The sequence below is a fragment of the Halalkalibacter kiskunsagensis genome (assembly GCF_037027555.1).
GTDB classification, from domain to species: Bacteria; Bacillota; Bacilli; order Bacillales; family Bacillaceae_D; genus Halalkalibacter; species Halalkalibacter kiskunsagensis.
This window is the reverse complement of record NZ_JAXBLX010000014.1, coordinates 57,672-115,342: the sequence shown is the minus strand read 5'-3', so window position 1 is coordinate 115,342 and position 57,671 is coordinate 57,672. Positions and strand designations below refer to the sequence as shown.

At 37.7% G+C, this 57,671-nt stretch carries 54 protein-coding genes and 3 riboswitches (1 of these 57 only partly in view); of the genes, 2 read left to right on the top strand and 52 right to left on the bottom strand.

The annotated features are described in order from the left end of the window. The 21 genes from SLH51_RS10325 to SLH51_RS10225 form a co-directional block, all read right to left on the bottom strand. Positions 1 to 344 carry the 5' portion of a cobyrinate a,c-diamide synthase gene (locus SLH51_RS10325; RefSeq protein ID WP_335961178.1) on the bottom strand. The gene continues 1,045 nt to the left of window position 1, outside the view, so the window shows 344 of its 1,389 coding nt (coding positions 1–344); it begins with the start codon at positions 342 to 344; its stop codon lies beyond the left edge, outside the window. 42 nt (positions 345 to 386) lie between these two features. Then, positions 387 to 1,853: an adenosylcobinamide amidohydrolase gene (locus tag SLH51_RS10320; RefSeq protein WP_335961177.1), complete on the bottom strand. Its 1,467-nt coding sequence runs from the start codon at positions 1,851 to 1,853 to the stop codon at positions 387 to 389. Further along, positions 1,850 to 2,920, bottom strand: coding sequence for a FecCD family ABC transporter permease (locus SLH51_RS10315; RefSeq protein ID WP_335961176.1), 1,071 nt, complete (start codon positions 2,918 to 2,920; stop codon positions 1,850 to 1,852). The genes SLH51_RS10320 and SLH51_RS10315 overlap by 4 nt, the downstream gene beginning before the upstream one ends. Further along, a complete protein-coding gene (locus SLH51_RS10310) occupies positions 2,886 to 3,902 on the bottom strand; it encodes an ABC transporter substrate-binding protein (protein WP_390183933.1) in 1,017 nt (338 codons plus the stop codon). Before SLH51_RS10310 ends, SLH51_RS10315 begins: the two co-directional genes overlap by 35 nt. Before the next feature lie 166 nt (positions 3,903 to 4,068). Next, a riboswitch (cobalamin riboswitch) is annotated at positions 4,069 to 4,266 on the bottom strand. Between the two features lie 81 nt (positions 4,267 to 4,347). After that, on the bottom strand, positions 4,348 to 4,989 hold the full coding sequence (bluB, locus tag SLH51_RS10305; protein WP_335961174.1) for a 5,6-dimethylbenzimidazole synthase: 642 nt from the start codon (positions 4,987 to 4,989) through the stop codon (positions 4,348 to 4,350). A gap of 32 nt (positions 4,990 to 5,021) precedes the next feature. Then, positions 5,022 to 5,825 carry an ABC transporter ATP-binding protein gene (locus SLH51_RS10300; RefSeq protein ID WP_335961173.1) on the bottom strand — a complete coding sequence of 268 codons (804 nt, stop codon included), beginning with the start codon at positions 5,823 to 5,825 and terminating at the stop codon, positions 5,022 to 5,024. After that, positions 5,822 to 6,538 carry an ABC transporter ATP-binding protein gene (locus tag SLH51_RS10295; RefSeq protein WP_335961172.1) on the bottom strand — a complete coding sequence of 239 codons (717 nt, stop codon included), beginning with the start codon at positions 6,536 to 6,538 and terminating at the stop codon, positions 5,822 to 5,824. The genes SLH51_RS10300 and SLH51_RS10295 overlap by 4 nt, the downstream gene beginning before the upstream one ends. 1 nt (position 6,539) lies before the next feature. Next, positions 6,540 to 7,364: a nickel transporter permease gene (gene nikC, locus SLH51_RS10290; RefSeq protein WP_335961171.1), complete on the bottom strand. Its 825-nt coding sequence runs from the start codon at positions 7,362 to 7,364 to the stop codon at positions 6,540 to 6,542. A 14-nt stretch (positions 7,365 to 7,378) separates the two neighbouring features. Further along, the gene (nikB, locus tag SLH51_RS10285) at positions 7,379 to 8,308 is read right to left on the bottom strand and encodes a nickel ABC transporter permease (protein WP_335961170.1); all 930 of its coding nucleotides are present in this window, start codon (positions 8,306 to 8,308) and stop codon (positions 7,379 to 7,381) included. Positions 8,309 to 8,323: 15 nt separating this feature from the next. Further along, positions 8,324 to 9,862 (bottom strand): ABC transporter substrate-binding protein, encoded by a 1,539-nt coding sequence (locus SLH51_RS10280; protein WP_335961169.1) that lies wholly within the window; start codon positions 9,860 to 9,862, stop codon positions 8,324 to 8,326. Positions 9,863 to 9,907: 45 nt separating this feature from the next. Then, a complete protein-coding gene (locus SLH51_RS10275) occupies positions 9,908 to 10,474 on the bottom strand; it encodes a nitroreductase family protein (protein WP_335961168.1) in 567 nt (188 codons plus the stop codon). Between the two features lie 84 nt (positions 10,475 to 10,558). Continuing rightward, entirely contained in the window at positions 10,559 to 11,683 is a 1,125-nt protein-coding gene (locus tag SLH51_RS10270) for a cobalt-precorrin 5A hydrolase (RefSeq protein WP_335961167.1), read from the bottom strand. Next, complete coding sequence (cobM, locus tag SLH51_RS10265; protein ID WP_335961166.1) at positions 11,680 to 12,453, bottom strand: precorrin-4 C(11)-methyltransferase; 774 nt, start codon at positions 12,451 to 12,453, stop codon at positions 11,680 to 11,682. The genes SLH51_RS10270 and cobM overlap by 4 nt, the downstream gene beginning before the upstream one ends. Continuing rightward, positions 12,453 to 13,154, bottom strand: coding sequence for a precorrin-2 C(20)-methyltransferase (cobI, locus tag SLH51_RS10260; protein WP_335961186.1), 702 nt, complete (start codon positions 13,152 to 13,154; stop codon positions 12,453 to 12,455). The genes cobM and cobI overlap by 1 nt, the downstream gene beginning before the upstream one ends. Further along, positions 13,154 to 14,365 (bottom strand): precorrin-6y C5,15-methyltransferase (decarboxylating) subunit CbiE, encoded by a 1,212-nt coding sequence (gene cbiE, locus SLH51_RS10255; protein ID WP_335961165.1) that lies wholly within the window; start codon positions 14,363 to 14,365, stop codon positions 13,154 to 13,156. Before cbiE ends, cobI begins: the two co-directional genes overlap by 1 nt. Further along, on the bottom strand, positions 14,349 to 15,461 hold the full coding sequence (locus SLH51_RS10250; RefSeq protein WP_335961185.1) for a cobalt-precorrin-5B (C(1))-methyltransferase: 1,113 nt from the start codon (positions 15,459 to 15,461) through the stop codon (positions 14,349 to 14,351). The genes cbiE and SLH51_RS10250 overlap by 17 nt, the downstream gene beginning before the upstream one ends. Before the next feature lie 9 nt (positions 15,462 to 15,470). Continuing rightward, entirely contained in the window at positions 15,471 to 16,118 is a 648-nt protein-coding gene (locus tag SLH51_RS10245) for a precorrin-8X methylmutase (RefSeq protein ID WP_335961184.1), read from the bottom strand. A gap of 16 nt (positions 16,119 to 16,134) precedes the next feature. Continuing rightward, positions 16,135 to 16,914, bottom strand: a complete 780-nt coding sequence (cobK, locus tag SLH51_RS10240) for a precorrin-6A reductase (protein ID WP_335961164.1) — start codon at positions 16,912 to 16,914, stop codon at positions 16,135 to 16,137. Beyond that, positions 16,911 to 17,780 (bottom strand): sirohydrochlorin chelatase, encoded by an 870-nt coding sequence (locus SLH51_RS10235; RefSeq protein WP_335961163.1) that lies wholly within the window; start codon positions 17,778 to 17,780, stop codon positions 16,911 to 16,913. The genes cobK and SLH51_RS10235 overlap by 4 nt, the downstream gene beginning before the upstream one ends. Positions 17,781 to 17,800: 20 nt before the next feature. Further along, a complete protein-coding gene (gene cobJ, locus SLH51_RS10230) occupies positions 17,801 to 19,441 on the bottom strand; it encodes a precorrin-3B C(17)-methyltransferase (protein WP_335961162.1) in 1,641 nt (546 codons plus the stop codon). 218 nt (positions 19,442 to 19,659) lie between these two features. Continuing rightward, entirely contained in the window at positions 19,660 to 20,043 is a 384-nt protein-coding gene (locus tag SLH51_RS10225; RefSeq protein WP_335961161.1) for a (2Fe-2S) ferredoxin domain-containing protein, read from the bottom strand. A gap of 150 nt (positions 20,044 to 20,193) precedes the next feature. Next, positions 20,194 to 20,377, bottom strand: a riboswitch (cobalamin riboswitch). A gap of 199 nt (positions 20,378 to 20,576) precedes the next feature. Further along, a riboswitch (cobalamin riboswitch) is annotated at positions 20,577 to 20,760 on the bottom strand. Positions 20,761 to 21,104: 344 nt separating this feature from the next. Between SLH51_RS10225 and SLH51_RS10220 the strand changes: the two genes are divergently transcribed. Continuing rightward, positions 21,105 to 22,286, top strand: coding sequence for a GTP-binding protein (locus SLH51_RS10220; protein ID WP_335961160.1), 1,182 nt, complete (start codon positions 21,105 to 21,107; stop codon positions 22,284 to 22,286). A 97-nt stretch (positions 22,287 to 22,383) separates the two neighbouring features. On the opposite strand, the gene SLH51_RS10215 is transcribed toward SLH51_RS10220, so the two are convergent. From SLH51_RS10215 to SLH51_RS10170, 10 genes are all read right to left on the bottom strand, one after another. Then, on the bottom strand, positions 22,384 to 22,776 hold the full coding sequence (locus SLH51_RS10215) for a (2Fe-2S) ferredoxin domain-containing protein (RefSeq protein ID WP_335961159.1): 393 nt from the start codon (positions 22,774 to 22,776) through the stop codon (positions 22,384 to 22,386). Positions 22,777 to 22,945: 169 nt separating this feature from the next. Next, positions 22,946 to 24,112 (bottom strand): FAD/NAD(P)-binding protein, encoded by a 1,167-nt coding sequence (locus SLH51_RS10210; RefSeq protein ID WP_335961158.1) that lies wholly within the window; start codon positions 24,110 to 24,112, stop codon positions 22,946 to 22,948. Between the two features lie 55 nt (positions 24,113 to 24,167). Beyond that, positions 24,168 to 25,166: a CobW family GTP-binding protein gene (locus SLH51_RS10205; RefSeq protein WP_335961157.1), complete on the bottom strand. Its 999-nt coding sequence runs from the start codon at positions 25,164 to 25,166 to the stop codon at positions 24,168 to 24,170. A gap of 72 nt (positions 25,167 to 25,238) precedes the next feature. After that, complete coding sequence (locus SLH51_RS10200; RefSeq protein ID WP_335961156.1) at positions 25,239 to 25,400, bottom strand: hypothetical protein; 162 nt, start codon at positions 25,398 to 25,400, stop codon at positions 25,239 to 25,241. A 61-nt stretch (positions 25,401 to 25,461) separates the two neighbouring features. Continuing rightward, a complete protein-coding gene (locus tag SLH51_RS10195; RefSeq protein WP_335961155.1) occupies positions 25,462 to 26,676 on the bottom strand; it encodes a nucleoside recognition domain-containing protein in 1,215 nt (404 codons plus the stop codon). After that, entirely contained in the window at positions 26,606 to 27,724 is a 1,119-nt protein-coding gene (locus SLH51_RS10190; RefSeq protein ID WP_335961154.1) for an NAD(P)/FAD-dependent oxidoreductase, read from the bottom strand. The genes SLH51_RS10195 and SLH51_RS10190 overlap by 71 nt, the downstream gene beginning before the upstream one ends. A 189-nt stretch (positions 27,725 to 27,913) precedes the next feature. After that, positions 27,914 to 28,861 carry a CobW family GTP-binding protein gene (locus SLH51_RS10185; protein WP_335961153.1) on the bottom strand — a complete coding sequence of 316 codons (948 nt, stop codon included), beginning with the start codon at positions 28,859 to 28,861 and terminating at the stop codon, positions 27,914 to 27,916. A 6-nt stretch (positions 28,862 to 28,867) separates the two neighbouring features. Then, a complete protein-coding gene (locus tag SLH51_RS10180) occupies positions 28,868 to 29,386 on the bottom strand; it encodes a MogA/MoaB family molybdenum cofactor biosynthesis protein (protein ID WP_335961152.1) in 519 nt (172 codons plus the stop codon). 15 nt (positions 29,387 to 29,401) lie between these two features. Continuing rightward, a complete protein-coding gene (sufU, locus tag SLH51_RS10175) occupies positions 29,402 to 29,848 on the bottom strand; it encodes a Fe-S cluster assembly sulfur transfer protein SufU (protein ID WP_335961151.1) in 447 nt (148 codons plus the stop codon). A 148-nt stretch (positions 29,849 to 29,996) separates the two neighbouring features. Beyond that, the gene (locus SLH51_RS10170; RefSeq protein ID WP_335961150.1) at positions 29,997 to 30,953 is read right to left on the bottom strand and encodes a metal ABC transporter substrate-binding protein; all 957 of its coding nucleotides are present in this window, start codon (positions 30,951 to 30,953) and stop codon (positions 29,997 to 29,999) included. 299 nt (positions 30,954 to 31,252) lie between these two features. Here SLH51_RS10170 and SLH51_RS10165 point away from each other — a divergent pair, with 299 nt between their 5' ends. Continuing rightward, positions 31,253 to 32,245, top strand: a complete 993-nt coding sequence (locus SLH51_RS10165; protein WP_335961149.1) for a tyrosine-type recombinase/integrase — start codon at positions 31,253 to 31,255, stop codon at positions 32,243 to 32,245. Positions 32,246 to 32,696: 451 nt separating this feature from the next. Here SLH51_RS10165 and hfq read toward each other — a convergent pair whose 3' ends face one another. From hfq to pgsA, 21 genes are all read right to left on the bottom strand, one after another. Beyond that, positions 32,697 to 32,930: an RNA chaperone Hfq gene (gene hfq, locus SLH51_RS10160; protein WP_335961148.1), complete on the bottom strand. Its 234-nt coding sequence runs from the start codon at positions 32,928 to 32,930 to the stop codon at positions 32,697 to 32,699. A gap of 30 nt (positions 32,931 to 32,960) precedes the next feature. Next, entirely contained in the window at positions 32,961 to 33,902 is a 942-nt protein-coding gene (miaA, locus tag SLH51_RS10155; RefSeq protein WP_335961147.1) for a tRNA (adenosine(37)-N6)-dimethylallyltransferase MiaA, read from the bottom strand. Positions 33,903 to 33,944: 42 nt separating this feature from the next. Further along, entirely contained in the window at positions 33,945 to 34,724 is a 780-nt protein-coding gene (locus tag SLH51_RS10150; RefSeq protein WP_335961146.1) for a class I SAM-dependent methyltransferase, read from the bottom strand. A 208-nt stretch (positions 34,725 to 34,932) separates the two neighbouring features. Next, the gene (gene mutL, locus SLH51_RS10145; RefSeq protein ID WP_335961145.1) at positions 34,933 to 36,840 is read right to left on the bottom strand and encodes a DNA mismatch repair endonuclease MutL; all 1,908 of its coding nucleotides are present in this window, start codon (positions 36,838 to 36,840) and stop codon (positions 34,933 to 34,935) included. 34 nt (positions 36,841 to 36,874) lie between these two features. Then, positions 36,875 to 39,472 (bottom strand): DNA mismatch repair protein MutS, encoded by a 2,598-nt coding sequence (gene mutS, locus SLH51_RS10140; RefSeq protein ID WP_335961144.1) that lies wholly within the window; start codon positions 39,470 to 39,472, stop codon positions 36,875 to 36,877. A gap of 155 nt (positions 39,473 to 39,627) precedes the next feature. Further along, the gene (locus SLH51_RS10135) at positions 39,628 to 40,191 is read right to left on the bottom strand and encodes an outer spore coat protein CotE (protein ID WP_335961143.1); all 564 of its coding nucleotides are present in this window, start codon (positions 40,189 to 40,191) and stop codon (positions 39,628 to 39,630) included. Between the two features lie 387 nt (positions 40,192 to 40,578). Further along, a complete protein-coding gene (locus tag SLH51_RS10130) occupies positions 40,579 to 41,010 on the bottom strand; it encodes a YlbF/YmcA family competence regulator (RefSeq protein ID WP_335961142.1) in 432 nt (143 codons plus the stop codon). Beyond that, on the bottom strand, positions 41,010 to 42,623 hold the full coding sequence (miaB, locus tag SLH51_RS10125) for a tRNA (N6-isopentenyl adenosine(37)-C2)-methylthiotransferase MiaB (RefSeq protein ID WP_335961141.1): 1,614 nt from the start codon (positions 42,621 to 42,623) through the stop codon (positions 41,010 to 41,012). Before miaB ends, SLH51_RS10130 begins: the two co-directional genes overlap by 1 nt. A gap of 569 nt (positions 42,624 to 43,192) precedes the next feature. Further along, positions 43,193 to 44,059, bottom strand: a complete 867-nt coding sequence (locus SLH51_RS10120; protein ID WP_335961140.1) for a 2-oxoacid:ferredoxin oxidoreductase subunit beta — start codon at positions 44,057 to 44,059, stop codon at positions 43,193 to 43,195. Beyond that, positions 44,046 to 45,824, bottom strand: coding sequence for a 2-oxoacid:acceptor oxidoreductase subunit alpha (locus SLH51_RS10115; protein ID WP_335961139.1), 1,779 nt, complete (start codon positions 45,822 to 45,824; stop codon positions 44,046 to 44,048). The genes SLH51_RS10120 and SLH51_RS10115 overlap by 14 nt, the downstream gene beginning before the upstream one ends. A 334-nt stretch (positions 45,825 to 46,158) precedes the next feature. Beyond that, positions 46,159 to 46,419 (bottom strand): stage V sporulation protein S, encoded by a 261-nt coding sequence (locus SLH51_RS10110; RefSeq protein ID WP_227935882.1) that lies wholly within the window; start codon positions 46,417 to 46,419, stop codon positions 46,159 to 46,161. 168 nt (positions 46,420 to 46,587) lie between these two features. Continuing rightward, entirely contained in the window at positions 46,588 to 47,382 is a 795-nt protein-coding gene (locus tag SLH51_RS10105; protein WP_335961138.1) for a TIGR00282 family metallophosphoesterase, read from the bottom strand. A gap of 282 nt (positions 47,383 to 47,664) precedes the next feature. Then, entirely contained in the window at positions 47,665 to 49,227 is a 1,563-nt protein-coding gene (gene rny / locus SLH51_RS10100) for a ribonuclease Y (protein ID WP_335961137.1), read from the bottom strand. Between the two features lie 166 nt (positions 49,228 to 49,393). Then, positions 49,394 to 50,059 (bottom strand): ATP-binding protein, encoded by a 666-nt coding sequence (locus SLH51_RS10095; protein WP_335961136.1) that lies wholly within the window; start codon positions 50,057 to 50,059, stop codon positions 49,394 to 49,396. After that, on the bottom strand, positions 50,052 to 50,300 hold the full coding sequence (locus SLH51_RS10090; protein WP_335961135.1) for a hypothetical protein: 249 nt from the start codon (positions 50,298 to 50,300) through the stop codon (positions 50,052 to 50,054). The genes SLH51_RS10095 and SLH51_RS10090 overlap by 8 nt, the downstream gene beginning before the upstream one ends. Positions 50,301 to 50,315: 15 nt before the next feature. Continuing rightward, a complete protein-coding gene (locus SLH51_RS10085; RefSeq protein WP_335961134.1) occupies positions 50,316 to 51,740 on the bottom strand; it encodes an AAA family ATPase in 1,425 nt (474 codons plus the stop codon). Further along, a complete protein-coding gene (locus SLH51_RS10080) occupies positions 51,733 to 52,725 on the bottom strand; it encodes a metallophosphoesterase family protein (protein WP_335961133.1) in 993 nt (330 codons plus the stop codon). The genes SLH51_RS10085 and SLH51_RS10080 overlap by 8 nt, the downstream gene beginning before the upstream one ends. A gap of 60 nt (positions 52,726 to 52,785) precedes the next feature. After that, positions 52,786 to 53,835, bottom strand: coding sequence for a recombinase RecA (recA, locus tag SLH51_RS10075; RefSeq protein WP_335961132.1), 1,050 nt, complete (start codon positions 53,833 to 53,835; stop codon positions 52,786 to 52,788). 234 nt (positions 53,836 to 54,069) lie between these two features. Continuing rightward, complete coding sequence (locus SLH51_RS10070) at positions 54,070 to 55,680, bottom strand: DEAD/DEAH box helicase (RefSeq protein WP_335961131.1); 1,611 nt, start codon at positions 55,678 to 55,680, stop codon at positions 54,070 to 54,072. After that, on the bottom strand, positions 55,677 to 56,930 hold the full coding sequence (locus SLH51_RS10065; RefSeq protein WP_335961130.1) for a competence/damage-inducible protein A: 1,254 nt from the start codon (positions 56,928 to 56,930) through the stop codon (positions 55,677 to 55,679). The genes SLH51_RS10070 and SLH51_RS10065 overlap by 4 nt, the downstream gene beginning before the upstream one ends. Positions 56,931 to 56,950: 20 nt before the next feature. After that, positions 56,951 to 57,529: a CDP-diacylglycerol--glycerol-3-phosphate 3-phosphatidyltransferase gene (gene pgsA, locus SLH51_RS10060; RefSeq protein ID WP_335961129.1), complete on the bottom strand. Its 579-nt coding sequence runs from the start codon at positions 57,527 to 57,529 to the stop codon at positions 56,951 to 56,953. Positions 57,530 to 57,671: the final 142 nt, after the last annotated feature.

The window sequence follows — 57,671 nt, the reverse complement described above, 5'->3', positions numbered from 1 at the left end:
CTTGTCGTTATCATACTAATCTCAGCCGTACTACCTTCATTCGTTTCTGGGTTTTTTCCATCAAAAAAGCCCATAACTCCTTCCATAACTGAAATGTCTGCCCCTTTGCTCCCATTCGCAAAAATATCTAATACTCTATCTTTTGTGAGCATCCAACTATCTAGATTGCGAGAAGCTCGGTTTGTTACAGCTGTATGATAGGACGGATCAATATAATCAGGTCCGCATTTGAACCCCTGAACCGTTAATCCACTCTTTTTTAATGCTGACATTAAACCAATTGTCACTGTTGTTTTGCCGACACCGCTACCTGTACCCGCAATTACGATTCGTCGTTCTGTCAAATCAACTCCACCTTTCTAATAATACTACCGTTTGAAACATTACTACTTAACTCTTTTTAAATATTTTTTTATCGCTTCCTGTGTCGCTTGATAGACTATTTGTCCAATTCCTTTTCCTACAACTGTTCCTGATCCAGCATAAGGTGTCTTTTTGCCTTGCTGCGTGAGGGCAAGAAGTAAGGAATCGGTTGATGTACCTGTCGCGATCGTATTAGACGCAGGATCTTTTATGTTAAGATCTTGTAAAGCCTTTACTTTTGCTTCTGTTGCAGACATATATCCATTTACTAGGGCTCCATCTGTAAAATGTGCATCTATAAAAACCATTGTATTAATCGTCCCTATTTGGCTGGTAGCTCTTACTATAGACCCTGCTGATATATCTACGGCATTCCCAACACCAGCTGTCACAATTACCATGAATTTAATTCCTTCTATCTCTTTCTTTACAATCACCTTGTCCTCCAGTTTTACAGCAGTCATCATCCCGACAGCTTTTTCATGAGGAATGCGATGTTTTTTCATCCGCATTTGTAAATCTTTTTTAGGATCTGTGCAATCGTAATTCTTATCAACATGAAAATTACCAAAATGCTTTAACCACTGTATACCATCTCCAATTACCCCATTGGAAAGTGTTCGTAGTGGCCTATCGAATTCAACATGAATACATTCATCATTTTGTTCTATTTTATAAGCATTACTAAAGTTTAAAAGATTACTCGAAGTTGAGTACTTTGGTGTCATTAGTAGTTGTGGTTTTGGAACAGTTGGATGGGATTGGGCTTTCACTTGAACTTCATACACTTTTTTTAATTGATCTTCTTTTCTTAACGTATCTACATCTCCTACTTCTAAAAATGCTCCATTATGAAGTAAGGCAATTCGATCAGCATAGAGCGAAGCAACATTTAGATCATGCAATATAGAAAAAATTGTCAGGTCCATAGTTTGTTGCCGTTCTTTTAATAGATCTAACAGTTGGAATGTATGCTTAATATCCAAATGATTGGTAGGTTCATCTAAAAGTAAGATTTCAGGTTCCTGTGCCAATGCTTTGGCCAACAAGACTCTTTGCTTTTCACCTCCGCTAAGCATTCGGAATTGGGTCTTTCGAAATTGACTTATTTTTGTTAATTCCATGACCTCTTCAATGACTTTCCAATCTAACTTTGATAATTGTTTAAGAATTCCCTTTTGATGAGGGTAACGTCCAAGACTAATAATTTCTTCAACGGTATAATCAAATGAAATCTGAACTTCTTGTGATAAGACAGCTACTTTTTTTGCTTTTTCAAGCTTCGAAAGAGACTTAATTGCTTTTCCTGATAGCAGAATATCCCCCTTTTGAATAGGTAACTGACCTGTAATGAGTTTAAATAGGGTTGTTTTCCCACTCCCATTTGGCCCAAGAAGTGCAAAAAACTCTCCTCTTTTTATTTCTAAATTAAGATCTTTAATAATGGGGGCATTTGTATATCCACCTACTAAATTTTCAACTTTCATCATCTTAATCCCCCCCTCCCAAGTCTTTCTCTAATCAATAATAGTGCAAATACTGGTGCACCTATTAAAGCCGTAATGATACCAATTGGTAGTTCTTTAGGAGCTATAATCGTTCTTGCAACTAAATCAGCTAAAATGAGAAAGGCTCCGCCTATTAACATTGATAGCGGAAGAACGTGTCGATGGTTAGGGCCTGTTACTAGTCGAACTAAATGTGGAATTACGAGACCAACAAATCCAATTGACCCAGATACAGCTACCGCTGCTCCCGTTAATAAAGATGCACCAATTAAGATATAGGTTTTCCCTTTCTTTACATTCACACCAATATGATCTGCTGCATCCTCACCTAACGCTAAGGCATTTAATTCACGATAATGAATGAGAAGAATGAATGATCCGACAAGCATAAATGGTATGATCAGTTGAACATGGCTCCATCCCCTCATTCCAACACTTCCGTATAACCAATAGAGAATCTGTGTCATCGCATCCCGATCACCTAATGAAATGATCAAAGATGTAATTGCACCAATAAAAGCACTTATGATAATACCGGCTAATACGATCGTTTCAACAGCTAGACTTCTACTGCTTAACCTGACTAACCCAAACACAACAAGTAACGTAATAAAGCCACTAATAATCGCAACAATTGGAAGAGTGAAACTTCCTAAACCAACGATAGTAACTTGAAAAAACAGCACGAATACTGCACCTAGAGCAGCACCTGATGATACCCCAATCGTATAGGGATCAGCTAATGGGTTTCGCAGGAGCCCTTGGAATGCTGCGCCTGCTAATGCTAGTGATGCTCCTACACAAAGAGCAAGTAGAACTCTTGGGAGACGGATATTCCAAATGATCATTTCTTCATTTCTTGGAATATCATCGAGCCATCCAATATTAAAAGTATTTTCTAATACGATATGTAAAATGACAGGGACTGGAATGGTCACACTGCTTACTAATAAACCAAGGAGGGTTGTACCAAGTACAAACCCTCCGCTTAGCATATACAACCAAACAATTTTATTACTTAAATATTTCCGGATAGATGAGTTCCGCAAGTGTCTCCACTCCTTCGATTAAACGAGGACCAGGTCTAGTAACTGTATCATTATCAACGTCAAACACTTGTTCATTTATTACAGCCGGAACCTCAGCCCATCCATCACGAGTCAATACTGTCGCACTTGGATTTTCTATATAATAACCATAAGTAGTTATGATGACATCAGGATTTAATTGAACGATTTCTTCTTCTGTCAATTTCACCCACCCTTCATGGTCTTCGGCAGCGTTAATAGCTTGAATGGACTCAAGCATTTCATTCATAAATGTATTTTGACCTGTCGTAAAAATATCTGGAGCTGGTGAAACTTCGACCCAGACTTTCTTTTTATCCGTTATAGATTCCTCTGCCTTTTCTTTGATTGCATCATGGCGCTGTTGCATATCAGAAATGATTTCTTCTGCTTTATCCTTACTTCCTGTTGCAGCAGCAATCATTTCAATGTTGCCATAAACATCAGTAAATGAAGTTGCACTTCCAACGACAAGCACGTTTATACCTGCTTCTTCAAACTGTTCTAATATTTCTGGATGAGAATTGAAATGATAATCCGATACAAGAGCCACATCTGGAAGCAGGGTTAGAATCAATTCTGCGTTCATATCTTGCGCGCCAACTTTTTCAACCTCTAATGCCTCAGCTGGATAGTTACAATAATCCGAAACACCGATTATTTTATCGCCTAATCCAAGTGCAAAGGCAATTTCTGTGTTACTAGCTTGAATAGAGACGATCGATTCAGGCTCTGACTCAATTGTAACTTCTCGACCAGCATCGTCTGTGATCGTTACAGGAAACTGTTCTCCTCTATCCTCGTCCAACTCTACATTGTCATCAGAAATTATTTCCTCTTCCTCTAAGTTCACTTCATCTTGAATGCCTTGTTCTTGATCTTGTGTACCACAGCCTGCAATAATAGCCATACTTAACAGAAGAACAATACTGTAAAGCCCCCACTTTTTAAAAATCTCGTTAATCACTGTTTTTCCCCCTTCTATTTTCGAGCACAAAAAAACGCTATTCCAGAGGAAAGCGTAGTGTAAAAAGGCATTTTATGTATACTTAGTCTACTCGAGACTGACTATAAACTTGCAACCTTCATAAAAGATTACTATGCACTTTAAACATTCCTTTCCTCGAGGAAGATTAAAAACATAATAGGCAGGTCTCCTGACTTACGAATCAACGGTTGGTTATCCCTTCCCATGCAGAATACACAGTGGATATTTGCTAACCTTCCTCAACGCTTACAGTGGCGGGACCGTGTTGGACTTACACCAACTTCCCTCTTAGTCTTAAATATTTATTATCATTTAAGAAACCTATTTGTTTACTATTCATTTTTTTGTTCTAAACGCTATTATAATAGAGTTTCCGTCCCTTGTAAATTGATTAATTCTTTTATCCGAAGCCACTTATAACCTATGACCATTTATTTTTGAAAATGAGGGGTTCTAACTGTTTTCTTTCTTCCCATTTAGAGGTTTCAAGAATTGGCTTATCTGGATATTCATCTGTGTAACCAATCGTTAGCAATGCAACAGGGTCAATGTGCGGTGGAATTTCTAGTATGTCGCGTACGTCTTGTTTTTTATAAAAGCTAACCCAGCCCATCGCTAACCCTTCAACACAAGCTGCTAACCACATATTTTGAATCGCACAAGCAGTTGATAGTTGATCCGTTTCAGGAATTGAGTTGCGTCCTAAGACATGGGATCCACCTCGTGTCGGGTCACATGTCACACAAATAGTTAGAGGAGATTCTTTTATCCCTTCAATTTTCAAACTCAAAAAATGAGATTGTTTCTTTTCTTGTTCTTCATAATGAATAGCAAGAGCTCTTCTTTCTTTGTCAGCCGCCCAGGCAAGACGTTCTTTCACTTCTTGTGACGTAACCATTATAAAATTCCATGGTTGCATAAATCCTACTGATGGTGCATTGTGAGCAGCATGAAGTAGGTTATATATCAATTCTTCAGGAATAGGCGTTGATTGAAATGTTCGAATATCTCTTCTTTTATAAATGACCTTATAAAATGCTTTCTTTTCTTCTTCGGTAAACATTTGATTCCTCCAACTCGTCTAATTCGTTAAAGTCATACTGTCTTTTCTTCAAAACTATTTTTATTAAGTATGTGGACCAATGAACGTGTATAAGGATGTTTTAGCTGTCGCAAGTCCCAATTACTAAAAGTTTCTACAATTTCGCCTTGATACATAACAGCTACTTGATCACACAATGTTTGAGCAGCTTGAAGATCATGAGTAATAAATAAATACGATATCTGTTCTTTTTTTTGGATATGTTTTAACATATTTACGATGGATGCTTGAGAGTCCCTATCTAAACTAGCAATCGATTCATCAAAAATAATAAGATCAGGTTGTACTGCTAATGCCTTAGCGATACATACGCGCTGTTTTTGCCCTCCACTTAATTGATGCGAGTACCTTGATAAGTAGGAATGATCAAGACCTACTAGTTTTAACAATTTCAAAAACATTTCTTCCCACTCTACCATCTGTTCCGGAAAATAATTATGAATGGGTTCTTTCAAGATTTCTTCTACATGCATTTTGGGATGTAAGGAAGTAGATGAGTCTTGTAATACTAGTTGGATACGTTTATAAATAGTTAAATCTGTCACCTGTTTCCCATTTATCATTTGACCGTCTAGAAGTATCTGTCCCGATGTTACTGTTTCTAACTTCATAATTAATTTAGCTAAAGTACTTTTCCCACTACCACTTTCTCCAATCAGTGCCAAACATTCTCCTTTATTTATTGTCAGATTAACATCTTTAACTACTTTAACGCTTGGATTGGTTTTAAACCACGTCTTTCTACTTGCTCTTAAAGGGTATTCTTTTGATACATAGCATAACTCAAGTAGACTCATATAACAATTGCTCCTTGACGCATTTGTACAACACGATCTGCGAACCTATTTATGCTTTGATCATGAGAAATAAGTAAAATCGTTAGCTCAAAATCATGTTGTAACTTCTTAAGTAAGGATAAAACTTTGTCTCTATTAATAACATCAAGAGCTGTTGTTGGTTCATCCGCAATTAAGATCTTTGGACGTAAGCTTAACATCATGGCTAACAGTACCCTTTGACGCATCCCTCCACTTAATTCAAAGGGATAAGAGGATAAAATATGTTTGGGATCGGTAAATCCAACTTGGCTTAGAAGGGAATGTAAATATGATTCTATATCTTTTTTTAACCACTTCTTCTTTTGTTTGATTGTTTCTATCATCTGTTTTTTCACGGTACGGATCGGATTTAAACCGTTTAATGAATCTTGAATTAATAAGGCTATTCCTTCACGACGGAGCTTTTGCCAGTCCTTATCCTCATAATTAAGTATATTTTCTCCATTGTAGATAATATGGCCACTTGTTACTTCAGCTCCCATTTCCAATAATCCAACAATCGCTTGTGAAGTCAGAATTTTCCCACAGCCACTTGGACCTGTAAGCGCAACTGTTTCTCCTGGATATAATTGAAACGATACATCATGAATAATCGGTTTCAACTTACTAGCTTCATAATAGGAAATTTCTAATTGTTTAATGTTTAATAAAGGTTTTATTTTTGTAACCATATTACACCTCTTTTGAGATTGAGTCTTCCAACTCTCTATACTGATCACTAAGTAGTTGACACGATAAAACGAAGAACATAATGGCGAGACCTGGAAAGATCATAACATGTGGAGCGATTTGAAAATATGATGTTGCATCATGTAGCATAGCGCCCCATTCCGGTGTTGGAGGTTGAGTACCCAAACCTAAAAAAGAAAGCCCTGAAATTAAGAGGACCACTCTCCCCATATCCAAAGCCCCGAAAACAATGACTGGTGGTAGAATTTGAGGAAGGATATAACGTTTCATAATGTGTATATGGGAATTTCCAGACATTCGGGCCGACAATAGATAATCTTCCTTCCCTATTTTTAAAACAAGACTACGAATGAGACGAACATAGTTAGCCCAACGAACCATTATAATCGCTACAATCATATTAAAAAAACCCGGTCCTAATATCCCAACAATAGCAATAGTTAGTACAATGTCTGGGAGAGCAAGAGTTCCATCAATCACCCTCATAAAAGTATGGTCCATACGGCCACGTAAGTACCCCGTTAAAAGTCCAATAGGCAGACTGATGATCACAGTGAAAATCATAATAAAAAACGATGCTGTGACGGTTATTCTAATTCCGTAAATAATCCGAGTTAACAAACAACGTCCTAAATGATCTGTCCCTAACAGATAATTCCAACTAGGAGGTGATAGTCTATTTGAAAGATTTATAGCCAAAGGGTCGAAAGGAGTTAGCCACGGTGCTAAAAGACCGATTAAGATAATGCTTATAAGGAATCCGCCCCCAAAAAGGAATCGTATATTTGTTTGCAGAGCCTCTTTCATAAATGGCTCTCCTCCTAACTAACTCTTAAACGTGGATCTAAGAGCACATAAATGATATCGACAAGAATATGGATTGAAACAAATAAGAACGAAGCAAAAATTACATATCCTTGAATGACTGGATAATCTCGAAGTGAAATAGCATCTATAATATATTTTCCTAATCCTGGCCAGGCAAAGATAGACTCAATAATGATGCTTCCACCTAACATAAATGCAAAGCTCGTCCCTAGCATCGTTACAATAGGTACGAAAGCATGTTTTAAAACTTGAAATACGAGAATGCGTCTTATGGATAATCCCCTTGCCTTTGCTGCTTTTACAAAGTTTTGACTCATCAATTCAATCATATTTGCACGTAATACACGGGCATAGACGGTACCCATTCCTACGCCGAGTGTAACAGCTGGTAAAACAAGACTCTTCCAATTACTCCGTCCCATAGGAGGAAGTAATCCAAAATGTACGGAAAAGATATAAATGAATATAAAGGCTAGCCAGAAGGATGGAATGGCTGATCCTAAAAGAGCCATAAATTGACCAACTCGATCCAAATACCCATTAGGATAAATCGCAGTGCCAATCCCCATAATAAATGTGATCGATACCATCACGAGCAAACCGGCAGTCGCCAATTCTAAGGTAGCAGGTAACCTTCTCAACAATTCATCCACCACAGGTTCTTTAGAAACATATGAAATCCCCCACTGCCCAGAAAAAACATCAATTAACCACTGCACATATTGAGTCCATAATGACTCTGTTAACCCTAGTTCTATTCGTAAGCTTGTCAATGCTTCTTCAGATGCAGGTACATCATTTATTGAAAGTAAAATAGAGGCTGGGTCTCCTGGAGATACCCTTAAAAGGATAAAAGTAAAAGTTGAGGCACAAAATATAACCAATATCAATTGGAAAATCCGTTCAAAACAAAAGCGAACCATATTAGAGTTCACCCATTATTCATTCACATCAATTTGTGAATGAATATAATAATACTCAATTGGATCAGGAATAAAGCCTTGTACTTCTTTCCTTACACCGAAAACTGTCTTCGGATGAACGATAAATGCTTGTGGAAGATCTGTATTGATTATTTCTTGTGCTTGTACAGCCAATTGGTTTCGGCTTATTGTCTCTGTTGTCTCGTTTAATTGATTGATCATACTATCCAAAGAATCTGAAGCATAGTGACTAACATTTGATTGACTATCAGAACGATAGAAGACATTTAGAAAATATTGTGGATCGCCAGTATGTGCCGTTAACATACTGTACATAGATAAATCCCAATCTTCCTTCCTTAAAGCATCATCAATGTTTTCAACTTGACGAATGTTTACCTTAATTCCTACATTTACTAATCTACTTTGAATAATTTCAGCCATTACAGACAATTCTGGTCGTTGCGGAAAAGATAACATCGTAACTTCGAACGGTTTTCCTTGTTTTTCCCAAATGCCATTCCTATTTTTCTCCCAACCGCCTTGAGTCATCAATTGTTCGATCGATTGCTTTTCTTCTTTTCGTTCCACTTTACCAAAAGCCAGAATATCAGAAAATGGACTGTTTGCTACTGTACCATGTCCCATCATAACTGAATTGACAATCTCTTTACGTGGAATAGCATTATCAACTACTTTTCGATGATTTACTTCCTCAAATAAAGGAGAATTCATATTAAAAAGAAGCATATGCGTTCGCAGTGATGGAGCTGTTAACACCTCAATTTTTTTGTCCTTTTCTAATATGGAAATATTATCAATTGGAATATCAGTTGCTGCGTCTACCTCCCCGGATTGCAACGCCAGTAATCGCGTATTTCCATCAGATATATAGTTGATTTTCACTTCTGATAACAACGCTTGCTTTCCCCAGTAGTCTTCATTCCTCTCTACAAGAAGTGACTCATCTTTGTTAAATTGTTTCATTTTAAATGCCCCTGTAAAAGCAGGGTAGGTGTTCTTATCTTCAATCGTCGTTACATCAACAATGATTGTCGAAGGATCAGCCAAATGAGCAATCAACGCTGAATTAGGTTTTTTAGTGACTATTTTTAATTCATTTGCTGTCAACACTTCGATTTCTTCTATTTGTAATAAATCATTTGCTCTTTCATTTTTCTCTAAAGACCTTAACAATGACTCTTTCACACTACTGGCGTCCATTTCATTACCATTATGAAATTTCACTTGTTCCTCAAGCATAAATATCCATGTTATTTCATTTTCTTGCTTCCATTCTTTCGCTAGCCAAGGTATTGGTTGCAATTGATCGTTTAGTCTAATCAATGTTTCCCCCATACCTGAACGCATTACTTCCCAACTATTGCTACTATGCGGGTCAAGACTTGCCGGACTCCACGGAAAAGCTACTGTCAGTGTTTTACCAGAAGCTATATCCTTAGATACATTTGCTGTTGCACATCCAGTCAATACTAAAGTAAGAAAGAAAAAAGATGCTATAGCTAATGCAATTTGTTTTTTACTACCTTTCATTTCTACATCCTCCAAATTCAACACTTCATCAGATCATATATTTTATTAAAGCCATACTGTCTTTTCTTGAAAATGTGTACGTTTTTTAGTCTTTACTTCTTCTAACTCTTTCTGATTTGGATACCCTAGAAAGACCATGCCAATTATTTTCTTATCCTTAGGTGAACCAATAAAATCATGCAAACGTCCATCATGAACTAAACCTACTCCTCTTGTTCTCCAGACAAAACCTAGATTTAATTCTTGTGCTGCTAGCCACATTGAATGAATCGCACAACATACCGCATATTCATTGTCTTTTGAATCAGCTTCTTCTGGAAGGATGTCAGAGGTCACAGCAATCATAACCGGTGTTTGACTTACAACTTTAATTGAGCTCTCTATTAAATGTGGTTTAGTCGGAAAACGCTCTTGTAAATATTCATAGGCTAATTTTTCGTATCTTTTTTTTGTTTCACCTTGTATAACAAAGAAGCTCCAAGGCTCCCTCATTCGGTCATTGGGAGCTAAAGTTGCCGCTTCAAGTAATCTCTCAATCTTTTCTCGTTCTACCTCTCTATTCTCATAATTACGAATCGCTCTTCTAGTTTGTAATATTTCAAATGCATTCACTTTTCATCTCTCTCCTATCTTTGAATGATTTAATGGCGTTGAATTAAACCATTTCATTCTTTTTCTTAACTGAACTCCAACTTTCTAATAAGGAATAACGGCAACTGATATCGTTACATTACCTGATTTTTTCTTAATAAGAGACAACGACTCTGCCCCACTATACAAACGAGCTGCTGGTTCACTCACACCATAGGCTCCCGTAAATTTAAACACAGTTTCAGAAGGATCATCAATTTGCATACGATTTAGTTCTTCTGCTGAATAACAAGTAAATTCCCAATTGTATTTTTGTGATACAGCAAGTAACCCTTCTTCATCTTTTTTTAGATCAATTGAACAAATGGCTTTCACGCTCTTAATCGAAAATTGCAATTCATCTAATGTATCACAAATGACTTTTTCAATTTCTTCCATTGATGTACCTCTGTTACAACCCATTCCAATAACGATTACCTTCGGACGATAAAGAACGCCATTAAATAATATTTCTTTTTCGTTATTATTCAAATTTCTATGAGTCACAACTAAAGCTGCATTCGGTTTCGCTTCTAATGCTTCTTCAATCGTTTCATAAACTTTGATTGTCTCCGGGAGTGGTCGATCGTAAGTCCACCATTCTTTTTCCCCAGATTCCTGAATAACAGCCACTTGCTCTTCATTTACGACTGATGCACTGACCGGAGTTAATTTTTCTCCAGATTCCCAAACCCAACCAAACCGACTACCAAATAAGTCAACAGGAATCGTTTTTTGAACATCCGATGCTGTCGTAATGACTGGTGTTGCACCGAGTAACTCAGCTACTTCCTTTGTTAATTCATTAGCTCCACCTAGATGTCCAGATAACACGCTAATTACATGCTCTCCCTTATCATCAATAACGACAACAGCAGGATCAGTCTTTTTGTCTTTTAAAAGAGGTGCAATCATTCGGACAACCGCACCTAATGATACGATCATGATGATGCCTTTATAAGACTGAAAGAGCGATGGCAAAAGTAATCGTACATTTCCTTCAAATAACGAAATATGACGCCTCTGTTCATCTCCTCTTTCAAACTTACTCATATAAAATAAATCTGCCTGTGGGAATGTCGCATGTAAGCTTCGAGCAAGCTCAACTCCATGCTTTGTAATCGCTACAACTGCATAAGTACTTTTTTGCTCTAGTGCTACTTGCTTTCCTTCTTCTAAAACGAGTGTCATTGTTTCACTCCTTTTCGAAATCCGTGCGTAAATTCTTTGTCATAAAGCTTTGATTTAAAATCTTTATCATGAATATTTGAATCTAGTGCCCAGCCCGCTAGAATCATCGCTTGCTTTCGAATTCCATTCACACGCATATCTTCATCCAAACTCTCAAGTGTTGAACGAACTACTTTTTGGTCTGGCCATGTTGCCTTATATACCACCCCAACTGGTGTATCTTTGCTCCAGCCTGCAGCCAAGAACTCTTTTACGATTTTCTTTGTTAAGGTCGCACTTAAAAATAAAGCTACCGTGCAATTGTGTTTTGCTAAATCTCTTAGCTTCTCTGCTTCTGGAACAGGTGTACGTCCTTCCGCACGAGTTAAAATCACCGTTTGAGTCAGTTCAGGAATGGTCAACTCAGCACCTAGCGCAGCTGCAGATGCAAATACAGAGCTAACACCTGGTATAATTTCCACTTTTACGTCTTGCTTATTTAAAAGAGCGATTTGTTCCATAATGGCTCCGTAAACGGATGGATCACCTGTGTGAACACGAACAACCTTCTTTCCCTCTTGGACACGTTCAACCATGACTTCAACCATTTCCTCAAGATGCATACCTGCAGTCTTAATGATCTCAGCTTCAGGTTTCGCTCTTTCGATTAGCTCTGCGCTGACAAGTGAATCCGCAAATAAAACAACATCTGCTTCTTGCAGCAACTTCAAGCCTTTTACCGTAATTAAATCTGGATCTCCAGGACCGGCCCCTATGATTGTTATTTTCATTATTTTCTCACCACCATTAGCGTTAAATATTCTAACTCTGCTCTCTCCAACTCTCGAATATCCCAAACAACCTCTTCATCAGACGTTACCTTCGTTACAACAGAAGATTTGTCTAATAAATCTAGGTCACGTAAAACGTCAAGCATTAGATCCATTACTTTTGCTACTTTAATAAAGATGACACAGTCATTTTCTACAATCGCTTTTTTCATCGTTTCATAATCATCTCGTGCAGGCACAATCGCAACGTGGTCATCCCCTTCTGCAAGGGCAATACCGAGTCTTGAAGCCGCACCATTAATCGATGAAATTCCAGGTACCGTCTTGATTTCCACTTCTGGATGACGCTCTTTTACGAGATTCATCATATGAATGAACGTACTGTATAAAAGAGGGTCACCTTCTGTAACAAAGGCAACATCCTTCCCTATTTTAAGATACTCCCAAACTTGATCAACGGTATTTGACCATTCACGTTCTAAAATAGTAGGATCTTTTGTCATCGGAAATACAAGTCCTAACATTTCTTTTTCTCCTGGTGTTATGTACACATCAATAATTCGATGAGCGTAGCTTTTGCTTCCTTTTCTCTTTTTTGGGTATGCGATAACATCTGCTTCTTTCAATTTTCGAAAAGCTTTGATCGTAAGTAATTCTGGGTCTCCGGGGCCTACTCCTAAGCCGTATAGTGTTCCGGTCATCATGATTCCCCTTTCTTATGTTGTGCTGTGATGATATAAATAGGATTTAATGCATCAAATCGTGTTAGATTTAAGATTGGTTTACTTCTTGAAATTTGAGCAAGTGTAATCATCGTGTCAAACCCATTGTTTTTAAAACCTTCAACTGCTTGCATTAAATTTTCAATGGTGACGGCATTTAAAACGATTCTTCCTCCCTTTTTTAATCGAGAACAGCAGGTTGATAAAATATCATCCATACTCCCTGCTGTTCCTCCAATAAAGATCGCATCAGGATCTGGGAACGTTTCTAACTGGTCTGGCGCCTTGCCTTGGACCGCTGTGAAATCCGTTCGAAATTTCCCCTGATTAAGTCGGCAATTTTCTAAATCATGTTCATTTTTTTCGATCGCAAACACTTGACCTTCTTTGGCAATCAGGCAAGCCTCAATAGCAACAGATCCTGTGCATGTTCCAATATCCCAAACCGTACTGTTTTCACGGAGGTTTAAAGCCATTAAACTTAACGTTCTAATTTCTTTTTTCGTCAATAACCCTTTTTCTGGTTTTCTTTGATGAAATTCTTCGTCGTCAATTCCCATGCTCCACGTCTTTACTTCTGCTGTCTTTTGAAGAATCACAACGTTAAGTGGCGAAAACTCCTTTGTCTCCATCTCCTCAAGTTCATAAAAAGCGTACCGTTCATTTTCACCACCAAGATTTTCAGCAACAAATGCTCGGTACTCATTCATCCCAAATGAACGTAAATAACGAGCAATTTCAGATGGGTTATTCTCGGCATCTGTTAAGAGTGCTACTTTTTCACGTCCATTTATTCGTTGGGCAAGTCCTTGTATACTTCTGCCATGAACGCTCGTCACATAGGCATCTTGCCAACGCTCATTCATTCTAGCAAAAGCAAGTTGAATTGAACTTACATAAGGATAGATATCTACATCTAGTTTTTTAGCTAAGTAACTTCCAATTCCGTAAAACAACGGGTCACCAGATGCTAAAACTACGATTTTTTTCTTTTCTTGACTTAAGTAGCTAACAAGCTCTGATAATTTCCCTTTTATGATTCTTCTCTCACCTGAAAAATCTGAGAAGAAAGATAATTGCCTTTCGCCCCCTACTAATATCTGACTTTCATAAATCCATTGTTCATAAATTGGAAGAAGACTTTTTTTCCCCTCATCGCCTATTCCAATAATCTTAATCTTCTCTGCCATCTATACCTGCCTTTCCAAGAAATGCACCCTTCATCGAGTACAGACTTGTTTCAATCAAGATTCCACCGGCAACTTCTTTTAATCCAGATGTACAGCAATAGTCACAAAGGATCGTAAAGAATTCCTTGTATCCATGTTCAAGCATTAGATCTCCTACTTGTGAGGCCGTGTTAGCAGCAACAACCTTCTCAAGTAACTCTTCATCGGTTACACCGGCATCACGCGCTACATCCGCTAAAAAGTTAAAATCAACTGGAGCACTTTTGGAATGAACCATCATCACTCCTTGTGCCACTTTCGAAAATTTCCCCATCATTCCAACTAAGGATACAGTTTTCACACCTTGTTTCTTACATTGTTTTAAAGTAAATCCAACAAAATCCCCCATCTCAATAAACGCCTCTTCCGGAAGTTGGGGGTATTGTTGAATCCCGTATTTTTCACTTCGTCCACCAGTTGAAATTACGACGTGTTCACAATTACTTGCTCGAGCTACACTAATCGCTTGAACAATACTAGCCATATAAGCAGAACTAGAAAATGGAATAACTGTTCCTCTTGTCCCAAGGATCGAGATTCCACCAATAATTCCAAGACGCTTATTAAGAGTCTTCTCTGCCATTTCTTCGCCCCGAGGAACAGAAATGATGATATTAATTCCCCTTTGAATCCCATACGAGCTAAGCACTTCTTTAGCCGTTTCACAAATCATTTTTCGTGGCACTGGATTAATTGCCGCTTCTCCAACAGGAACAGGGAGCCCTTCCTTTGTTACACGCCCGACCCCAACACCACCATCGAGAGTAATGCCCGGCTCCTTCGACCAGCTCACCATCGCTTTAATTAGAGCACCATGAGTGGCATCTGGGTCATCACCAGCATCTTTTATCGTTGCAGCTTCAGCAAAATGAGGCTCAACGATACAACTATCCATTTCAAAAGTGGCAAATTTCCCAACTGGTAAATAGATTGTTGCATCCACCTGCTCTTCACTTGTAATAAGAGCTACAAGTGCTGCTTTGGTTGTCGCCGTTGCACATGCACCCGTTGTAAAGCCTGAGCGCATCTCTTTTTTGTCTTTCTTTTTTGCTTTCATGTTCATCTTTTATGCCTTTTCAGCTAAGAGTGAAATTGCGTTTAATGCTGCAACTGTAATCGTACTACCGCCTTTTCTGCCAACATTTGTAATGAACGGTACATCTAACTTTGCTAATTCTTCCTTTGATTCAGGAGCTGATACAAATCCAACCGGAAGTCCAATGACTAAACTTGGCTTTGCATATCCTTCTTTAATCAAGCGAATTAGCTCAAGTAAAGCCGTCGGTGCATTCCCGATCGCAAAAACCCCACCGTCAAATTGTTGGATTGCTTTTCTCACTGAAATAATTGCACGTGTCGTATTTAAACGTTTCGCCTCTTCCATTACATCAGGGTCAGAGATATAAACATTCACGCTTCCACCATGTTTTTCAATTCTCCCTTTACTTACACCGCTAAGGATCATTTGGACGTCAGCATATACTTGTTCGCCTCTTTTGATAGCATTTATTCCTGCTTGTATTGCTTCATCATGAAAAAGCATACTATGGCCTAATTCAAAGTCAGCAGAAGCATGAACAACACGTTGTACCACTTTATATTGACGTTTTGTAAATGCATGTTCACCAAACTCTTCATCAATCATGTTAAAACTTTTCCCCTCAATTTCTTGAGGTTGTACGGTTAATGGCTTAAATTCAGTATGAAAATCCATCATAACGTCCTCCATTTCATAAATTACATTTAGTTTTTAGAACTCCATTTATATGTATAAGTACATCTGAAAAATCAGAATAGACATTTCCATAATTAATCTTAGGTCTTTTAATCATGATCGTTTCAATACCCAGTTCAATTGCTGCTTCTAATTTTTCATCAACAGACCCGGCTTTTCCACTTTCTTTTGTAATCATCGTTGTGACACTGTATTGTTTGTAAAGGGCCTGATTAAACTCTTTTGTAAAAGGACCTTGTATTGCTACGATGTCTTTTTGCGGAAAATCTAACTGCTGACATTTTTCCATATTATCTTTTCTTGGAAGCATACGAGCAATGACACGAATGTCAGGCTGATTCAGTAGTTTCTCAGTAAAAATCTGAAGTGTTTTGCTTCCGGTCGTTAGCATGATCACGCCTTTTTTTTCAAATGCTTTTTCTGCTGCCAGGGCGTAGTTATCGACCATCGTCACTCCTTTGCCTTCATGAGACTGTGATTCACGTTCATATCGAATATAGGAAATACCCGCTTCTTTAGCCCCTGTTAATGCATTTCTACTAGCTTCTTCTGCAAATGGGTGACTTGCATCGACAACAGCCTGAAAACCCTGTTCTTTAATGACTCGGACAAAATCCTCACTTGTAAGGCGCCCTACATAAACATCAAGTCCCACCTTACGTAATTCTGTCGCAGCATTTTCTGTGACAACGGTTGTTAGTAGCTTATGTCCAGATTGCGTAAGTCTAATAGCCAACGCTCTAGCATCACTTGTTCCTGCTAAAAATAGAATCATAGTTTTGAAACCTCATGGTGGTGGTGATCATGATCGTGGTCGTGATGATGGTGATGATCAATATGCTCCATTGCTGCAATACGATATTGACATATGTCACAATTCATCTTTACATCACCTTGTATAGTTTCCTCAATTCGATCTTGAATAATGGTTTGTAACCTAGTGTGGAATCCAAAGTAACCAGCTAGCTTAAATTCAATTTCCGGGTAGTCTCGTTCAAAATCTCCAAGCATTGTTTCTAGGCGCTTAATTAAAATACCAGTAAATAAAAAGTACGGTAGTATGACAATTTTCTTCGCACCAAGTTTGATACAGCGTTCTACTCCCTCTTTTATGAGTGGATCAGTTACTCCCATAAAAGCTGGTTCTACGAACTTATAATTTAGCTTTTCCCATAATAAACGAGTGATTTTATAAAGGTCACTATTTGCATCAGGGTCACTTCCGCCTCGACCTAACAAAAGAACAGCAGTATCAGAATCTTTTTCATTTATGTTCTCTCCAACTTCTTCTAAACGACTTTTACAAATTTCGATTGTTTCCTCATGAATTCCAAACGGTCTTCCATAAGTAAACTGAACTAGAGGATAGTTCTCTTTTGCTTCATCAATAGCTGCTGGGATATGAATCTTGGAATGACCCGCTGCTAGCAACATAAGTGGAATAACATGGACGCTCACTGCTCCCTTTTCTACACATACTTGAATACCTTGTTCTATCGTCGGTTTCTCAAATTCAAGAAAGCAGGTTTCTATAAGAAGTGCAGGGTCTAACCTCGGCTCTAACTCTTTGATCATTTGCCTTACTTGTTCATTTCCTTCAGGATCTCTACTTCCGTGTCCAACTAGTAAAATTGCTTTCATATAATTCACTCCTATCTGATTTAGTCTCCACACGGAGCTGGTTCAATTTCAATCTTTGGTGTCATATCCTTGTATGTATATCCTTGAATACTTCCTACTCGTTTAAAGTACTTAAAAAGTCTTTCATTCGGATGACCTTTCTCTTTGTACTCGCATATAATTTTTTCAATGAGCTCAACAATTTGATCCGGCTGAATGCCCTCTGCCACTGGCTGACCAGCATGAGCTGTTCGGCCAACCGTTTTTGCCCCTAAAAACAAATCAAACTTTCCTTTTCGAAATATAATACCGATATCGTCATTAACCGCTCCATAACAAGCCATGCCACAGCCATTGAATCCAACCTTCAACTCTTTTGGTAGTTCCAGGCCACTTAACTTTTGATGTAATTCTTCTGCATATGGAATCGAATCCTTTTTTTCACCTTCACAGAAATCACATGCTTTTAATTGAAAAACATCACCAAGAGGTTCAAGAATAAACCCGACGCTTTTTAATTTTTCCGTAATAACCTCTGGAGTAGCGGTTGGAATTCGTAGATGAATTTGGTGATGAGGTGTATACTCCATCGTTCCATCGTCACCAACTACTTCAGCAAGGGTCATCATTTGTTTCGGAGTGAATTGCTTGTTTGCAACCCCCGTACTAACCGCAAGTTCAAAAATAGAGACAACAGGGTTATTTACCGTTTTCTTTTCTAGTAATTGATTGGACGTACCTTTCACTTTACTAAGTGCCTCTTGGGCAAGTTCTAGAGACGTCTTCTTAGGAACAATCGTTTCAACTGCTGTGGCAGCCGTTTGATCCTTTGCGAGGTCCAAATCATTTTTGCCTTGGTGCAATGCCCATGGTTCGTTTTCATGTCGTAAACGTTCATGCGGCTTTAATCGTTGTTCTGTTGTATGTAACGTATACTTGCGTTGGTATCCCCTAGGTGTAATCATTTTGTTATCGTAGAGAACTGTAGATGAATTTCCGATAACAACCGTTGTTAACATCCCAATATCATAGTTGAGCATATTTTCAAGGTCTGTAATGACAATATGTTCCCGCTCACGATAAGCACTTTTCACAAGACCTACTGGTGTTTTCGGAGAACGATACTCAAGTAGAATTCTTTGAGCCTCTTGAATCTGTCTCGTTCTCCGACCACTTTTTGGATTATATAAACTAATAACAAAGTCAGCTTGTGCGGCTGCTTTAATTCGTTTTTCAATAAGTTCCCATGGAGTTAAGTGGTCACTTAAACTAATCGTACATGAATCATGCATAATCGGTGCTCCTAGTAAAGATGCGCAAGAGTTACTTGCAGATACACCTGGAATAACCTCGACACTTACCCCGGTTGCTTCTGTCCATCCTTTTTCAATTAACACCTCATAAACAAGTCCTGCCATCCCATAAACACCAGCATCACCACTTGAAATGACAGCTACAGTTTTCCCTTCTTCCGCAAGACGAACGGCTGCCTGCGCTCGACTCACCTCTTCGGACATACCCGTACTAATAATTTCTTGATCTGATAATAAATCTTGTATCAAATCAACGTATGTTTTATAGCCAATAATGCAATCACTTTCTTGGATAGCTGTTTGTGCCCTGTTCGTCATATGATCAAAACTTCCGGGACCAAAGCCGATAACAAGTAATTTTCCAAGCATTATGCATACCTCCTTTTATAAGATGCCGTTTTAAAAAAGTTAGTATTTACTTTTTTGAACAACATCAATGCAATGAGCGTAGCCGCTGTAAATGGTGAGAGAAGTGTCTCTCACCTTAAGTATGCTATGAGTGGGTTTCTCATAGCATGTGCACAGCGAGCTGAGCTATTGCTTCACCTTTTTGAATATACTCTCTTAGCTCAACAAACAAGAACAAGCTATACCTTTGTCTTCTCCACTTTCGAAACGCCCTTAATTCTAGCAGTCGTATTCTTTGCTATCATTTCACTATTTTCAAAGTCATAAATTAAAGATTTTTGTAAGTCAACTGACGGATCAACATGGCTTTTAATAATAGAGCGCCCGATTTCTGTTGAAGTAGCTGAGTACCAATTTCCTTCAGGGTAAACAATAACAACACACGCATCCTTACAGCGCCCATTACATCTAGTACGCGATGTATGAATTTGTTGATCTAATTCAAGATTCTCTATTTCTTCTCGAATGGCTACAGTAATTTCTTCCCCATCCTTCCTCATACAGCTAGATCCATTACAAACCAGAACATGTTTTTTTGTACCTGTTAAATTCCAAGTAGTCATCAATCTATTCCTCCTAAAATACTTCGATAATTTATTGATGTAAACGAAAATAAAAATACACCTCTATCAATAGATAGAGGTGCAGATAAATGGCATACGAATATAAGTAGCATCTATTCTACACTTCTCTACCTATGACCCGTAGGTATTGAAGCAACTAAAACAAAGGCAGGTCTCCTGACTTAGGTTCATCATTTCATTGCGCCTTCCCGATATACTCAGTGACTTTAGACAATGAAATTCCCCATTACAGTGGCGGGACCGTGACGGATTCACACCGTACTTCCCTTTTAAGCATAACCAGTGGATATGCACCTTTGTTTGGATTCTTAATTTAAATTATAGTTCGCGCGTTCTAAAACATTTACAGTGGTTTTTAACATGAACAAACTCATCAACACGTCAGTAGCGTGCTGCTTTTCCTCTTTCAAATAAAAATACACCTCTATCAATAGATAGAGGTGCAGATAAATGGCATACGAATATAAGTAGCATCTATTCTACACTTCTCTACCTATGACCCGTAGGTATTGAAGCAATTTTAAACAAAGGCAGGTCTCCTGACTTAGGTTCATCATTTCATTGCGTCTTCCCGATATACTCAGTGACTTTAGACAATGAAATTCCCCATTACAGTGGCGGGACCGTGACGGATTCACACCGTACTTCCCTTTTAAGCATAACTAGTAGTTATGCACCTTTGTTGTTGCATTTTTTTAAAGTCATTTTTTCAATGGTTTTAACATTTATTTCGATATATATATTATCAGGACATTAAACTGTAACTGAATTCGTTGTTATCTAAACAAAAAGAGTAGTTTAACATTCAATGTCTATTAAACTACTCTTCAGTATATTTAGCAAGTATAAATTTTGTACAAGTACTTTAAAATTGTTTAATTTCAAAAAAAAAATCCTTCTATTTACAAAATGACAAAAGAAAGATAAAATTTAAATCGTAATAATTACTATTTAAAACAATATGTAAATGGAACTATTTCACTTACATTAATATTTATACATGATTGTATGTGTAAAAATTTAAAAGGAGGATTTATTTAATGAAAAAAGTGCCTGTTACTGTACTAAGTGGTTATTTAGGGTCCGGTAAAACAACTTTACTAAACCACATCTTAACCAATCGTGAAGGGTTGAAAGTCGCTGTTATCGTAAATGACATGAGTGAAGTGAACATTGATGCTAAGCTTGTGAAAGACAATGGATTTTCGAGAACGGAGGAAAAGCTAGTAGAACTTCAAAACGGCTGTATTTGCTGTACTCTTCGTGAAGACTTAATGCAAGAAGTCGAGAGAATTGTTGATGCAGGAGATATCGATTATATCGTAATTGAATCGTCGGGGATTAGTGAGCCTGTCCCTGTCGCTCAAACATTTACGTATATTGATGAAGAAATAGGTGTAGACTTAACGCAAAAATGTAAGTTAGACACAATGGTAACCGTTGTTGATGCAAATCGTTTTTGGGATGATTATGCATCAGGTGAATCGTTACTTGACCGTAAAGAAGGTACAGATGAATCTGACACTCGCGAAATTTCAGATCTGCTAGTCGATCAAATTGAATTTGCCGATGTGATTATTCTTAATAAAGTTGAAATGTTAAAAGAAGTAGATAAAAATGAGATACTAAATTTCATGAGGAAATTAAATGCAGACGCTGATATTATTCCTACATCATTCTCTAAGGTAGAATTGTCTTCTATTTTACATACAGGCAAATTCGACTTTGATAAAGTGAGTCAATATGCTGGATGGATTAAAGAATTAAATGAAGAGCACACACCAGAAACGGAGGAGTATGGTGTCTCTTCCTTCGTTTACCGAAGCAGAAAACCTTTCCACCCCGAGCGTCTAATGAACTGGCTGGAACATTGGCCTGTTGATGTTGTACGAGCGAAAGGATTCATTTGGGTCGCATCAAGAAATCAGATGGCTGGCTTGATTTCACAGTCTGGGTCTTTAGTTACCATTCAAGGTGCTGGAGAGTGGGTTGCAGCTTACCCGGAAGAAGAAAGACAGCAAGCCCTGCTCGAGGAGCCTGAGCTACAAGCAAAGTGGGACCCAGAATTCGGTGATCGAATGACCGAATTAGTCTTAATTGGTATTGATATGAATCATGAACAAATTAGAGGTACCCTTGATCAATGTTTATTAACAGATGCTGAGATGACTTCAGATTGGACTAAACTTCCTGATCCACTTCCACAATATATTGAAGCATAAAAAGAGATCACATAAATCTTTTATTTGAATGTTGAACAAAGGCTGTTGAGACAATTGACCTCAACAGCCTTATTATTTATAGATTTCTATGAAAGAGTTATAACTTTTTTGAAACTTTCTTAACTATTTCCCCGTCTTTTTCAACTCCTAGAATCGTTCCTTCACTTGGTTCAAAGCACCTCCCATTAAATGAATGACTTACTTTGTCTTCTAGCCCCTTTCCTGTCATTAGTGATTCAACAAAACGTGGTGCATCTTCACTAGCCATTTCCTTATACCAATGACCATCGGGATAGGTAATCAGGACACATTTATCTTGACAGCGTCCATTACAAAGCGTTCTTGATGTATGAATGATAGGATCTAAACCTTTAGCACTTATCTCATTTCTTATTGATTGAGTTAATGCTTCTGCCCCTGCTTTATTGCAACTACTTCCATTACAAATAAGAATATGATGTTGAGTATCCGTTAAATTCCATGTAGCCATCTCTTCAGCTCCTTCTAACAAGACTTTTCGATAATAGAAATCATTACGTTTTATATTCTGCAAATATATTAACCAAGTGAACTCTTAATTATTATTACTAAATAATTGCATGTCTCCTCAGATATTAATATGGATTGATTGCCCCTATTACTTTATTTACTATTGCTTTTTACAATTGAACAATTTTTTCAGCTCCTCTACGAGCTCCCGAAATATTTCGGGAAACAGGTCCAATAACAAGTTCGGCAAGCGCTCCTATGACATATAAATTCTGTCCCCACTCTAAGGAACTCTCAGAAATAATCGGATAGCCACATGTTGCACAACGTAACCCTTCACTCTCTATCGTTGAGGTTAACCAATCGAATCCCGGTGGAGTAGCATGAAATCCGGTTGCTAACAGGATACGATTTGCCACCATCGACTTCATTTTAAGCTCTACTTTTATTTCACCATTCTCATAAGACGCTCCGGAAACCTCATCAATGAAAATATCCAGTCGTCCTTCTCGTTCTTCTCTTAAAGCCTGTAATTTTAATTCTTTTGGGATCGAACCTCGGTATCGAGCTTTACTAATCATTTGTCTTCTCTGGCTAAGATTAGTAACCTTTTTAAATGAATTCATATATTTCGGTCCGAGCCAGCCAGGATCAGAATCAAATGGTTGTATACGGAGTGGATGTCTTGTTAGCAGTTTTATCCTCCCAGGATGTATTTTACTCAGTTTTAGTGCAGTATGTATGGCACTTATCCCTCCACCTACAATTAAAATTTCTTCTGTTTCTTTAACCTTTGTATTGGTATGATCATCGTAAATATGATTGATAGCCGCTCCCTGGTTTTGTAATTCATTTGCCCAGAAAGGCCAATAAGGATGGTCACTTAATCCCATCGCTAACACAACATTTTCACTTTCAAACTGTGTGCCATCAGATAATTTTATTTGCCAATGTTTCCTTATTCTCCTTAATTGTTCAACCTTTCCTTGAATCCAACTTTTCTGTAATTGAATATCATGAAAAAGTGATTCACAATGCTTATTAAAGAGGGTGATAGCTGGTCTATCATAAGGACCATAATACTGAGCATACGGCTTACCACTTTCTGACTTTGCGAACTTTTCAAGTGAAAATGGGTCAATATCAAGATGGTGGATTGATGGTGAGCGCAAATATGGCATTGCAATTGTATTTGTACACCTTTTCCAAGTAGATAGGGGCTCTGGATGCGGATCTACTATGGCAAGATTTGATGTTGTTGTACGTTTTGTTTTCAATAAATAATTTGCCAGGGTGCATCCTTGAATGCCGCCCCCTATTATTGTCCATTCCAACAATTAATGTCACTCCTACTTCACGTTTGAGAAGATTTTTATTACGTTAATTTCCGAACTATACTGAAATACACTTTTCAAATTGTTCTTGAAACCATTGTTCATCTAACTCTTTTCCGATAACAACCATTTCACTTATCCTCTTTTCATTAGATTTCCACTCTCGGTCAGCATTGCCGGCAAACATCATATGAACTCCTTGAAATATGACTCTTTTTTCTAGATTTTTGATATTAAAGATCCCTTTATAGCGATACATATTTGGGCCAAGATTTTGAATGACTGTATCCATCCACTTTTCAACTTTTGCTAAATCAAGTGGGTCATCTGACCTCATCACAATAGCTTTGACACTGTCATCATGATGATGGTGATGATGCTCATCTAAAAAGTTGGGTGCTATTTCTAGTTTTTGGTCAATGTCAAATGAATATATGTTAAGAATTTTCTCGATCTCTATATGCCCATATTCTGCCTGTTGAAATTGAGCAGATGGATTCATTCTTCTTAATCTATTTTTCAAACTGGTCAGCTCTTCTTCACTAATTAAATCTACTTTATTCAATAAAAGCACATCAGCAAAGGCTACCTGTTCTTGTGCTTCATGAGAGCTGTCTAGCTGCTTGTGGGCATGGTAAGAATCAACCACTGTCACAATCGAATCTAAATGGTAGTACTCAGAAAGAGAAGGGTCAACGAAAAATGTTTGAGCAACAGGACCAGGATCTGCCAATCCGGTCGTTTCAATAATGACTCGGTCAAAATTGAATTGCTGTTGCCCTTTACGATTCATCCTTTTCTCTTTTAAATCATGTAGAATTCGAAGCAAATCTCCACGAACAGTACAACAGATACAACCATTATTCATTTCAAAGATTTCTTCATCTGCACCGACGACTAATTTATTGTCAATACCTACTTCTCCGAACTCATTTACAATTACGGCAACCTTGTTTCCATGATTTTCTGTTAAAATATAATTTAACAATGTTGTTTTTCCAGCCCCAAGAAATCCAGTTAAGACAGTTACAGGGATTTTCTTACTTTTACTCATCATGTTAGACACCTTCTTTTTCAATTTAATTAAACCGTTATCATTACGATTTATCTAACGTAAAAAAATATATTACTATTCATCTAGCTGATCAAACTCTATTATATCAATCCACACTTCTATTACATGACCTTCCCATAAAATGTTTGCAAAACCATTATGTTTATCTATAACTTTTCCAACTTTACCCTCTGCATTTACTACTTCCATGCCTTGATAATTTCCAGTGACTATCATACCTCTAATTAATGGAGGTGGTTAAGAATTTTAAGCATGGTCTCACATTAATAAGTTTCACTCATTCATTCCCACTAAAAATTCTCCACACGATTACTAAAAGTAAAGACGAAGCAATGGATGTTACTGCTTGTTTTGTTGCAATTTGAAAGGCTATAGACTTACTTACATCCTTAGCAATGGCAAAAAGCGTCACAAGACAAGCCGATAATGTCGATGCTAAATAGACAAGAATAAATAATTCCATTGAAGTTAGGCCTAAAAGCAGTTGTCCATTCCCTTCATTAAAGAGCAATATTCCATCCTTTCTAAGAATAGAAAAAAGAATGCCTAGACTTGCTTCTGCTGGTAAGGAGAGAAAAGTTAATATAGGGCCAATAACTTGTGAGAGAACATCAAGTATTTTATAATTATGAAGAATTGCAGCAATGACACAGATCCCTAGAAAAATAGGCATAGCCTGAAAAAAGAACTGTTTAATCGTTTCTTGGATATTAGATAAAACAGCAATAGGACTAACCTTTTGAAGGGATCGGGCTTTCGTTAGGTCGTAACTTTGAAACTCATGTTGTTGCGGATACCATAACTTTGTGTGAATGATCCCCATAACTGCTAGAACAATGATATACGGGAAAAACAGCCAAGGCTTCCCTGCGACACTGAATAAAGATAAGGTTGCCCCGACTTGATAGCTGCATGCTGAACTAAACGAGATCATTGAGAGACATTGCTTCCTTGTACAAGCGGAACATCCTTTACTTTGATAAACAGCGACAACATTGCATCCATATCCAGTAATAACTGGGATGATATCTTTACCTGTGAGACCGATCTTTCTAAGCCAAGGATCTACAGCGACCGTAACTTTGTCTTTTATACCACTATCATTTGTGATCGATGTGGAAATACCGATAAGAACAACAACAGGAAAAGCCCAAACAAATGAATAAATCCCTAACGTTAATAAACCAAATGGACCAACTACGATTTCTGCTAGTAAGGATGGAGTCAAGCTAAACCACTCTTCTATTCTAAGGATAAAATACGTCTCAACGATCGGTTCAAAAAAAGTAGCAATTACATATGCTCCATACACAGGCAAGCCATATATCGCAAGAATAATAAATAAGCAACAGGCCATATTCCAAATACCTAGAATAGATAGGTCTCCTTTTATCTCTTCCTTTTTTACCTGTATCATCTCTTTAACAAATACACTCATTTCCGCAACATGATAAGTCATCAAGATACATATTTGAACGTCGATAAAACTCAATCAACTCCGAACTAACCTCAATCCCTAGACGATCGCAGATCTCTTTTGCTACAATTGCAAATCGCTGTCTGAACTTATAAATAAAACAAAAGATAATCGGTTCATGACGAACTTGCGGTCCAACTAAAAACAAACCTTCTGAAACCGTTGATTCGTCTACCTCATTCAACTCAATATGATTTTCTTCATCCCAATAAAAATGCTCCAAAATAAGTGAGAGACTATTTTTAAAACCCGTTGCCAAAATAGGCTGGGTAGAACTTTCAATCTTTTCTCCATTAGAAAGATAAATTTGATAGTCTTCCTCTTCTTTTTCTACCTTAATCACTTCTGCATTTCCTCTCAAGACGAGTTGATCGGAGTCGTGAAACTCCGCAAGACGGTCACACGTAAAAGGTGACAATGAAATACTTGGATCAGGGTTATAATTTGTCCAAGTATCTTCTCTCGCCAATACTGTCACATCCTTATCTAAATGGCTAAGGTGTATGGCCGAATCCATTCCACTTTCATAACCACCGATGATGAAAAACTTATTTCCATCTAAATCCTCCCAAGAGTGAACTTTACTATTATGAAGACATAGTTCTCCGCCTTCGAATGGTTGTAAGTTTGGATACTGGAATTCTCCCCCTGCCCATACAACATATTTACAAATTATTTCCCCTTTGTTTGTGTTTAAACGAAACCCGTCTACAGTTTTTTCCATTTCTTTTACATCAATACCTATTTCAATCGGTAATTCAAAATGATGAGAAATTGCTTGAAGATACCGGGCATATTCCTGACCACTTAAATGCTCTGATTGAAACGTGAACCCTGGAGAAGTCTCTGGGACAATAGCATTTAAATCAAGAAGACCAAACCCATGGCCGGGGAAAGACGGCGTAAGTAACCTCATTTCTTTTGGCCATTTGTTAAAAGTACTACCGACTGAATTCCTCTCAACAATGACATAATTATGTAAACCTAATTGCTTTAGAGTGCTACCTATACCAATTCCTGCTGGCCCTGCCCCAACAATGACAACATCATATTCTTTTTTCATGGCTCTTTTTACACCTCTTTCAAATTCAAAAAAAATTTAATTCGTAATGATTACGATTATTGATAATTTTATCTACTTCACTCCGAATTGTCAAAGTTTAATATTCATAATGCAGTGTTGTTTACAACAATAGTTATGTCTTCATATACCCCAAAAAAGACCACCCCTTAAAGAGTCGTCTTCATTTGGTTATTTTAGTTGTAACTTACTTAACCCCTGTTCAATGCAGCTCTGATCTAAGCCTTCTCCAATAAAAACAAGTACAGGCTGATATTGTTTTTCAAATGTATATCGTTCAAAAACGGGATCGCCGTAAGCATAATTAAATAAAAATAAGCCAGGAGTCTCTTTTAAATAAATAAATCCTTTTGCTCTGAACAGGTTTCCTTGCACTCTTTCTAACCATTGTAAAAATTGAATTCTATCAATAGGTTTACTAACAGGCGTTGATACAGTTCTTAAATGTAAATGATTGTGAACATGTGACTCATGATTATGTTTTTTAACCGATTTATTAGATATTTCCATTTGTTGATCTTGTGTATGTAGGAATGAAGGATTCCATTTTGCAAACAAAACACTCGAAATAACAGCTTTTTTATTAATTTCCTCAATACTCTCCTTTATTGAATCTAGAATACGCTTTTCCACTAGATCCTTTTTATTAATGAGAATAATATCTGCGTACTTAACTTGCTCTATTAAAAGCTTATTGAGCTTAATACTCATTTTATTTTCATACCACTGTTTTGCATTCACAACTGTAATTACTGCTTTAATCGTTACTCTACTAGCTAGTGTGGGATGCGTACATGCATCAACGACTTCTAATGGATGGGCCGCTCCAGTTGCCTCAATGTAAATAACATCTAAATCATGCTCTATCAATAGCGAGTTTAATTGTAAACTTAACTCTCCTTGAATCGAACAGCAAATACACCCATTCAGCATTTCTTTTAGAGGGGTGTTGTTAGGAACGATTGCAGAATCTATGCTAACATCGCCTAACTCATTCATTAATACACCAATACGTCTACCTTTCCTTTTCTCTGATTGAATTAATTCCTTCAACAACGTGCTTTTTCCACTTCCTAAGAAGCCACTCAATATAAAAATATCTACTGTTTTATTGTCCATGAGCTATTACTTTTTCAAATCCTTTCTAATCTCTCTAATCACATGCGCTAATTCAGAACTTATCAATTTATTCATAGCCAATTTTACTGCACCGCTTGATCCTGGCATTGCAAATACAGCTGTGTGATTACTGACACCGGCTATAGCACGACTCAGCATTGCTGCCGCTCCAATATCTTCTGTATAACTGAGCATTCTAAACAGCTCTCCAAAACCAACAATCTCTTTATCGAGCAATTCTTTTACCGTTTCAATTGTAACGTCACGATCCGCTATTCCCGTTCCACCATTTAACAAGATCGCATCAATCTCAGGTGCTTGAATTCCTTTTTGAAGAGCCTCACTAATCTCTATTTTTTCGTCTCTGGCAATCTCATAATCTTCAATTATGTGCCCTTGATTAACTAAAAATTCTCGAATTAACATTCCACTTTTATCTGTCTCTTGCGTACGAGTATCGCTTACCGTTATAATTTTACATCTGACTTGTTTCGGTGCTTCTTTTTTATGCTCTATTACACTCATTATTACATTCTCCTTTTATATTAATCGTTTATAAGATTCAACATCATACAAGGCTTTATCTAAAGCCTGCCAAGCCATCAAAGCACAATTATGACGAGCTCTTAGCTTGTGTACTCCCTCTAATGATAAAGCATCTCCTAAATCCACACGATCATTTGATTGTTTACCTTCTTTTATTAACTTTTCAAACTCTCCTCTAATTATGGAAATAGTTCTCATATCCTTGTTTTGGATTAACTCTGTCATCATTGATGAAGATGCCATACTAATACTACATCCCTCTCCTTCAAAGGAAACATCTGTTAGAGCTTCACCTTCTAGTTTAAGATAAAGAGTAATTACATCGCCGCATGTTGGATTTTTATAATGAACTTTACGGACTTCTTCATCTTCTAGCTTGCCGTAATTTCGTTTATATTTAGCATGATCCATAACAACCTTACGATATAGGTCATTTAGCATTTTCTCCTCTCCTTTCATACGCTTAATTTAAAAATAGATAACAAATCGTAATAATTACGATTTGTTATCTATTGTAAAGGAATAGTTCAAACTAATCAAACAGAATAAGAAAAGAGGATAACACAACTGAGTTACCCTCTGTAATTACTTATTTCAAACCACTCACAAACGTTTCCACATTATGTTTCATCATTAACACATAGGTTTCTGCCCCACTACCCTCTTGCCCTACAGCGTCAGTATACACTTCACCAGCAATCTCAATACCAGTATCTTCTGAGATTCTTTCCATATAACGTTTATCTACCGTTGTTTCAACAAAGATAGCTGGTATGTTTTGATCACTAACAAAATCAATCACACGCGCAATTTGACTTGGTGTACCTTCTTCATGTGAATTTAGTTCCCACACTCCTTCTGTTTGAAACCCATACGCCTCCCCAAAGTATTTAAACGCATTTTCAGTTACAACAATGACGCGATTTTCTTCTGGAACGGCTTCTACTTCTGCTTTAATCCAATCTTGCAAATCATCTAATTCAGTAAGGTATGCTTCTGCATTCGTACGGTATGTCTCTTCTCCGCTTGGGTCACGCTCAACCAAATCTTCTACAATATCTTCTACATACACTTTAACGTTTTCTACACTTAGCCAAGCATGTGGATCTTCATCTTCACTTCCCTCAAGCAAAATAGGCGTTATCCCTTCACTTACTGTAACGACTGGAACATCTCCAACATTCCCTACTAACTTTTCAAGCCATCCTTCTAAACTAAACCCATTAACATAAAACACATCTGAGTCACTTGCCTTTTGGAAATCGCTTGGAATAGGCTCGTATTCATGTGGTTCTTCACCGATTGGGACGAGATACTCTACAGTTCCTCTTTCACCAATGATTTCCGCTACAATATCTCCAAGTATTGAAAAGCTAGTTGTAATCGCTAACCCTTCATTTTCAGGCTCCGTTGTCCCTTCAATCGAATTTGTTTCCTCTTGTTCACCATCCAATCCTTCTTGCTGTGTCTCATCGGCATTACAGCCAACTGTCAATAGAAATATCAGGCTTATTACAAACATTAATAACCACTTTCTTTTACTCATTCTTTTCCTCTCCTTTTCCTTTCAATTGTCCACGACTAATTATTTTGTACAAGGGAAACTTTTTAGATAAAAAAATAAAAGTTTCTCAAGTGCAACAATTTACATTTTTACACATCTATTCACTTTTGTCTAGTCTTATTCGTAATTTTTCTTATTTGAATTTTTATCATGATCTGAAATGCATTTCACCATCAAACAGAAAAATTAACCTACGTAATTATGTTATGTGACTTTTTTTTACGCTTTTGAAGGATAATTAACAAAAAAATCAAATAGTTAATATAGGAAGGGGTGTTTTCATGCAGTATCTATTTCCCTCATTTATTCATGACTATCTTCACTATTTGACACAAAAAGGAAGGAAAGAATCTACTATCCGCCGTTATATGTATGATTTGAATGATTTTTCTTATTGGTTGCATAAATCGCGATCGACAACAAATGAGATTAATTGGAAATCGATCACAAAGGAAGAACTTGAGCTCTTTTTTCAAGATCTTATTGAGGTAAGACAATACAATGTTCGAACCATAAGGCGCATTCATAGTGTGTTAAAACAACTAGCCCGCTATCAACAATCTTTCGGGAAAAGTGAACTTACACCTATTGAAGAAATCGATCCCCCTGAGCTTGTTACGGGCCCACTAAAGGAATCAGAGTGGATGGCAGTCCAAGAAAAGAAACAGTTGCTTACTACTCTTTCTTCAACAATCGGTTTATCTGATCAACAAATTGAGACATTTCCTTTTTACAGGGAACGAAATGAATTCATGATTCGATTGTTTTTGGATTATGGACTTACGCTACACGAAGTGCAACAGCTATCAATGAAAGACATAAGATTTGAACGAAACCAAATTCTCCTTCGAGAGGATAATCGAACGATACATTTGCAAACAGAACACAAACATTTAGCATACACCTATTTTAAAATGATACCCGAGCCCGTTCGCCCACGCTATTATAGTGATGATCCCTTTATTGTAGCGTTTGATTTTAAAAGAAAAACGTTTCATTGGTCATACGATAATGATGAGCCAAAAAGAATGTCTATGATCGCAATTCAGAAAATGCTACGAATGGAGGTAAAACGAGCCCACTTACGAAAAGGAATCAGCGCTCAAACGCTTCGCAACACATTTATTCTATCAACTCTATTAAGAGGGATGTCACCTGACGAATTAATTCAATCGATAGGATATACAACGCCTCTTTCAATGAATCGCTATCTCAATACGGTTCAATCAATGACAGATAAACAGAAAATCCGCCTTCTAACAGCTGGGGCGTAACTTGCCCCAATTTTCTTCATACCAATCAATAAACCTTTTGAATTCAAATCAATTTTTTTGATTATAGAGATTGACAATAGAAATAAATGGATATACATTTGATACATCAAAGAAAATTGATTAAAAATTTTCTATTTATTGCTTTTGAGTTAACACTTCTTTTTATTGTTAAGAAAGAGTAGTGATCACATTTGTCCGTTCTGTCATTGTCATGTCAACGATCTCAGGTTTTATTTATTATTTAACCTAATAAAAAGAGTCAAATATTATGTTCCAATTTTTCAAAAAAAGAGCACCAAAATCCAAGTTGTTGCCACGTTGTTATTGAAGAAATTAACGAAAGCGGCTATTGTACTTCACAAGAAACAAAGAAAATTGCCAAAATCTCTGACAATAAAGCTAAGTCATAAAAGAAATAGAAAAAGCGCCCTACTTGAGCGCTTTTTCTATCTTATTCTTGTTCTTCTGATTTCAACTGAATGTTACGTTGTGGTGCAAACGTAGAGATCGCATGCTTGTAAACAAGCTGTTGCTTTCCTTCCGTTTCTAAAATCACAGTAAAATTGTCAAAGCCTTTTATGTGACCACGAATTTGAAAACCGTTTGTTAAAAAGACTGTAACAGAGATGTTATCTTTTCGTAATTGGTTTAGAAATTGATCTTGAATGTTAATAGGTTGCTTCATCGGGGTGTCCTCCTCTAATTGACTCTCTCTTTATTTCGATACAAATTGAATATTTCCTTCAATAAATGTACAAATTTCGGTAAAAGTTTGCTCATTTAATCCGTCAGACGTGTCGAACCACGTCGCATCTGTTTTATTACGAAACCAAGTTAGCTGTCTTTTGGCATAGCGCCTTGAATTTTGTTTTAATGTTTCAATCGCTTCTTCTAACGAATAAAGACCTTCGAAATGATCATAAAGTTCCTTGTAACCGATTGCTTGTACTGATTGACAATTCCTTATTCCCCTTTCATACAACGCCTTCGCTTCTTCCACTAACCCTTGTTTAATCATGATGTCTACTCGTTTATTAATTCGTTCATACAACTTGCTTCGCTCCATCGTTAGTCCGACCATAGCTATCGTATAGGGTGATTCCGTTTGCTCTTCTGTTTGTTGCTTTGAAAACGGAATTCCTGTTACACGTATTACTTCTAATGCCCGGATGACACGACGGATGTTGTTTGGGTGAATTGATTCCGCTGCTATGGGGTCTACTTTCTGTAACATAGTATGTAATTCATTATTTCCAAGTTTACTTGCTAGTAGTTCAAGTTCTTTTCTGTATTGTTTATCAGTCGGCATTGATTCAAATTGATATTGTTTAATAATCGCATTCACATATAACCCAGTTCCACCAACTAATAGAGGCACATGTCCCCTCTTATTTAACTTAGTAATAAGTGGAATACAGCATTCTTGAAATTCAGCAACAGAAAAAGGTTCTTCCGGATGCTTAATGTCAATTAAATGGTGCGGTACTCCTTCTTGCTCTTGCTCAGTCACTTTTGCAGTACCAATGTCCATGCCTTTATAAACTTGCATCGAATCACCACTAATAACTTCACTTTGGTATTTCTTTGCTAAATTGACACCTAATGCTGTTTTTCCAACAGCAGTTGGACCAACAATTACAATCAATTGTTCTTTCATCATCTTCTCCCTAATTCTTGGAATTCAAACATTGGATAACGATTAATTTATTGATTCAATATATCCATAGTGAAATGCTGAATGTTGCCTTTTTATTACGTGAAATCCGAATTTTTTAAACCGTTCACTTTCGTAGTGATCTTTTAAGACAACTCGTAATTTGGCAACACGCAAGGCATGATTTATGACGTCTTTGGTCAAATCATCATGGCAAGCAAACTGTTTTAATGCCCTCATAGCTGTTGAATCTGATAAATGTTGATCAAACATTGGATCAAAATAAACAACATCAAATGAATGATCAGGTAAATTTGCCAAATAGGATGAATGATGAGAATGGGTTACTTCAATTCTCTTCATTGCGTCTAACATTAAAGAGCTTCCATCTTGCCATGTTTTTAACCCGTTACGCACAATTGACGCAAGAACCAAATTAGCTTCTAATCCTGTAACATGTCCAAGTTCTCCAACAGCAACTTGTGCTACTAGACTATCAGATGCAAGTCCTAATGTACAATCTAAAAACGTCATTCCACTTTTGAGACCAGCCACACTTACTAATGGATCATAACCTGTCTTTAAAAATTGTTTCACTCGAAACATAGCTGAACTCGGATGATAGAAAAACGGATGCCCGCCATGCTTCGAATAAAGGGTCACCTTGTTTATTCCTACTACAAGTATGTCCTCTCCATAGGAATAAATTAAATCCTGAACTGAAGCATCTTCTCGAAGAATAAAACGACTCTTAAGTTCCACACTCAACGTTTGTGCTTTTTCTGCTAAAACATCCGCACCTTTCCTTGCTGTTGTTACAATCATAGTGTTATCTCCTATATCGCAATCTCGATAGAACGAATTCTTTATCATCTAGTGCTCTTCTTCCGTCTTCCTGCCTTTTCCCAGTCTAACTCTTAACCAAACCTACTTTGTTAAAACTTGAAGTGCGTAGTGCAATGGCTCCTCTCCTACGCTCATTGCTTCGAGTTTTTATCAAAAAAGTAACAATTGACCTTTTTGATAAAAACTCTTACATAACCCGTTTAAACATTTTTTCTAATGCATACGTTGAGAAATGGACAAGGATCGGTCTTCCATGTGGGCATGTGAAGGGATCACTGCTTTTTCTTAGCGATTCTAATAAAGCAAACATTTCATCTTGTCGCAGGTGACGATTGGCTTTAATTGCCGCCTTGCACGACATTAAGATCGCTGCCTCTTCTCTCAGTTTTGCTATGTCCACTTTACGATGCTCGAGCAAAAAATCAATGATTTCACGAATCGTTTCTTCCTCGTACCCTTTCGGTAACCATGTCGGATGGGCACGAACAATAAAAGCTTGAGTTCCAAACACTTCAAGAAAGACTCCAACTTCATGTAAGTCATCAAGATGGTCGTTAATCGTTGCAAATTCTTGAGCCGTACACTCGAGTGTAATTGGTATGAGAAGGTCTTGAACGTGTGGGTCCACTTCAGCTACTTTATCACGGAAAAATTCATACTTGACACGTTCTTGTGCTGCATGCTGATCAATTAAATACATTCCTGTCTCATTTTGAGCAATAATATACGTCCCATGCATTTGTCCAACAGGATATAAAGCTGGAACTCTATCGTTGGATGGTTCTTGAACGGATATAGCTGGTTTAATCGGTACTTTCTCATTTTGAATGAAAGTTTCTTTCTCTCTTTGCTCGAATGGTTCTTCTTCGTATTCTTGATGCTTTGTTTCTTTTTCAGCTATATTAGCTGTGCTTGAGCCTATTTCTACCTTTTCTGATTCCTTTTGTACATCAAATGGGAAAAAGGAATCAGAACGAACCTGCTCATGAGATGCTTCTTTCACTTGATTAGATTGCCCTTCAGTTCCCTTTTCAAAGTCTAGTGATACTTGCTCACTTCTATAGTTAGAAAAATCGCTACGCTTCTTTGTATCTGCTGCAGGAATCAAAGTCTGTTGTTTAAATACTCGCTTAATCGAACTTGTAATTAGTTGTCCAAGTTCTTCTTCCTTACTAAGTCGGACTTCTAATTTAGAAGGATGAACATTGACATCGATTAACTTCGGATCCATATCAATGGACAGAACAACCAATGGGTAACGACCAATTGGGAGCAACGTGTGATATCCTTCTTGAATAGCTCTAGCAAGTGCATAATTTCGAATGTACCTTCCATTAATGAAAATCGACATATATTGTCTCGATGCTCTCGTTAATTCAGGCAGCGCTACAAATCCACGAATCTCATAATCAAGTGATTGACCTTCGATTGGTTGTACCTTCTTCGCAACATTTCTCCCATAAATAGCCGCAATCACTTGGCGAATATCGCCATTCCCTGAAGTCTTTAGTACTTCTTTTCCGTGATGAGAATATTCAAATGCCACATGCGGATGTGCTAAGGCCAGTCGGTTGATGATATCACTCACATTTCCGGCTTCTGTATGCACAGTCTTTAAATACTTTAATCTAGCAGGTGTATTATAAAAAAGATTCGTTACAACAATCTCTGTACCTTTTCTAGCTGTCGCAGCTTTCTTGTGTTTTACGATACCACCTTCAAGTACAATTTCTGTACCACGTCCTGTCCCCATACTCGTAGTTAGTTTCACATGGGCAACTGAGGCAATACTTGGCAAAGCCTCTCCACGAAATCCTAAAGTTGCAATTTGAAACAAATCTCGATCCGTCCGAATTTTACTTGTCGCATGGCGATAAAACGCTGTCTCGACCTCATCGTTGTTGATCCCATCTCCGTTATCAACAATTCGAATCGACGATAATCCACCTTCATCAATTTCAACTACAATGTGTGTGCTGTTGGCATCAAGCGAGTTTTCAACTAATTCTTTGACAATTGAAGCAGGACGTTCAACAACTTCACCCGCTGCTATTTTATTAGATAACGCATCATCTAGCTTTATGATTTGGGTCATCGAACCCCTCCTCTAATTGAACATTAAATTATATTTACTTTAATAATCTTTGCAACTCATTTATAAATTGTATCGCTTCAATTGGTGTCATATGAAGTACATCTTTTTTAACGAGCTTTTTCAAAACTTTCTCTTCTTGTCCAGTTATGGAAACTGAAGGTTGCTTTTCCTCGCTTTTTTTGGGATGTTCATCTTCTATAAACAAGGATAATTGTTGTTCTGCTTGTGGTGGTTGAATAAGCGGTCCTCTGACAGACGCCGTGCTTTCTTCAAATTGTTTCAGTAGAGTTTCTGCTCTTTGTGTTACTTGCAAAGGCAATTCTGCCAATTCCGCTACGTAAATTCCATAACTTCGATCAGCTTGTCCATCAACAACTTTATGCAGAAATACGACATTCCCATTTTCTTCAACTGCCGATACGTGAACATTCTTCAAGTCCTCTAGCGATTTATCTAGTTGTGTCAGTTCATGATAATGGGTCGAGAAAAGGGTTTTAGCACGAACCGTATTATGAATATATTCAATAATCGCTTGAGCAAGTGCCATTCCATCATATGTCGATGTACCTCGTCCAATTTCATCAAGTAAGATTAAGCTATTTTGGGTTGCTTTTGTTAATGCATATTTTGTTTCAAGCATTTCAACCATGAACGTACTCTGTCCGCTTGCAAGATCATCGGCAGCCCCAATTCTTGTAAACACTTGATCAAAGATCGGCAGTTCAGCTGAGGTTGCTGGTACATAACAACCGATTTGTGCCATAACAGCAAGTAGTGCTAATTGACGCATATACGTACTCTTCCCGGCCATGTTTGGTCCAGTTATTAAGAGCATTTCACGTCCTTGATTCATTAAAACATCATTTGCTACATACTGCCCTTTTTCAATAACAGTTTCAACAACTGGGTGCCGGCCATCTATAATGGCAATTTCTCGTTTAGTGGAAAATGTTGGTTTCACATAATGTAGTTGTTCACTTACTGTAGCAAATCCTGCTAATACATCAATCTCACTTATCGAATGAGCCAATGCCTGAATCTGTTCTAAATAAGATTTTGCTTCTTCCCGTACATTAACAAACAAATCATATTCAAGTTGTTCCATTTTTTCTTCTGCTTCTAATATTAAAGCTTCTTTGTCTTTTAACTCCGGCGTAATATAACGTTCCGCGTTTGTTAGTGTTTGCTTTCGTTCATAGCGTCCTTCAGGCAGCAGATGAAGATTGGCTCTTGTTACTTCAATGTAATAGCCAAACACTTTGTTAAATCCAATCTTAAGCGATTTAACACCTGTTTCGAGCCGCTCCTTTTGCTCGAGCTCAGCAATCCATTGCTTCCCATTTTTACTAGCATCTCGATACGTATCTAATTCATCATGAAAGCCTGGCCGAATCATTCCGCCTTCTGTAACAGAAATGGGTGGATCCTCTACTAAGCTTCGATTTAATAAATCTATTAGTTCCTGAACATGTTCCTCTTGTCCGAACCAACGTCCAACAGACTCTGGTGCCATTTTCCTTATTTGTTCTTTTAACAATGGAACTTTTTCTAATGAGCGTTTTAACTGAACAAGCTCTCTTGCATTGACACTCCCGTAAGCAATTCTACCTGCTAGACGTTCTAAATCATAGACTTGTCGCAATTCATCTCGTAGTTCTTCTCTCTCAAAATAAGCATTTAAGAAAGACGTAACCTGTTCCAATCTTTTTTCAATTGCTGTTTGATCTATGAGTGGTCGTTCTATCCAATTCTTAACAAGTCTACCTCCCATCGCTGTAACTGTCTGATCAACAATTGATAGCAATGAACCAGCTTTCTTTTTTTCTCTAAGTGACTCTGTTAATTCTAGGTTTCTCTTTGTGTGAGTGTCCATCTTCATAAAAGAGTCTGATTGATAGACTGTTACCTTTTGTAAATGGTTCAAAGAACGCTTTTGCGTACGAACTAAATATTGAAGTAATCTAGCAAAACTTAATTGTAATTTATCTGAATGTAAATTGTCGCATAGATGAATATAATCATAAGCGAGTTCTGTCACGTCTTCATATGATATCGTCAAAGGATGCTTTTCTTGAATTCTCTTAAGCACGCTCTGATCAAGATCTGTTGCAACAACAAGTTCTTTCGTACCTGAACTCGCAATATCATGTATTACGTCCTCCAAATCAACAATAAGTGTTGCCGCACACTCTCCTGTTGTTAGATCCGTTCGTGCTAAACCATACGTTTTGTCTTCAAAATAAGACAATGCGACTAAATAATTGTTTTCCTTTTCTTTAATCACATTTCCGTTCATCATCGTTCCAGGTGTCAAGAGCTTAACTACCTCTCGCTTTACAACACCTTTTGCTTGCTTTGGGTCCTCGACCTGTTCACACAAAGCAACTTTATATCCTTTTTCAATTAATCGGGACATGTACTGGTCAGCAGAATGATAAGGAACCCCGCACATTGGTATGCGGTCTTCACCTTGCCCACGTCCCGTTAAAGTAATCTCCAATTCCTGAGCTGCTAATTTCGCATCTTCAAAAAACATTTCATAAAAATCACCAAGACGAAAAAATAAAAAGGCATCTTGATGCTGTGCCTTAATTTCTAAATATTGGTTCATCATCGGGGTATTTTGTGCCATGATTGTCCTCCACCGTACATAATTAATACGGTTTATTATATCATAGGCTCTAGCATTCTCGCATTAGGGAGAGTTTAACTGTTTTTTCTAGAATTAAGTTTCTTACACCAGTGCAAAAAAATCGAGCAAGCCTACGATTGGCTTGCTCATTCGTCTTATTTATCAAACTCACCGTGTAGAAAATTTGGATCAAGACGCTCATACTCCTCATCACTTACCTCATCTGTGTATTCTGCAGCAGGAAAATCTTCTATCAAACCATCAGGGTTAACAGCTACAGCTACTTTTGTTTCACCGATACATTCAACAATAAATTCACGCTCAACCTGCACATCTACATTCGCACCATTTTCGGAAACTGTTGCTTCAAGAGTATTTGGTTGCTGTACCGCCCGTGCAATAACATCCATTTCATCTGATAAGACATTCTCATCTTGCATGGAAAGCGGTATTACATCGGAATAAGTAACAGTTTGCGTCGCAACATCTGTCTTCGTATTTTTGCTATACGAAAACCAACAGTTGATATCGTAGCTGCCTTGCACCACTACTGAATTGCCCTTTTTTTCTGCTGAGTACTTATGATTAATAATCCAGCAGCCCAAAATGCTAGACGGTCTGTGTGAAGGGCTAATCGTATGAGTTGCTTCAGAAAACTTACGACCTTTTCCACATACCGCTTTTGTAATAATTTCACGATAGTTAAAGTTTTGAGACATGAAACAAAACCCTCCTCTTTTCTCTTATCATATCGAGTTGTCGGTCGCTCGTGTCGGCTGTCTTGCCTAATTCGCTCCGCCAAATGCTTCACTGTCATCCTATGCAGGGCGAATAACCAATGTGCGAAAAAAAGAATTAAAGATGATAGCAAAGCGTTATCTGTACCACGATATGATGAGATGACGAAGTTTAGTACATGAATTGATAAAACTTCTTGGAAATCATTTAAATTATAGCCTTATTAAGATAGTTTATAAGGGTTCGCGTCGTTTTCTAACTACTTTTATTGAAGCGATCACTTTAGTCCTTCAGCTTTGCTGTAACAGCAAACAGACCTACCTGTTTTTATAAAGTAGGTCTGTTTCTGATATGAAAGGAAGTTTGACTTAATGCTTGCAACCACCATCAAAATAAGGATTTTTTGTTGTTGTCCCTTTTAATAAATCCCCATCCATAGACGTGATGATTTCGTCTGTAATTGTTTTGGAGATCGTATTCGAAACCATTTGCAATAGCTCATTTACTTCTACTTGACTTGACTTAAATTCTTGTACAAGCGGAATTGAATCAATTTCCTGATGTAATGCATCGATTTTTGCTTCGACTTCTTTTAACGCTTCTGACTTCCCGTAGTGTTGAAGATTTACTGCTTCTTTTTGATGTTTTTTTATTTGTGCAATCAGTTCTTGTATTTTAAGATGATCATTGATTTGTTTTTCTGCACGCTTAAAGAAATCAACTTCTTCTGTTTCAGCCATCATTTTTGCGAGTTCTTTTGCTTTTAACCTTATATCATCTCTTGTATACGTTGTTGTCATTATCTATTTACCTCCGCCATTTCAACCATTTCTCCATTAAGTGACCATGTTTTTGCTTCTGTCACTTTTATATAAACTATTTCACCGATAACTGATTTTGGAGCTCTGAAGTTCACTAATCGGTTTGTTCTCGTACGCCCAGCAAGAACATCTGGATTCTTTTTACTCTCTCCTTCTACAAGGACTTCAACAATTTGATCTTGGTAATCAAGATTTTTCTTTGCTGAAATTTCATTTACAAGGGCATTTAAACGCCCTAAGCGCTCACGCTTTACTTCCATTGGAACATTATCTTTCATTTTTGCAGCTGGCGTCCCTTCACGAGGCGAATAGATATACGTGAATGCACTATCAAATTCGATCTCACGAATGAGAGAAAGGGTTTCTTCAAATTGTTCCTCAGTTTCATTAGGAAAACCAACGATGATGTCCGTTGTAAATGACGCGTTTGGAATGGCCATTTTTATTTTGTGAGCAAGCTCAACATATTGCTCCCGAGTATATTTTCTAGCCATCAGTTTCAATATTTCGGTGTTACCGTGTTGAACCGGCAAGTGAATATGCTCAACTAAATTGCCACCTTTTGATAATACTTGAATTAAATGATCATCAAAATCACGAGGGTGACTTGTTGTAAAACGGACACGTGGAATATCAATTTTATGAATTTCGTCCATTAAATCACCAAGTCCATATTTCTTACCTTCAAGATCTTTTCCATAAGCATTAACATTTTGTCCTAGCAGTGTAATCTCTTTATAGCCTTGTCTTGCTAAATCACGGACTTCAGCGATAATATCTTCTGGAAGACGACTACGTTCTTTTCCACGTGTGTATGGCACGATACAATACGTACAGAACTTATCACAACCGTACATGATGTTAACCCATGCTAGTGTTTTCCCTTGGCGAGCTCGTGGCATATTTTCAACTATATCGCCTTCTTTTGACCATACTTCTATAACCATCTCTTTACCATATAACGCATTTCTAAGAAGCTCAGGTAAACGATGAATATTGTGTGTCCCAAAGATTAAGTCGATATGCTGGTGTTTTTGCATGATGCGGTTCACGACATTTTCTTCCTGTGACATACAACCACACACTCCAACAATCAGCTCTGGACGTTCTACTTTCAATGTTTTTAAGTGACCAATTTCACCAAACACTTTGTTTTCTGCATTTTCACGAATCGCACAAGTATTTAAAAGAATTACATCTGCCTCCGTTGTTTCTTCGGTTGCTTCAAATCCCATTTCAAGCAATAATCCAGCCATATTTTCTGAATCATGCGTGTTCATTTGACATCCATACGTACGAATGAGAAATTTCTTTCCATTCCCAATGCCCTTCATTTCTTCAGGAATTAAACTGTCAGGACGTAAGACTTGTACATCCTCTTTCCCACGACGTTTTCCTTGCTTGTAGTCAGGTTGGTCATAGATTGAGATTTCTCGACCTTCTATTCGAATCACCTTTTTATTTTCTTCTTCTGAAATAATTTTTGCATTTGAAAGATCAAAGTATTTGCTATAATCCTTTTTCTGTTTTTCAGTAGTTTCAACAGATTCCTTTGTATTTCCTAAACGTCCTAGACGTTGTTCTTCATTCATTTAATAAAAACTCCTTCCTTCAAGCTTTTCCAAGCAAACAAACAGAAAGCCCACTTTTAGTGAGCGAGATTTTTTGCATCGTTTCTTTCATACATTATACGTGGATTTGTCAAGAAACTCAATGAATCTTGTTTGTCTATCTTTTTACAACTCTCTTACATGTTATAGACAAGCAAAAATCGACGCTCTACTATGCAAGCGTCGATTTCTACTTTGTTCAAAAGTAAGTTCAAAAAGGTAAAAATCGACCTTTTTGAACCTAATTTTTTATTGCTTTTTAAGGCGAGGTACAATGGCTCCTCTCGCTGCTCGCCTACTAGGAGAAACCCACTCCTAGTAGGCTTAAAAAATTGCAGCGGTTCCGCTCATTGTTTCGAGAAGGTTCAAAAAGGTAAAAATCGACCTTTTTGAACTGATTTCTTTTGCTTCTCTTCGATGCACAATGGCTCCTCTCGCTGCGCGGCAACTAGGAGAAACCCACTCCTAGTTGCCTTAAAATACTGCAGCGGTTCCGCTCATTGTTTCGAGAAGGTTCAAAAAGGTAAAAATCGACCTTTTTGAACCTTCTCTTACATAAATTCTGCCATTAGTTCATTAAATTTCGCTTCATCAAGTTGTAGGTCTTGATGTGCTAGTGGTTTTTCGTCATATGTTGGAATTAGCTCTTGGTATGATTTTTGCTCTTTGTTTTGATAAATTAGACCAGTAACAAGGCCATTATGTTCCATCAGTGTTTGCATAGCTTTCATGCGATTAGACGGATCATATTCCTCTACATCAGCGAGCTTCGTAATATTTTCCTTAAACCAGTCATACGTGTTAACTTTATTGAACGTTACACATGGACTGAATACGTTAATGAGGGAGAACCCTTTATGGTTAATGCCTTGTTCAATAAGAGATGTAAGCTCTTTTAGGTCACTAGAAAAGCTTTGCGCTACAAATGTTGCACCTGCTGTTAAAGACATCTCCATAACATTTAATGAAGATTCAATAGAGCCGCCAGGTGTACTCTTTGTTTTAAAGCCTACATCACTTCGGGGTGATGTTTGTCCTTTTGTTAATCCATAAATTTGGTTATCCATAACGATGTACGTAACATCAATGTTTCGACGAATAGCATGAATCGTATGTCCCATCCCAATCGCAAATCCGTCACCATCGCCACCAGAAGCAATGACTGTTAAATCACGGTTTGCCATCTTCACACCTTGAGCAATTGGTAATGCACGTCCATGAACACCATGGAAACCATATGAATTAATATACCCTGAAATCCGGCCAGAACAGCCAATACCAGAGACAACAGCAAGATCATCTGGCTCTAGACCAACATTTCCAGCAGCACGTTGAATCGCTGCTTGAACAGAGAAATCCCCGCAACCAGGGCACCAGTTTGGTTTTACCTTATTACGAAAATCCTTAAATGTTGCCATCTAATACCAACTCCTTGCTTGCATGATATAATTCTTTACATGTTTGATGTAGTTCACCAGGTAAGAACGGATTCCCGTCATATTTTAGTACATTCTCAATTTTCACGTCGCCTACATTCATTTTAATAATGTTTGCCAATTGCGCAGTCGCATTGTTTTCAATAACTACTACTTTTTTTGCTTTTGCAATTTGCTTTTTCATTTCCTCTGCTGGGAATGGATGTAATAACCGAACATGTGCATGATTCACTTTGACACCTTCAGCTTCAAGTCTTGGCATAGCTTCTTCAATCGTTCCACGAGTTGAGTTAACTCCGATGACAAGCAAGTCAGCATCTTCATGCTTGGCATTGATAAAAAGTGCATTATTAAACAGTGAAGGTAAATCAGCTACTTTACGCAAACGCTTATCCATTTGGTTCACACGATTTTCTGGGCTCTCAGAAGGCTTCCCTGTTTCATCGTGCTCAACACCCGTTACGTGATGAATTCCATTTTTCATTCCAGGAATCACACGATTTGAAACTCCAGAGTCGGTCACTTCATAACGCTTATAGTAAGCTTTATCTTCTCGCTCAGGAATTTCCCCTTCTTGCTGCAAGGCTCCACGACGAATTTCAATTTTATTATAATCAAGTGGCTCCACAGTTTGCTTCCCTAATGACAACGCTAAGTCCGTTACTAAGATAACTGGGCATTGAAATTCCTCAGCAAGGTTGAAGGCTTCCACCGTGTCATAAAACGCTTCTTCAACTGTACTTGGCGCCATCACTATTTTAGGGATATCCCCATGGGTACTATAAATCATTGCCATTAAATCAGATTGCTCTTGTTTTGTAGGAAGACCAGTACTTGGACCACCACGTTGTGTATCCATAATGACAAGTGGTTGTTCCGTCATTCCTGATAGACCAATTGCTTCAGCCATTAACGACAGACCAGGACCAGCAGACGCTGTAAACGAACGTACACCGGCATAGTTCGCACCAATTGCCATCGTACAAGCTGCAATTTCATCCTCTGTTTGTATAACCGTACCACCAAACTGAGGGAGTTTATCAATCATGTATTCCATGATTTCTGATGCTGGAGTAATAGGGTACGCAGCCATAAAACGACTTCCTGCAGCTATAGCTCCCATTCCGATCGCATCATTTCCAATCATAAACATTCTTTTCTTGCCGTCGGCTGGAGCAAGCAATAAATCAGGCATATTTACGCCAGCTTCATTACGGAAATAATCTGCTCCTGCTTGAATTGCTTTCATATTCTTTTCGACAACAGAAACGCCTTTTTTAAGAAAGAGATCTTCAACAACATCTTGATAAGAAGTAGGATCTAACCCAAGGATCGCACTTGACGCCCCAACAGCAACCATGTTTTTCATTAATGAGGTACCAAGTTCCGTCGCGATTTCTGTAAATGGAACTGCATATAAACGTACATCATATCCTTCTGTGACAACAGGATTAAACTTTGCATCAGCAATGACAATGCCGTCTGCACGCAATTCATGAATATTGACATCGATCGTTTCTTGATCAAAAGCTACAAGAATATTTAAATCATCAGAAATTGAATTTAAAGGTTTTGTGCTTACACGAATTTTATTATTTGTATGTCCACCTTTAATACGTGACGAAAAATGACGATATCCATATAAATAATAGCCTAGGCGATTTAGTGCAGAAGCAAAAATTTCACCTGTACTTTCAATTCCTTCTCCTTGCTGCCCGCCAACTTTCCATGATAATTGTTCTCTCACTCTCTCCACCCCTTACATGTCTAATAAACTTTAAACCACGTATTGTAAAAATTAATATAATTCTATCATATTTCCGAGTAAGTTACTAGACTTACTCGATTTTATTATTTTTATTTATCTTAAACGTCATTATAATAGTCCCTTTAACAGGAAAAAGCAAGACCTTTCCGTAGTCTGTATCATTCATGGAGAGTTATGTTACTTATAATTTCCAAATTATGTATGTTATTCATACTACGTTATGTTTAAACAATGAAATCACAATTTTGCTTTTCATAACACAAAAAGACCTACTTACATTTTGCAAGTAGGTTTCCTTTCGGCTGCCTATTAATTATCTAGGCTCAACAATTATTTTCATTGCCGTCCGTTCTTCTCCATCAATTTTAATATCTGTGAAGGCCGGGATACAAACAAGATCAATTCCACTCGGGGCAACAAATCCTCGGGCAATCGCAATCGCTTTTATCGACTGGTTAAGCGCTCCTGCTCCAATTGCTTGAATTTCTGCTGCTCCTCGTTCACGAATTACTCCAGCTAGTGCACCAGCAACAGAATTGGGAGTAGATTTTGCTGAAACTTTTAAGACTTCCATTTCTTGTACCTCCTCTTTATGCCAAAAGTGGGCTGTCCATGATTACGATCGTCTTCATGCTTTCAACAGTGCAATTAGCAGATTGCTAATCGTACAAGATGTGAATCTATTTCATCTTATTTCAGAAAACCTATCCTTATTCCTAAAAGTGCAAAATTACTTGACAATTTACGTATAAAACGGATGATCCTCATTAATCTGAATCCGTTTGATTGATGTAGCCAAACCAGTTTTCGGGTTAATATCGATAATTACCCCACTTAATTGTTCTCGTCCCTCTGCTACTTCAAACCTCACAGGTAAATTCGTTAAAAATTTGTGTAATACAGCTTCTTTTTCAACACCAAGTATGCCATCATAAGGTCCCGTCATACCTACATCGGTTAAATAAGCCGTACCTTTTGGTAATATGCGTTCATCTGAGGTTTGAACATGTGTATGAGTTCCAACTACCGCAGAAACTCGACCGTCTAAATACCAGCCCATTGCTTGTTTTTCACTTGTAGCCTCCGCATGAAAATCAACGAATATATAAGGAGTTCTTCCTTGTATCTCTTCTAAAATTTCATCAATTTTTTCAAAAGGACAATCAATTGCAGGTAAAAACGTACGTCCCATTGCATTAATAACTGCGATCTCAATATCATTATATTTTACCAGAGTGTAGCCTTTCCCTGGTACTCCAGCAGGGTAATTAGCTGGTCTAATAAGAGCTTTTGCATCATCAATAAATTCAAAGATTTCTCTATTATCCCATGAGTGATTTCCAAGTGTCACAACTTGTGCACCAGCATCTAAAAATCCCTTATAAATCTTCTCTGTAATCCCTTTTCCTGAAGCCGCATTTTCACCATTAATAATTGTAATTGTAGGTTTATATAATTGTTTTAGCTTCATCGTATATTCTTTTATCATTTTTCGTCCCGGTGCACCAACAACATCACCAATAAATAAAATTCTCATATTGACTCCTTTATATAAATAATTGTTTGAATTTGTATCAAAAAGTAAATATAACGTATGTAAGGGAAATGAATTGCGTCGACGATATTCCAAAAGGGAAACCCGTCCTTTTGGTTTGGGTGTTTGCAATGGCTCACTCGCTACGCGGCCTATGAGAAAACCACTCATCGCCCTTAAAACATTGTAGCGGCTCCGCTCATTGCGTCGACGATATTCCAAAAGGGAAACCCGTCCTTTTGGAATATCGTCTGTAAAACAAATAAAGTGGCGATAATCGCCACTTTATTTTGCATACTCAACCGCTCGTGTTTCACGAATAACTGTTACACGGATATGCCCTGGATAATCTAATTCTTCTTCAATTCTTTTCGTAATATCCCGAGCAAGCTTATGTGCAAGGGTATCATCAACAACATCTGGTCGAACCATAATACGTACTTCACGTCCAGCCTGTATAGCATAAGTCTTTTCAACGCCTTCGAAAGACTCTGAAATTTCCTCCAGTTTTTCAAGACGGCGAATGTATGTTTCTAGCGTTTCTCTTCGTGCACCTGGTCTTGCAGCTGAAAGGGCATCTGCTGCAGCGACAAGTGTTGAGATAATAGATGTTGATTCTGTATCTCCATGATGAGATGCAATGGCATTAATTACAACTGGATGTTCTTTATATTTCGTTGCAAGTTCTACCCCTATTTCAACGTGGCTTCCTTCAACTTCATGATCAATTGCTTTTCCAATATCGTGAAGTAGTCCAGCACGTTTAGCAAGTTTTACATCTTCACCTAATTCAGAAGCCATTAACCCGGCTAAGTGAGCTACTTCCATTGAATGCTTTAACACATTTTGGCCATAACTAGTTCTAAACTTCAGTCGACCGAGAACTTTAATTAAATCTGGATGTAAGCCATGAATTCCCATCTCAAATGTTGTTTGCTCACCATACTCTCTAATCGCTTCGTCCACTTCGCGACGAGATTTATCGACCATTTCTTCGATACGAGCAGGATGGATACGACCATCTTGAACAAGTTTCTCTAGAGCTGTACGAGCTATTTCACGACGAATTGGATCAAATCCTGATAGAATAACCGCTTCAGGCGTATCATCAATAATTAAATCGATTCCTGTTAATGTCTCTAACGCTCGGATGTTTCGACCTTCACGACCAATGATTCGTCCTTTCATTTCATCGTTAGGTAAGTTAACAACCGAAACAGTCGTTTCTGCTACGTGATCAGCAGAACAACGTTGAATTGCAAGAGACAATATTTCTTTCGCCTTTTTATCAGCTTCTTCTTTTGCTTGTGCCATTCGTTCCTTAATAAGGAGAGCCGTTTCATGAGCAATCTCTTGTTCGGCCTCATTACGAATAATTTCACGAGCTTCTTCGCGAGAAAATCCAGAAATGCGTTCAAGCTCCGTTTTCTGCTTGTTCAAGATTTCCTCCACTTTGCTATCCATCTCTTCAATTTGTCGTTGTTTTTTGGTGAGAGATTCCTCCCTTTTATCCAAAGACTCTTCTTTCTTATCTAAGGTTTCACTCTTCCGGTCAAGAATCTCTTCTTTCTGTACCAAACGATTCTCTTGTTTTTGAATCTCATTTCTTCGTTCACGAACTTCACGTTCTGCCTCCGTACGAATCTTATGAGCCTCATCCTTCATTTCTAGGATTGCCTCTTTTTTGTTCGCCTCAGCATCGCGCTTCGCATCTTCAACAATTTGTTTCGCTGCATGTTCCGCACTTGAAATTTTCGCTTCTGCAATGGATTTTCGAACAAGATATCCAACAACTGCACCAATACCTGCAGAGACAACAAGCAAAATGGAGATGATCAATATTTCCATACTCTTTCACCTCCTCTTGCTATCTAATTGTTGGTTTTTCAATTTGTCATACTTTTCTTCATCATTATAAAAACAAACGCATATTACATTTGATCGCGGAAAAAAATAAATATGACATAAAACTTCACCGCATTCTACTTAATTTTAAAGCTCGTTTTAGGCAATGTCAAGTGTTGTCAATTTTCGCGACTTCACTTACCCCGTCTTTGATAGCGACTTCATACGCTAAATCACCTGACTGGGCAAGGTGATAATTATGGGTAATCATGATAATTTGTCTATTAAACATCGTACTTAATGACTTTAAGAACTCATATAAATAGAGAACATAATCTCCTGACACATGCTTGCCTGGTTCATCTAAGAGCAATGGACCAACTCTTTTTGGTTGAATGGTTTCAATTAACGCAACTCGTAGGGCAAGTGTCACAATGTCAACAACTCCACCACCACGTGAATCTTGCGGTCTCGTTTTTACTTTTATCCCCTCGTATTCAGAAACTACATAAAATTCTGCTACAGCTTTGTTTCCATGCTCTTCAAGTTCAATTTGAAAAGAAAACAAAGGACCGAATACATATTGGAGAGCGTTTGTAACTAATGCCTCAATTTGTTGCTTTGCTTGCTCTCTTGCATACTCAGCTGACTGTTGCAAAAGAACTCGTGCCTTTTCATACGTATCAATCGTCTCAAAATAAGAATCAAGTTCTTGCATTTTTTCAGCTAATTGTTCTTGTAATAACGTTCGTTTCGCGTCAAGTCTTGTCCATTGATTTTTCGCTTTTTTCAAGCGCTCTTCAAGTTGTTTCACTTGAGCTAATCGATTACTCATCTTTAATCAATTCCTTTGGAATGAGATCCCATGTCTCTTTCAAAGATAAATCAATTTCGTGCTCAAGCCTTTTAATTTCTTGATCCAGTTCTTCAGGCTGTACTCCAAGCTCTTCTAGTTCTACTAAGAGTCTATTCTTTTGATTTTCTAACTCTTCTAGTTTTGCTTCTGCTCTGTATCGCATATCTCTTGCTTTCTCGATTGCCTGTTTGATTTGAGTTAATTGTTGTTCAACATTCATGACAGTCCCTCCTTCTTAATCATTCCCGTGCTTACAAATTTCTTGCCCGCAAGTTGGGCAAGTCCCTTCAGCAAACAACATTTGTTGTAATTGTTGCTCTGCACAGATTTGTTCCTCCGTTTGCTTTTTGATAAAGCGGTTGCCTTCTTCCAATCTTGATTGAAAATCTAGTAACCTTGCTTGAATTGATTTGAGTTTCTTGGATCGCTCTGACGTATTTGCAATTATGTCATGTTTCTTCAAGAGCTGATTTCCATCTGGTAATTGCTTACTAACTCTCATTACGTGATTTAATTGTTCTTTATTTCTTTGTATTTGTTCTTTTAGTTGGCGTAATCGTTTCTGTTTCTCACGCCGTTCCCTCATTTGATCTACTGTAGCAACATCTACTAGATCAATGAATGTTGATTTGAATATTTTTTTCTTTTCCTCTTCTACTGAATAATCTAAATGTCTTTTCTCAATAACTCTTGACTGTAATACCTTTAAAAGGGATACTTGATTCTTAATTTGTTCAAATTGGTCGTACGCTCTGTTGACATATTCAGTTTTCTGTAACCAAGTGTGACATATATCGATAGAGCGGTTTAATTCTCTGGTCCGTTTTTGTTTCTGAGTCAAGACAATACAGCGTTGAACCATCGTCTGTAAACTTCCGACTTTGTTCTGCCAATTATCAACATCTTTTACCAATTGTTTTTGAATTAACGCTTTCTCTTCTTCTTGTTTCAATTGTTCCCATTGTTTTTTTATCATCGCTAGTTTATCTCTTTTAACTATCAATCTTTTAAGCTGCTCTACTCTTTCTTCTGAAACTAGCAACTGATTTTTTAATTCATCTAAATGTGAAAAAGGTTGAAGTTCATCTTGTAGCTTATCAATTGTTGCTTGTTCTTGTTTCATTCGTATGTTTAATTGAGAAAGATCTTTTGTCGTATCTCTTATAGCCATATCTAAAAAGTGAGCACCACTAATTCTTCCTAGCGTTTTTGCTCGAATCGAACTCGTTTGCTCTAATAAAAAAGGACCATCTAATTGTTGAGAAAGGTGGATCATTAGGTCGTTGTCATGATCAATTTTTAGGTGAGACATGCCATGAGCGTCCATTACCTCTTTAGGGACATGGATTCCAAACCCTTCAAGAACCAACTCTTCTTGTCCCTTTTTTCGCAAAGTATAGCGATTCTTAGAGCTCGTCCGTTCACGAATAATCACTGTCTCATCATCAAATGTAATGGTGACTCTGACAAAATCTGCAGAAACCCGTATGAAATCTGACCCTCTCGGTTGATTATATAAAGCCCAACGAATTCCACGTAAAATTGCAGTCTTTCCACTATCTGACTGACCAACAATAACATTTAAGCCGCCACTAAATTCAACATATGTATCTAGATGTGATTGAAAATTCTCCAACCTTACTGCTTTGATGTTATTCATGCGCCCCTTCCTTCCATACCTCTTCAATCACTGTCATCCTACGCAATGCTTCTTGCTTCACTTTGTCTTCCACACTTTTCAACGAAGCTATTTCTAATATAATATCGCTCATATTCAATGAATGAAACTGCGCCGATTCTTTCACTTGCTGAACAAAACTATGTAACTTCTCTTCCTGATGCACCGCTTTTTCTAAAAATGATCGGTCTAATACTTCCTCTCCCTTTCTAGCACTTTTAATGTGCACTTCTCTTAATGAAATTTTCTTATTTATTATTGTTCCTATAATCACTTTGGGCATCCTACTGATTTCTGACCAATGATTATTCACACGTGATAATGCTCCTGGATTGCACATAAATTTGCCATTTCGTTCTTTAATCCCAAAGCCACCATGAAAATGCCCTGTCAAAATGATATCAGCGGTCGTCCCCCAAATATGATCAATAAGCGTATGTGGTACACCTTCTGGTAATGCTTTTTCAACAAGCATACTATGGACAATGTGAATCAGGACATCGGCATTTGCATCTTTTGTTGGATAATAATCTAATTTCGGGTCTCGCTGGTCTAAATCATAATGGTATGGTTGACCACTAATTTGAACCTTACTTCCACCTTTTTCAATGAAAACTGGCTTTGTTTGGTCTATCACAGACATAACTCCAAATGAATCCATCAACCCAAGCATCGTTCTTGAGATTGTTTCTGGATTGTGACCAAATGTATCATGATTCCCTGCAACCACATAGATGGGCATGTTCGCCTTCATAAAAATTTTCGCAAATTGACCAACTACATTAGGAGATAAATCTGGTCGATCAAATACATCTCCACCATGTAAAAGGACATCCACATCTTCTTGATTTGCTAATGTAATGACTTCTTCTAATTTATCTTTTAGAGTATCTACATAAACATCTAAACGATTTTTCGGAGTCGTTCCACGTATATGTGTGTCTGTTACGTACAAAAATTTCATCATACACCTCCTCTAACCTGAAAAGAATAAGCACCTTGCGCAAGGTGCTTATTCTTACTTATTTTATTTCAAATCGAACGGAACATCCTCAAATTCTTCTTCCGTTGCTGCCGCTACTTCAATTTCACCATTTAAACCATGGTGATCTCGAATCAGCGTTTCGATTTGTTCAGTGATTTTCGGATTTTCTTTTAAGAACTGCTTCGAGTTTTCGCGTCCTTGACCGAGACGCTCCTCATTAAAGGAATACCATGCGCCACTCTTTTGGACAATGTCAAGATCAGATCCTATATCTAAAATCGACCCTTCTCGAGAAATTCCTTCTCCGTACATGATATCCACTTCAGCGACCTTAAATGGAGGAGCTACCTTATTTTTCACTACTTTAATCTTCGTTTTGTTTCCAACCATGTCATTTCCTTGCTTTAGTGTTTCTGCACGACGAACTTCTAATCGAACGGAAGAATAGAATTTAAGCGCACGTCCCCCTGGTGTTGTTTCTGGGTTGCCAAACATAACCCCTACTTTTTCACGAATTTGGTTAATGAAAATCGCGATTGTCTTTGACTTATTGATTGCTCCTGAAAGCTTACGTAGTGCCTGAGACATAAGACGTGCCTGCAAGCCAACATGGCTATCTCCCATGTCACCTTCAATCTCAGCTTTTGGTACAAGAGCTGCCACACTATCGATAACAATCATATCTACTGCTCCACTGCGTACAAGAGCTTCAGCAATCTCTAATGCTTGTTCACCAGTATCTGGCTGCGATAATAATAATTCATCAATATTCACACCTAATTTCTGTGCGTAAACCGGATCAAGTGCGTGCTCTGCATCAATAAATGCAGCTTGTCCCCCTTGACGTTGAACCTCTGCAATCGCATGTAACGTAACAGTTGTCTTACCTGATGATTCTGGGCCATATACTTCAATAACACGCCCCTTTGGATACCCACCTACTCCAAGTGCAATATCCAGTGCAAGAGCACCACTTGAAACGGTTGAGACGCGTTGTTCAGCTTGTTCTCCAAGCTTCATAATTGACCCTTTACCAAATTGTTTTTCGATTTGACGCAACGCCATATCAAGAGCAGCTTTACGATCACTCATTATGAATCTCTCCTCTATTAAAAAAATAATGTATTGTAAATTTTTATAAAAGCGAATCTATGTTTTGTTCTTTTCTATCATACCTTGTTTTTTTGCTTTTGCCAATAGTTTTTACGAACATTTATTCGCTTGCTAGTAATAGGAAAACCATTACGTGAGGAAAGAAATGAGAAGAGTCCTATCAATAAATGGACTCTTCTAAAACTTCATTTTACATAATATAGAATCTCGAGGCTAACTACGTGTTGGGGTACGGCGCGGTTCACGTTTTGGACGCGGCTTTGCTGGTTCTAAATTCACTCTCGCTCCACTAATTCTCGAATAACGGAGTGCCTCATATACAAATGGAGCCGCTTCTTCCGGAACTTCAACAAATGTAAAGTTCTCAAAAATATCAATTTTGCCAACAGCTTTCCCAGGAATTCCCACAAGCTCAGAGATAGCTTCGACTAACACTTTTGGAGTCATATTTACATTTCTTCCTACATTAATAAAGAATCGAACCATTCCTTTGGCGCCACCAGTGTCGCCAAAGTTATATCCGGATTCCTCTGTTGTAGACGCAGGAGAGAAGTTCATTTTTAATAAAGCAGTTACAACATCACTTGCCGCAAATTCAGCTAGTACCTCCTCAACAAGAGGAGCAAACAACTCGTCTTCTTTGCCACTAGTTGCAATCGTATCAGCAATCAATTTTTTCCATGATCCTTGTTGCTTAACAACCACTTCCTCAATTGTCGGTACATCTTGAGAAGGAATGCTCATTTTAATTTCTTGTTCAATCGAACGTAAATGTTTCATTTCACGAGGGGTAACAAGTGTTAGCGCAAGTCCCTTACGCCCAGCACGACCAGTACGACCAATTCGGTGAACATAACTCTCAGGATCTTGTGGTATATCATAATTAATAACATGGGATACATTCTCAACATCAATACCTCGTGCAGCAACATCAGTTGCAATTAAGAACTCGATCGAAGAATCCCGAAATTTCTTCATAACAGCGTCACGCTGTGATTGTGTAAGGTCTCCATGTAACCCATCTGCTAAATAGCCTCGAGCTTGAAGAGCTTCAGCAAGCTCTGCTACTCCTTTTTTAGTGCGGCAAAACAAAATACCAAGCTCGACATCTTCGCTATCAATAATTCTGCAAAGTGATTCAATTTTATTACGCTCTAACACTTTATAATACATTTGGTCAATTAGTGGTGCTGTAACCTCACCTTTATTAATCGTAACCGTTTTTGGCGCCGTCATATATTTCCGCGACAACTTCTTAATAGCTGGAGGCATCGTAGCAGAAAAAAGGAGGGTTTGACGGACAGAATTCACTTGACGAAGAATCGATTCAATGTCATCAACAAAACCCATATCGAGCATTTCATCGGCCTCATCAAGAACCACCGTATGAACTTGATCAAGCTTTAGTGTGTTCCTACGCAAGTGATCGAGAATGCGCCCAGGCGTTCCAATTACTACTTGCACACCTTGCTTTAGAGCTCGAATTTGATGGCCAATTGATTGCCCACCATAAATAGGCAATGTTCGAATTGATTTATGCACAGATATTTTTTGTAATTCACCTGATACTTGAATAGCCAACTCTCTTGTTGGTGTTAAAATGAGCGCCTGCACATGACGGTCTGACGTAACTTTATCTACAACTGGGATTCCAAAAGCAGCTGTCTTCCCCGTACCTGTTTGCGCCTGACCAATTACATCTCCACCTTCTAAAATAACAGGGATGGCCTTTTCTTGAATTGGCGAAGGCTCTTCAAAGCCCATGTCTTTAATTGCCCGTTTAATTGAGTCTGAAATCTGGAAATCATTAAAATACGTTGTCATTCTGTTTTATTCCACCTTTTCATTTCGTTCAATAAATAAAAACATCCATATTTAATAGCACGGTCTCTGACGGCTTCTCGTCTTCCGGCTAGATTCAATTCATAACAAAATGGCTCTTGGGAAAGTCCAGCAATCCCAATGTAAACTGTGCCAGCTTCTTTGCCTTCTTGTTTATCAGGTCCGGCTACACCGGTAAAGCTAATGGCAACATCTGCATCATATTGTTGTTGTGCACAGCTTGCCATTTCAAGCGCACACTGTTTGCTAATGACCCCGAACTTAGTCACTACTTCTTTCGACACTCCCAGAACATTTTCCTTCACATCCGTCGCGTAAGAAACACATCCCCCGCGAAAAACAGAAGAAACCCCTGAAAAAGAAGTCAGCATACTTGAGAATTTCCCTCCAGTAAAACTTTCTGCTGTAGCTATCGTACAGCGTTTCTCTTTTAATTGCAAAAAGAGTTGCTCCATAAGAGACGTATCATTATATCCATATAGGTACTGCCCAACGCGGTTTGTAATACGTTCTTCTGTTTCATCAAGCAATCGCTTCTGTTCTGCTACGCTTGCATGTTTAACAGTGAGCCTTAATGTCACTTCTCCCTCACTAGCTAAAGGAGCAATCGTTGGATTTGTTTGCGCTTCTATTAAATCCAATAGATCTGTTTCCAATTGAGACTCTCCAATATCAAAAAAACGAAGAACTCTAGATGTAATAGAAGTTTGTTCGCCAAGCATCTTGGATAACTCGGGTAATAACTCATTTAAAAACATCGGTTTCATTTCTTGCGGTGGTCCAGGTAATAAAACAATACTAGTACCATCTATAGAAACAATCATTCCAGGTGCCATCCCGTACTCGTTATTAAGAACACGACTCCCCTCTATAACCAGAGCCTGTTTACGATTATTATCGGACATTTGTCGATTGCGCTTTTTAAAATAAGATTCAATATTATGTAATGATTTTTCATGATGTACTAACTTTGTCCCTGCTAAAGAAGCAACTGCTTCTTTCGTTAAATCATCTTTAGTTGGCCCTAATCCCCCCGTTATGATAATTAAATCAGAACGAGAGATGGCTTGTTTAAGTGATTCAGTAAGCCTTTTATCATTATCGCCTACAGTTGTTTGATAAAAAACATTTACCCCTATGATGGCCAGCTCTTGAGAAAGAAACGCTGCGTTTGTATTCACGATTTGACCAAGTAAAAGTTCAGATCCTACAGAAATAAGTTCAGCATTCATTACATCTACCGCCTACTTTACTATTTAGATTTTAAGAGCACATGTTGATTTTTTTGGAAGTACTCAACCCCTGAAACGATGGTTAAGAAAGTTGCAACATAAATAGCGATCATATCAAATGGCAGCGACAACGCTTGAAATGGCCAATTATGTAGCATCAAAGCAGAAATGGCAACAATTTGACTCACTGTTTTTAATTTACCTAATTGACTTGCCGCAATAACATCTCCATCCGCCGCAGCAACTAAACGGATACCCGTAACCGCAAACTCTCGACTTATTATGATAATAGCTATCCAAGCAGGTAAAAGCTGTAGTTCTACTAGAGCAATAAGTGCAGCTGTAATTAACAATTTATCAGCGAGCGGATCAAGAAACTTCCCTAAGTTTGTGACAAGATTATGCTTTCTGGCATAGTAGCCGTCAAGCCAATCAGTCGCAGAGGCTATAATAAATATAATAGCGCCGATGAAATGAGCAAGAGGAATTGTCGTACCTAGAAACTGAATGTCACCAAATGAAAACGGGACTAGTAGAAAGATCATAAATAATGGAATTAGAAAAATTCGAGAGATAGTTATTTTATTTGGTAAATTCAACAAAATTCCCTTCCTTCATAGCAATGATATCTAATTTATGTAGTAAACCTATAAGACAAGTCATCAAGTTAAAACAGACCTTACTGAACAAGTCCCCTAATATTGTACCACAATTACTGACAATTGATAAATTCAACCAATT

Coding starts and splice junctions, on each gene's coding strand:
- SLH51_RS10130 (WP_335961142.1), bottom strand. CDS start 41,010: ATGACAACAACGTATACAAGAGATGATATAAGGTTAAAAGCAAAAGAA.
- SLH51_RS10185 (WP_335961153.1), bottom strand. CDS start 28,861: ATGGACAATAAAACAGTAGATATTTTTATATTGAGTGGCTTCTTAGGA.
- SLH51_RS10295 (WP_335961172.1), bottom strand. CDS start 6,538: ATGGTTACAAAAATAAAACCTTTATTAAACATTAAACAATTAGAAATT.
- SLH51_RS10200 (WP_335961156.1), bottom strand. CDS start 25,400: ATGATAGTCACTGGAAATTATCAAGGCATGGAAGTAGTAAATGCAGAG.
- SLH51_RS10170 (WP_335961150.1), bottom strand. CDS start 30,953: ATGAGTAAAAGAAAGTGGTTATTAATGTTTGTAATAAGCCTGATATTT.
- miaA (WP_335961147.1), bottom strand. CDS start 33,902: ATGAAAGAACAATTGATTGTAATTGTTGGTCCAACTGCTGTTGGAAAA.
- miaB (WP_335961141.1), bottom strand. CDS start 42,623: ATGAATGAAGAACAACGTCTAGGACGTTTAGGAAATACAAAGGAATCT.
- SLH51_RS10180 (WP_335961152.1), bottom strand. CDS start 29,386: ATGAGTGTAATAGAGCATAAAAAAGAAGCACCGAAACAAGTCAGATGT.
- SLH51_RS10215 (WP_335961159.1), bottom strand. CDS start 22,776: ATGGCTACATGGAATTTAACGGATACTCAACATCATATTCTTATTTGT.
- cobI (WP_335961186.1), bottom strand. CDS start 13,154: ATGACCGGAACACTATACGGCTTAGGAGTAGGCCCCGGAGACCCAGAA.
- SLH51_RS10150 (WP_335961146.1), bottom strand. CDS start 34,724: ATGATTGTAACAACAGCAAGGAAAGGTGCGGATGTTTTAGCAGAAAAA.
- mutL (WP_335961145.1), bottom strand. CDS start 36,840: ATGACCCAAATCATAAAGCTAGATGATGCGTTATCTAATAAAATAGCA.
- cobJ (WP_335961162.1), bottom strand. CDS start 19,441: ATGCTTGGAAAATTACTTGTTATCGGCTTTGGTCCCGGAAGTTTTGAT.
- SLH51_RS10110 (WP_227935882.1), bottom strand. CDS start 46,419: ATGGAAGTCTTAAAAGTTTCAGCAAAATCTACTCCCAATTCTGTTGCT.
- SLH51_RS10320 (WP_335961177.1), bottom strand. CDS start 1,853: ATGATGAAAGTTGAAAATTTAGTAGGTGGATATACAAATGCCCCCATT.
- SLH51_RS10165 (WP_335961149.1), top strand. CDS start 31,253: ATGCAGTATCTATTTCCCTCATTTATTCATGACTATCTTCACTATTTG.
- sufU (WP_335961151.1), bottom strand. CDS start 29,848: ATGCTAAATGACCTATATCGTAAGGTTGTTATGGATCATGCTAAATAT.
- cbiE (WP_335961165.1), bottom strand. CDS start 14,365: ATGGCAGAGAAGATTAAGATTATTGGAATAGGCGATGAGGGGAAAAAA.
- SLH51_RS10245 (WP_335961184.1), bottom strand. CDS start 16,118: ATGGATTTTCATACTGAATTTAAGCCATTAACCGTACAACCTCAAGAA.
- recA (WP_335961132.1), bottom strand. CDS start 53,835: ATGAGTGATCGTAAAGCTGCTCTTGATATGGCGTTGCGTCAAATCGAA.
- nikC (WP_335961171.1), bottom strand. CDS start 7,364: ATGAAAGAGGCTCTGCAAACAAATATACGATTCCTTTTTGGGGGCGGA.
- rny (WP_335961137.1), bottom strand. CDS start 49,227: ATGGAAATATTGATCATCTCCATTTTGCTTGTTGTCTCTGCAGGTATT.
- mutS (WP_335961144.1), bottom strand. CDS start 39,472: ATGGCACAAAATACCCCGATGATGAACCAATATTTAGAAATTAAGGCA.
- SLH51_RS10190 (WP_335961154.1), bottom strand. CDS start 27,724: ATGAAAAAAGAATATGATGTTGTCATTGTTGGGGCAGGGCCAGCAGGA.
- SLH51_RS10120 (WP_335961140.1), bottom strand. CDS start 44,059: ATGGCAACATTTAAGGATTTTCGTAATAAGGTAAAACCAAACTGGTGC.
- SLH51_RS10105 (WP_335961138.1), bottom strand. CDS start 47,382: ATGAGAATTTTATTTATTGGTGATGTTGTTGGTGCACCGGGACGAAAA.
- SLH51_RS10235 (WP_335961163.1), bottom strand. CDS start 17,780: ATGAAAGCAATTTTACTAGTTGGACACGGAAGTAGAGATCCTGAAGGA.
- SLH51_RS10065 (WP_335961130.1), bottom strand. CDS start 56,930: ATGAATGCTGAACTTATTTCTGTAGGATCTGAACTTTTACTTGGTCAA.
- SLH51_RS10220 (WP_335961160.1), top strand. CDS start 21,105: ATGAAAAAAGTGCCTGTTACTGTACTAAGTGGTTATTTAGGGTCCGGT.
- SLH51_RS10080 (WP_335961133.1), bottom strand. CDS start 52,725: ATGATGAAATTTTTGTACGTAACAGACACACATATACGTGGAACGACT.
- SLH51_RS10085 (WP_335961134.1), bottom strand. CDS start 51,740: ATGAATAACATCAAAGCAGTAAGGTTGGAGAATTTTCAATCACATCTA.
- cobK (WP_335961164.1), bottom strand. CDS start 16,914: ATGATTCTATTTTTAGCAGGAACAAGTGATGCTAGAGCGTTGGCTATT.
- SLH51_RS10205 (WP_335961157.1), bottom strand. CDS start 25,166: ATGATGAGTAAAAGTAAGAAAATCCCTGTAACTGTCTTAACTGGATTT.
- SLH51_RS10095 (WP_335961136.1), bottom strand. CDS start 50,059: ATGAGTAATCGATTAGCTCAAGTGAAACAACTTGAAGAGCGCTTGAAA.
- cobM (WP_335961166.1), bottom strand. CDS start 12,453: ATGAAAATAACAATCATAGGGGCCGGTCCTGGAGATCCAGATTTAATT.
- SLH51_RS10280 (WP_335961169.1), bottom strand. CDS start 9,862: ATGAAAGGTAGTAAAAAACAAATTGCATTAGCTATAGCATCTTTTTTC.
- SLH51_RS10225 (WP_335961161.1), bottom strand. CDS start 20,043: ATGACTACTTGGAATTTAACAGGTACAAAAAAACATGTTCTGGTTTGT.
- SLH51_RS10250 (WP_335961185.1), bottom strand. CDS start 15,461: ATGAAAGCAAAAAAGAAAGACAAAAAAGAGATGCGCTCAGGCTTTACA.
- nikB (WP_335961170.1), bottom strand. CDS start 8,308: ATGGTTCGCTTTTGTTTTGAACGGATTTTCCAATTGATATTGGTTATA.
- SLH51_RS10300 (WP_335961173.1), bottom strand. CDS start 5,825: ATGAGTCTACTTGAGTTATGCTATGTATCAAAAGAATACCCTTTAAGA.
- SLH51_RS10090 (WP_335961135.1), bottom strand. CDS start 50,300: ATGAATGTTGAACAACAATTAACTCAAATCAAACAGGCAATCGAGAAA.
- SLH51_RS10270 (WP_335961167.1), bottom strand. CDS start 11,683: ATGACACTCGTTTTAGAAGAAGGAAAGCAAGTAGCACTAGAGCAAAAA.
- hfq (WP_335961148.1), bottom strand. CDS start 32,930: ATGAAGCAACCTATTAACATTCAAGATCAATTTCTAAACCAATTACGA.
- bluB (WP_335961174.1), bottom strand. CDS start 4,989: ATGTTTACCGAAGAAGAAAAGAAAGCATTTTATAAGGTCATTTATAAA.
- SLH51_RS10135 (WP_335961143.1), bottom strand. CDS start 40,191: ATGTCTCAAAACTTTAACTATCGTGAAATTATTACAAAAGCGGTATGT.
- SLH51_RS10070 (WP_335961131.1), bottom strand. CDS start 55,680: ATGACAACGTATTTTAATGATTTCCAGATTTCAGACTCAATTAAACGG.